The following is a 45110-nucleotide window of genomic DNA, read 5'->3' as shown; positions in this document are numbered from 1 at the left end:
ACTGACCGAACGACTCGTGTCGATGCTATTCGACAGCGACCCTTCATTACTAATGCTGGTGGACTGCGATGCCCGATTTGATTCACTTAAGGAATCTGACAGACTAGCAGAATCGCTAACCTGCTTGTTTGATGTTGAATTTGACAGGCTGACTGAAAGACTTTCACTATCGACTTCCGACTGTGACACGCTAGCCGAAACACTCTCGCTGGCAGCCTTCGAACCTGACAAACTACCAGAAACCGACCCGCTAAGCGATGCACTCCGCGACTGTTTAGCGCTCTCTGAAGCAGACATGCTTGCAGACTTGCTATCAGTAACCGACTTGCTAGTCGAAGTATCCGTGGACTTGCTTGCGCTGGCAGATAAACTCAGGGACTGGCTACCGGAATGATCGCTCGACCGGCTGCTACTTAGTGATGCACTTAGTGACTGGCTCTTCGAAGCCTGCGTTGATGCGGATGCACTCGTTGAAGCAGACAGTGACTTGCTCGTACTTTCACTTGAGCTTTTGGATGCAGACGTGGAAGCAGATGGCGTCGTGGACGGATTCTTACTGATACTTTCGCTCTGCGAACGACTAGCTGATTCCGACGCACTCTTAACGGCGGATTTGGAATCAGATTAGCTCAATGATGCACTCTTCGACTGACTGTAAGCAGTTGAAAGACTATCACTCTTCGACTGCGAAGCACTGGTGGAACCACTGTGATCTGCTGACTTACTCAAAGACCCGGATAGGCTTGCCGACTTGCTCAACGACGTGGCCGTCGACAAACTGTTAGCAGTGGACTTGCTACTACTTTGCGAGCCACTAATAGCCGCTGAAATCGACTCAGAGGTAGACTTCGAAGCACTGTGGGCTGCGGAGGCTGACTTACTCATAGAAACAGAGTAGTTCAGCGAATCACTATCCGACGCTACGCTCTGGGACGCCGACGTCGACTGACTTTGCTCAATACTCTCGGACTTGGACGCCGATTCCTGGGCGCTGATGCTCTCACTCGTGGAGACCGATTGTGAACGTGAATGGTCGTCGCTGATCGAGTTCGATTCAGAAATAAACTTACTCTTGCTGTCGCTGCTGGACTTCGACGCGCTGAGGGAGAGACTCGTGTCGGTACTCTGCGACTGTGAACCCTTACCACTAATGCTACTAGATAGGGATTCCTGCTTCGAAACGCTAACCGAACCCGATAGGCTGGCGGAATCGCTTGCCTGCTTGTTTGATTCCGATTCGGAAAGACTGTCCGAAAGACTCTTGCTGGTGGCAATGGAGTCAGAGACACTCGCTGCCTTGCTCAAGCTTTCAGACTGGGATCTGGAGCTGATGTCGGAACGACTACGTGACGTCTGCTGAGACAGGCTATCAGATACAGATGCGGATAGTGACAGCGACTCCTGCCGACTCTTTGATGTAGCGGTAGACCGGCTGACGCTCTTGGATACCGATCCTTCTAAAAACCCTGAAACAACACCAGAATCCCCTGATGATTCCGATGCACTGTTCCTGGTAGAAGCAGACAGCGACGCCGAACGTGACGCCGAGGTAGATTCTGACTGCAGAATCGAGTCTTCTGTGCCACCAACACCCAGTCTAGCTAACGAAGCAGACTCGGACAGCGATGTTGCTGTACTGATGGAGTCCGACACACTTGCAGACAGAGACTCAGAAGTTGAGGCCGATTCAGAAAGGCTCTGCGATTTAGCAATTGATTCCGAACGAGAAAGCGAGCTGGACGTCGAGTAGCTGGCTGAATCTTCAGCTGATTGGGATGCTGAAAGCGACTTGCTCAGCGATGCTGCTTTGGACAAAGATGCAGAAGCCGACTCGCTAAAGAAACTGCTGGTGGACTCACTTTCCGACTTATCAGCCGATATTGACTCACTGTTGAACGTAGACGCGTTTGTACTGCCACTGTTGCTTTGCGCAGACGCAGAAACTGATAACGATAAGCTGGCAGTCTTGGAAAGAGAGGTGCTACGGGCAGTGGAAATAGACTCGGACGTAGAATTAATGTTCTCGGAATCACTAACACTATTCTTCGAGATACTCGTTGAATTGCTGCGCATGTCACTCAATGACAGCGAATCCGACTTGGATGCCGAAATTGATAGCGATTGGTCCGTGGACAGCGAACCCTGACGCGATAATGAAGCGGAATCCGACAGAGAATTAGTCCTTTCGGTGACTTCATTCGGAATAACGGTCAGCGTAGCCGGGTTGGTTTCAATGACCGTACTCTTACCTGCCGCAGAGGTAACGGTAATTTGGACTTTGTACTCCGTGCCGTTATCCGCCATCGTAGTGGCCGGCGTTTCGTACGTTTGACCCGTAGCACCAGGGATAGCCGTATCGCCCTTGTACCACTGGTAGGTCAACGTCCCACCGGCATCAATAACTTCGGCAAACTGATCAGCCCCACTGGCTTCAAACGTCGCCGAATCGCCTTCAGTAACGGTTTGCGAAACCGGCAACCCTTTACCAACTTCAATGGTGAAAGTTTCGGTGTAGGTATTCCCATCCGTGGTGGTGATATGCGCCGTGATTGTGGTCGAGCCTTCAGCTACGGCAGTAATCAAACCGCTACTATCAATAGTGGCAACACCAGCATCACTACTGCTCCACGTAACCGCCTTCACAGTATCCGTGGTATTGCTTGGGCCCAATGTGACGTGGGCCTGCGTCGTGGACGTCGTAAAGTCGAGGCCCAGGTCGTTGCTAATCACGTTAACGTTGTCCAACAGGTAATCAGCGTCTGGGTAGGCTGTCGCACTAGTCGAGGCGACCGGCTTTGCAACAACAGCGACGTCAACAACATTGCTGTAGTAATTTTGTGAACCGCCACTGAAATTGAGGGAAATTAAGTTGGCAATTTTTGTAATGAAACTTGGATCGTACTCGTAAACAACCTGGTAATAATTGTCGCCAGTGCTATCAAGGGTGACGGTGAAGGAACCGGTACTATTGTGATCGGCGCTCGCGTTTTCCCATTTGCCAGTGGTGGAATTGTAATGGTATAGGTAGTAAGCAGGTGCCGGCGCACTAATAAGGCCTAACGTAGCCCAACTGGTAATTGTATCAAGTGCCGTGCCCCAAGCCTGGTTAAATGCGTCCGCTGCCGTCTGATCCAAGGTAGCACTGATAGTGGCTGAATCACCAGCAACAATGGTGCTACTCGAAGGCTGTGACGCCCACCCAGAGGTAAACCGAATCCCAAAAATAACGATCCCACTACCCGTAGGTGACTTCACACCAGTAGGCGCATTATTACCGGCCAAAACGCCAGTAATCGTCTGTGCGTTGCCCGTGACGTTGTACAGCGCATCAGCTACTAGCTTGGCCAAAGTGACTGCTGATTCTGCGTAGGTTTCATCGGACAACGTAATGGTAGTGGTGTTATCCTTGGTCAGGATTTCCGCTGCCGCAGTGGTAATCGTTAACTGCGTGATACCTTGCTGGGTCATGTACTGCGCGATGTTTGTCGCCTGTGCAGCAGTTAGCGTAGCATCAGCGGACAGGGTCACGTTTAACCCACTGGTTCCCTGCGTTGCACTGATATCATGGCCATCTAATCCCAGCGCGGCACTCACGTCCTGCGTTGTGGCACTAGTATTGCTCGTACTGGTGGTCGTAGTCAGCGAATTAGACAAAGACACCGAAACGGAACCACTAGCACTCTGGCTACTGGTTTGACTTTGGCTATTCTGATTACTCGTCTGGTCAACGTTGGTCGCACTCTGGCTACCACTATTGCTCAGACTTGTACTGCTGGTACTTCCCGAGGTCGAGACGCTAGTTGACTCGCTAATGCTCGTTGACAGTGACCCACTCGCTGATAAACTCAGCGACTGTGAGGCACTGTCGGAGTTGGTCTGGCTTTGGGAGTTAGTCTCAGAAGTACTATTAGAGCTAGTTTCCGAGGTCGCCGGGATGGTCGTGCTCTGCTTAGTTGCAAGCACGTCCCCCGTATCAACCTGCTTAGTGGCCGCCGGCGTGGTATCCGCGTGGGCTAACCCTTGTGGCAACATGAGTAAGCCACCCAGTAAACCGCCTAAGGAAGCAGTTCCAGCTACTAGCCATTGCCGGCCCGCTTTAAACATTTTAAAACGAACCTTACTGTTGTTGTTAAAAATCTCTGATCTCTTACGTCTGAAATAATTCATGAGGGTCCCTCCCAAAAAGAATCCGTTCAAAGTAATACCCGATTTTTATTCTATAACACGATGGACTCTCATCTCGTGCAACTTTAGATAGAAAATTTTTGTTTTTATAAACAACGATTATGCAACGCTAAGTAAAACTATAAGTTTTTAAAAAATAGTGTTGCAGCCATCAGTTGCCACCGTTACCGGTTCGCAGCGGCTCATCAGTCATCTATAACTGTAATTTTACGGTCGCTCATACCAGCGGCAACCACCGCATCACGGTCTGCGCGTGTCATCCGTACTTCCTGAATATACGGAATTTCGTCCTGTAAAATACCTGCCAGGTTACCGCGCACCGCGCCCGTATCATCCAAAGGGGATTCCACCATCTCCAGCACGTTGTGGGCGGGCGACTGGGCCACGGCATCTAGCTCCACGCCTAAGTAGGTGATCGTCACGGTGTCTTGCGGCCCCACGATTTTGGCTAACTCATGCGCATAAAAATCAAGTTGGGTATTGTACTTGGTTTGTACCTTGTGGGTTTGCGGATCTTCAATGGTGATAAAGTTCAACGCCCCGCCATAATAAAAGAAGCGTAACCGTGCATTGCCCGCATTGTCGTAAAAGACCATCTCTTGTAACTCGTTATTGTAGTAGAACAAATTGCTGAACCGGTTACCATCAAAGGCGTACTCTTCAACGTAATCCATGGTGCCATCAAGGTTGTGGTACCGTACGTCCTGCGCACGGCGCCGGGTATTGGCATATAGGAACTCCTTGCCGATTTCAATGCCTTCATGAATGAGCGAAATACTGCCATCCTCATTCATAAAGATTTCCGTGTTTGTGGGCACCGGCACGTCGTTAAAGAAGCGGTAGCCATCAGGATCGTAGGTGCGGCTAGTGATTTGATCCACCAGGTTGATGCCCTGCACCTGTTCTGCCGCTAGCACGCCGCTAAATCCCGGCATGGGGGCCAACGTCAACATTTGCCGCTTGTTTGCCTGTACACGGGCCTTAATCGCCGCCCAGTTGGGAGATGCTGTGTTAATACTAGTCAATAGCTCGTAATCCATGAATAAGCTCCTTCCACTTGTTAGCAATAACGTGATCCTGAAACTGCTTGACTGAGGCCTGTGTGTTCTTGACCAGGCGACCATAATCAGCTTGCATCAGGCGCTCCAGCCCCTTAACCAGTTGGGCAACGTTAAAATCATCATCATCCCGCTTAAACTCCTGCAGGAAACCATTGTTGCCGTCTTTGACTAACTCCATTGCCCCAAAACGAGCTTTAAAAGTAACGACGGGCAAAGCGGCGTTTAGCGCTTCAATGTAGGTCAAGCCAAACCCTTCCGAGAAGGAAGCGGAAATAAAGGCGTCATACTGCGGATAGACGTGTTCCAAGTCGTTCGACAACCCCTGCAGCTGCACGTACTTTTCCGCGTGCACGTCCTGAATGGTCTGCTTCAGCTTTTTATCCTCGCCACCCTGACCATAAATATCAAAGATAATATTGCTACCTAAATCATGTAATTTGGCTACGGCACGAATCGCCAGGTCAATATGCTTTTCACTGGCTAAGCGGCTAGCCGTAATAATTTTGATTGGGTCACCCAATTTACGCTTGTTACGCCGCTTACCACCATCGCGCACGCCGCCCACGGGAATCGTCACAATTTTCTTGGTGGCTTGCGGGAAGTCGATCAGTAGATCTTTGCGTTGGAGCTTAGTGGCAACAACCACCCGGTCGTACAGATCAATATGTTGTAGCATGAACTCGTTGTAGTTGTTCCACAGCGGGTGCGCGGGTACATCACGGTCGGATAGATGGTCCGCATGAATCACATCCACCAACTTCACGTCCGGAATCTTGTGGGTGGCTAACGCAACTTCATTTTCCTCACCCCGGTCGATTAGGAACGTGCTGTGGCCGCCAAAGACACGGTCCAGTTGCTGGAAAAAGAAGCGGTGCAGGTCGACCAGATTGTTGAATAAATAGTGCTTCCCGTTTTGGTGGTACAGGTGGATGTTCGTCATCAACGCTTTGCGGTTAGGATCATCCACGTACTCGATCATCACCCGCCGTTCGTTACTCTCGACGTTGAACAACTCGATTCGCCCGGTGCTAACCACCAAGAGTTTGTTATTCGGGTCGTGCTTGTCGGGATACTTGACGTAGTGGTACACCATGCGCATCCCCGCCGACGTCACCGAATGACGAATACGGTGCGTGTTGGTGCCGTCCACTACCAAATCTTCACTCGTGGGGTACCGTTTCTTCAATCCATGCCGCAAATAATCGTCGTCATGCACAAAGTACTCCCACATGTTAATGACCTGGTCGTCCCGTAAGTGCCATTTATCCATGGCCTCGTGTAGTTCCTTGACCAGTTCCACAAACACAAATCGATACGGGATCTTGGCTTGGTCAAACCTGGCTGCACGATAAAATTCAGCGTGCTCAACACCAGAATTACCAATTCCCATTGCTCCATCAATAAAGAAATTCATTAGTGACCTCCATCGGCTTTCAAGGCTTTATTTACTGCCGCAACGATACTCGACGTACCAAACCCAAAACCACGTACCCGTGGTTCGGGTCCCACCAACCGTTTGACCTGGTTGACGAACTCACCAACTTCCAACGCGTCGTGCTCCTGACGCGGTACTTGATAGTACAAATTGTCCCCACCAGGTACAAACGGCCGGCTAACCACTGGCCCAGAACGTGGGATGATCCAGACGGTGGCGGGGCCACCGCGATCGTTACGCCACAAGTGCCAACCGGGCGTTGACAGCCGCACCGGTCGGTAACCGTCCAGGACATTACTTTGCCCCAGCGTTAAGGAATAAAACTTAAAATGCTCATTATTTAAGTTCACTAAGGCGATACTGTAGTCCACCGCCCCGTCGGGTACCGTGAACGTTAGGTCCAGAGTACGTTCCAAAATTTGCTGCACGTTCACACCCTGCGCATCCACAAAGTTAATGCTCAAACCCAGGGTGTCCTCCGGCTCGCTATCAATATCTGCGGTCAGCGTATATTCACGGTCATTCCGCAACAGCGGTAAGTATGGACCGCGGCCGTACGTCGCATCATTGCTGCGACTAGACCACGTGTGGATCGCAAACCCTGGTGATCGCCGGCGGGCACGATAGCTTACTATGCCATTGGCCGCGTAATCAATGATGGCGCCATGACCCGCGGTGGCCATGCCATTGACTGGCCAGTAAAAGTCATAAATTATCTCGGTCATTTGGCATTCACCGCCTTCGTCGCGGCATTGGTCCCCGCAGTTCGCTGATCATGTGTCAGCGGGTTACGGCGGCCAAAACCCTGTTCAAGTAGGTGCCAGTACTGGAATAAGAACCAGTTGACGACGCCACCAGTGTCATCGTTATGGCGACCGACTAAGCCCTTGTACAGCACCCGCGTCTCCGGAAAGTGTTGCTTCAGGTAATCGCGGAGCATCGGAAACGCCCGCTGGTCATAATCATCATCATACATATAGGCCACTGCAAACGTGGTGTCCTTAAAATCGCCGCCCTTAAATTCATCCCAGAACTGTGCGTTCATTTGGTCCAGGTTCTGATGATGGAGGTCACCCGTGTACGTCAGCACCATGTCGAGTGCGGTAGCAAACCCACCAACACCTAACATTTCGGGACGCCAGAGTCGCCCGTTGCGGGCAATATTGCCCAAATTTACCAATGGTTTACCAATAACAATGCCATAGGGCTGTAACTGAGCCCCGTAATATAACGCGGCATAGGTGCCCATGGAAATTCCGGAAAGGATCAACTGGTTATGACTAAAGCCTAGCCGGTGTAAGGCTTGCCGGATAACGTCCCGGACTTGTTGCTGGAGGTCATCGCTACCCAGGTAGAATGCCCCACCTTCTAGCCGCGGATCCATGATCAACATGAACGGGGTACCAAAACGCCGCATCATCCCAAAACCTTCAAAGGCTTCAGCCGTTTGGTAACCGGAAAAGTACACGCTTAGTGGTGGCCGCAAATCACCCGGATCGAAATAAGCCATAATTTCTTGCCGCATGCCGGCGTGATCCATCAACCGTTGACCGCCCACCAGGATCTCGCCATACTGACCACGCGAACGACGGAAATGGATCCCGGCGAGGTTCAGTTGCCCGTGACCACGCACAAAGAAGTCCAGCTGCAACCCCGTGGGGTGATCAGCGGGTGGGACTTCCACCCCCACCGGTAACTCCTCGTTAACGGCCTGGTAGCTGCCACTGACCTTCTGGGCCCCGTTGATCACGTGTATCCGCGCCATAATATCAACGGTGGTGTCAACTCGCTCGACCTCGATGACAGCCCGTTCAGCGTAGTTGGCCGGCAACCACATAACGTTGGTGGTTTCACCCAAATGCTGCCAACTATCACCGTAATCACCGGTCACGACGCGGTAAGCTTCACCAACTTGTTGGATATGGCCGCTAAAGCGACTATCAATATGCAATTCCGTAAAGTCCGTTTTATAGGTCGCCTGCTGGTCATAGAAATAAACCTGAATCACGTGTGCTAAATCCTCAACGTCGGTGAAGTCCAGCCGCTGTGCGTTCTTTAACGCCATGACGTGCTCCGCGGCGGCCGAAAAGACGACGTCATTGGCCACAATGATGCGGTTTGCCGGTAGCGCCCGTAGCCGGGCAATATCGCTCAACCACGGGCAAGTTTGGTCGATGAGCACTACTGCGTCACGGTACTGCGCGTTCCACTTGGCACCATCGAACAATGGTTTTTTCGCCACGGGCATCACATCATCCGTCACGGCCCAAAAATATTGGTACGGCGGGGCTAATAGCCGTCCCAGTGCCAAAGCCGTGCTCCCAATGTGGATAACATTAATTGTCCTTTGCGCCATCGCTCATCACCTTCTTCCAAGCCGCAATAATCCGTTCCGCAGAATACCGTTCAATTAGCTGTGCGTTCACCACTAGTGCCTGATTCCAATGCGCTAACGTGCCCAAGTAATAATCTAAGCCACGGGCAATATCGCTGCTGTCGTGTACCAGCCGCCCGTTTTGGTGGTCAATCAGTAAATCAGAGGCCGCCATGTTCAGTTGCGGAATGCCAGCACTGACCGCCAGCACTTGCAAACTTAAATCTGATTGGCCGTCAGTATTGATCACAATGCGGGCGCTGTGTATCTGTTGACCCCAATCAGTGATACTCAACGGCTTCCGAATAGCAATACGTGCCAGCACGCTGTAGGCACCACTCAACGCGCTCCAATCTACCCGTTTCTTTAATGACTCTCCGACCCGCTCAGTTTCAACCATCATTTGCCCCTGGGCCCTGGCGTTGAAATAGTCAGCTACTTGTTGGTAATCATCACTGTCCAGATCCACGCCATACTTGTCCGCAACCCACGCCTGCACGTGGTCGGTCAAGTCGGTTTGCTGCGCGGTGCTGGCTGTGCCAATGACGAGCTGCCAATCATCGTGCTTGGCCATGCCCGCGGTTAGTGTCGCCATCACCTGACGCACCAGACTGTCACTGGCATCGCCAACCCGCCAGGCAATAATTTGCTCGGCCAGTTCGTTGCTGACACCTAGACTCAACGTGGTTGCCCGCGTCGGTAACACCACTTGGGGTACGTGACTGATCCGACGGGCCAACGGCGACTGTTGAATAATGCGTAGATCCGTATGGGTAGGGCTAATAATTAAATCATGCCGGGCTAACTGACCCAGATTCTTAAGACGGTCGCCTGCCGCTAAATCGCGGCTCGACATCAAAACGCCCAGGCGTAGCCGTAAGTCTCGCAGTGAGCGTAGCGCGAGTAACCCGGAAAACGGACCGGTAATGGCTAACTCATCGTGATCTTGCGCAATGTGCCGGCCCAGTACTTCAGCGACCACCGCCTCCACCGACGGGTAGTGCCGCTGGTCAAATCGGGATGCCGCCACGTCCATAATCTGCACACCACCACCTTGTGTGGCAATCATGACAACATCTCCTGCCGGCGAATACCATTGTCGCAGTAGAACTGCGTGATCGCTCGCACTTTTAGTTCGTGTAAGTAACAGTCCACGATCATCGTACTGATCGGTCATCACCGTACCGTCTGCTTGCGGATAGTCTACTTGCCATACAAAACCGTCCTTGTACAAGTGCACCAGCGCAAAAGTGTCTTCGCCCTGGTAATACCGCACGCTCCCCTCCAAGTATACCGGCGTCACTCCCGGTGGAAAAGGCAACTCGTTAACGTTCATCGGCGTACCAGCCGTCACATCAATACCTTGAATCTCATCATAGGCTTGCCACACATCAACGTTGGCCAAGCCCGCCTCCCGTAACTGGTAGTGAATTGCCGGTAATTGCGTAACCGTAATTAAATTAAACGGATAGTCGTTGGCGGTCATAATGCGCGCAATCTGCACAACTTCGTCCTGATCGAAACTATGCGTATCCATATTGAACCCTGGGATTAAATACATGGCAATGCACTCCTTAGACATGCGTAGTTACAAATCCAGTAACCGGTAACGATTCTTTGAGTAGAGCGCCCTAAACTGTTCAATGACGTTGTCAAAGATGGTCACCACAATGAAAATGTTACCCAAAAACAGGGAGTAATTAGCCACGCCGGGCCAAATCAAGCCACAAATGAGTGGAATTACCCCAATCAAGATTTCCACCAAGTTACCGATCGTACACAGCAGGAAAAAGTGGTTGGTGATGAAGCTTTCGGTATCGTCACCGGGAACCACGTTCAGAAAATAATCACCGGCATACTTCAACTGTCTAGCCGTCTGCACCGGCCGCACGTTCATGTAGCCAAACGCATACCCCAGCAACATAATCACAACCGCATAGATGACCATACCGTTGACCGTCTTATACGACGTCCAATGCAGGATGGTGTGCCCAATGGGCTGCCAGCGTAAAGCGGTGTTTTGAATAATCATCTTGGGCAAACTGAATAACGAGTTGGAAAACATAAACGGCATGGCGCCCGCGGTGAGCACCTTGATCGGCAGGTATGAATTACGGTAATCACCTTCTAACAACGTCCGTTGAATTGGTAGCCGCACTTCGCCTTTGTATAGCCAAACCGCCGCAGCCGTGAACAGTAAAATAACAACGGCAGCCGTCAGTAGGTGTTCCGGTGAGAAACTGTAAACTTCATCCCCCCAACCCTGATGCAGGGAATTGGGTGTACTCAACAAGATCCCGGGCAAAATCATAATGGCGGTCGAGCCAATCCCGCGGTTGCTGTTCACGTCGGCTAACCAGGTCACCAGCATGGCGCCGGCCACTAACAGCAACCCCGTCACCCATGGCCCCCAGTCGTACGGGTAACCGAAGAGGTGTAACGGCTGGAGCGCGGACGCGTATAACCGCATCATGGTGATGGCTTGTACGATGGCTAACACTAACACCAGCACCCGCTGAATCAGGCCCGCCTTTTTCATGGAAAGACTATTGATGCTCTTCAAATCCAGACTCTGTACGGCCGACCAGACGATCATCGTCGTCATGTAGGGCGATAATCCCAGCGAAAACAGTGTGGGTAAGTTCAAGCGGCCCCCAGTCGCACTACTCAAAATGGACAGGAAGGTCGGTTGCTTCAATACTGTAGCTGCTGCGACCTGGTCCACACCGGGCAGTATTACTTGCTGCCCCGCAGCTAAAATCATTACTAAGAACAGGGTCCAGGAAACCCGTTTGATTATTTCATGGTTGTCTGACATACAAACATCCTATTCTAGGCACCGCCTATGCAAACTGTAAGTCGATCGATCCATCTGGCTTCATCACCAGTACCGATTGTAGTAGATTTCTGACGATATTTAACTTTACTTTACCCCGCATAACACCGTAACTACGCTGCGATTCCATCTGGTACTCGTAAATAGGGTTGTGTTGCGCCAAACTACGATTATTCGTGATTGCTTGCAGTGACTCCAAGTTATCCACTTGGTCGATCCAGGCATTATCGATGGCTTTGAGTATGGCCACCCGCTGAAAGTATTGCCATTGATCGTTGGCTGGCAGTTGCTGCCGCTTACGTTGTATCCGGTCCTTAATCAGTTGCTCCAAATAGACCACCCGTTCCTGCGGTCGCCCTAATTGCGGCAAGGCAGACGGCAAAAAGTCGCTATCAACATTTTGATAAATAAAGTCCAATATGTCCGCTTCCTGGTACTGGGGGTGCTGCTGAACATAATCCGCCGCCACATTATGAATGACCCGCTGGACGGACGCATCCAAATTTTGGCTATTCATCACGCGGTTCCGCGTACGGTAGATACTTTCGCGCTGAATGCGGAACACTTCCCCATATTGCAAGGTTTGGAAGCGGGACGCACGTTGTGAAACCATCAGCCGTTTTTGCGCGGCATTCACCACACCCTTAAACCGGCCCCGTAACCGCAGCTGTTGTTGTCGCCGACTGGCGTGGCGTTCACGATACTTGGCCACCCAGCGGGGCGAATTTTCCTGCACAACGGTGTCCTCCAAGGAGGTGAAAAAGATACTCGTACCAGGATCACCTTGGCGCCCCGCACGACCACGGAGCTGGTTATCGATCCGCGGGTTATCCATTCGTTCAGTACCCAGAACGAGCAGACCACCCTTTTCGACTACACCATCGGCCAACCGGATATCAGTACCACGTCCGGCCATCGAGGTAGCTACGGTCACGGCACCCATATTTCCGGCTTCAGCCACAATTTTGGCTTCCTTAGCGGCCGAACGCGCATTGAGCAGGTTGTGAGGAATTCCTTCCCGCAACAGCAAGCGTGAGAACAAGTTGGACAACGATAACGATCCCGTTTCAACGAGCACCGGTCGTTGGTTAGCGTGGGCGCGCTTTACCACGTCCAGTGCGGCCATCAGCTTGGCCGTGTTGGTAACATACAACTTATCCGGCAAATCATCGCGAATCATCGGTTTATGCGTGGGGACCGTGTACACGGCTAACCGGTATGTTTCCAAAAATTCATCCGCGTCCGTTTTGGCCGTACCCGTCATCCCCGCCAGCTGGTGAAACATCCGAAACAAGCTCTGATAAGTGATGGAGGCCATAGACCGCTGTTCCTGCGTAATATGCAGATGTTCCTTAGCTTCAACGGCCTGGTGCATCCCCGCCTGCATCTTCATGCCTTGTAGTTGTCGGCCGTTTGCCCGGTCCAGCAAGATAATTTCACCGTTTTCAACCACATAATTCCGATTACGTACAAGTAACACGTTAGCGCGCAATGCCAACACCAAGTGGCGGTATAAGTCCGCATAGTGCTCACCCAACAACCCGGTAATGCCAAAAAACCGTTCCATGCGCTGAATACCGTCGGCAGTAAACCACACGTTCTTGGTGTCTTCACTCCGCTCATAGTCGCGGTCCTCGTCCAGAAGCTTAACCATCTGGTCGGCCATCCCGTACAAGTTCGACTGTACCCGGGGTGCGCCCGAGATAATTAACGGGGTGGAGGCTGTGTCCAGCAACACCGCATCCGCTTCATCGAGTAATGCGAAGCTAAAGCCGTGTAAAAACTGCTCCGTTGGGTTAGCAGCCAAATTATCAAAGAGGTAATCAAAGCCCAAACCGCTATTGGTGGTATACACAATATCGGCTGCATAAATGGCTTGCCGATCACGCTGGTTGTCATCCTGGCCTTCTGCCGCGACCCCGGGCATCACGGTCAGGCCCAGCCAACGGTACACGCGCCCCATTTGCTCCGCGTCACGGTTGGCAAGGTAGCTGTTCGCGGTAATCAAAAAGTTACCCGGACCCGTCAGGCCGTGCAAATACATGGGCATGGTCGCGGTGAGCGTCTTCCCCTCACCTGTTTTCATTTCCACGATATTGTTGAATTCCATGGCCACAGCCCCTAGAATTTGGTTGTCAAAGGGGGCTAGACCCAAGACCCGCTCATCGGCGACACACACCACGGCGTACGCATCCACCATAATGTCCTTCAGCGTGCTCCCGCTATTAATCTGAGCACGCAGCTTGCCCGTCTGGGCCTGCAAATTAGTATCAGACAACGTAGCAAAATATTCGCGCCGCTTAATAATGCGTTTGGTGATGCGACGGTAGCGTCTACTTGATAAAGATAATTTCATATCGGTCCCGCCTCTCCGCAAATAATTGCTTTTAACCGCTAAATCAATATAATGAGGGTTATTATGACAGGTAAAAAAAACAATCTGATTGATCGTGACATTCACGATCGCATTGCTGACGAAGATAAGCTGGTACTACCACCGAAAAAAGAACGGGACCACGGTCGCTTACCGCAAATCATTATTGGTATCGTGATCGCGGCAATCGCGTTATTTGGTATTCTGTACCCACTTTTCAACTAGTCAATGCTATTTATTACGACATTTCGTCAATCATGGCCTGCACGATTGCACGCTCAGGATGTTCATTCTGTAGCCACTGCTTTGTGTTGGCCTTTTGTTGTGGCCGCAGTTCGTCCGGGTGGTTCAGCAAACGTAAAACCATTTGTTGAGCGGCAACCACATCGCTAGTAGCGTGCACTCCGCGCATCAACCGTTGTCCCACCTGCGTAAACTCTGCGTGGTCAGGGCGCAGGAGGGCTACTATCGGCTTGCGTTGGACCTGCATCTCGTATAGCGAGGAAATACCGTCCGTTAAGATGACGTCCGCCGCGGCGGTGAAGCCATACTGACTTTGATGCTCCACCACATTACCGTTTGGGAGCGCCGTAAAGTCACGCAAAAACTGTTCGTACGCAGCCATCGGTAGCCCCGGGTACTGGTCATTACGCAGGTTCTCCCGTAACAGTGGGTGGGGATTAAACACCACGTTCACATCGCCATGGTCCCGCGTCCACTGCAACATCTGCTTGTAAATACGTGGAAAGGTGCCAAAGTTAAACCACGCATCAAAAATACTGTGGTGGGCCATCCACACCACCCGCTTACCAGCGCGGTCATCGGGCCACTGCGGCCGGGCCTGGCGAATTACCTGGGCCTTCATTGAGCCGACATACTGAAAAATGTCCCTGGCAACGAACGAACCACCGATTGCGTGCAACTGCTCCGCACTCAGAGGCTCCGGGGTAAAGTACCGCCAAACGTGCTCGTAATACGGATTTACCAGTAACGATTGGTGGTCAGAATTAGGAAGATTAAGCGCAGATTCAGTAATGGTATACGGTACGTGGATGAGCCGCGACCAGTCGAGGTGTTCAGCGCTTAGTGCGGGCAAGTAATCTGCGTCCCACTCAGACTGACGCACAATAAAGTCTGCCTGCCAGCGGTGCAACCCCGCAACGGCCTCCGTTCCGTCACCAGTAACTTCAATAAAGGCGTACCCACGCTGACTAAAATAGGCTGCCACTTCAGGCAGGGTGTTTTGTGACTCGACGTAATCGAACATTTTGTTGGTCACCAACAGCTTCATTTCAAAACGGTCATCACCATGTACCAGCGTAATTAATGGTTCCAGCGCGGGTAAGGTCTCCATACTTTGGAGAAGGAAGGCCACACGGATGCGTTGGTGTTTGGGTACCATTCGGGCTGCATTTTCGGCCGTCGTCCGCACATCGTGGTGTACCTGGTCCTGCACCCGGTGAACAATTAGGTCCACTAGTTCCGGCGCAAAGCCCGACCCATCGCGTGCCCGCAATGTATGTACAACCTGATCATCTTTGAGGTAATGCCCCACCAGCCCTTGGGAGGCGACTGCCTGCGGAGTAGCCGGTAGTGGGAACGTGGTAGTCGGTCCACCATTACCATCCAGCAACACGAGCTCGTCGTCGTTGAGCTGCCAGCGGCTCTCGTTGAAAGCGGGGTAATTCTTCACCGTGCCATCACTACCAAACTCCATGGCGGTAGTGTACGGTACCCGACCCTGCTGCCCAAAAATAAAATAATGATTTTCTAGGTAATCCGTCCACGCTAATTTATCTATACTCATAACCGGCCTCAACCACGTGTGTTCTGACTGCATTAAAGTCTTGTGCCACCGTGACCACCCAAAAATTACAGCAGTCCAGCAGATTGTCCTGGTGTATAATACCATTATTATAACTACTTGTTCGCCTTATTGGCTAGGCCTCTGAGCGGAAAACACGGCTTCGGTAATTTTTAGGAGGATTCCTCATGCATCGCTGGATTACAAATATGATTCAACCCACTACGGTTAATTCTGTTTTCAAGGCAAAAAACGATATTAATGATATTGCCCAGCGGATGGGCTACCAAACTCTTTCTATCTTTCGTTACGATGTGGAGGCCGATACGGACGATCAATTGTACTCCCGTATTGACGGCATCACCGCGCCCGTCGTCAGCGGTGACCTAGTCATCTTTCAGTACCCCACTAACGACGGGTTCAAGTTTGATGAACAGTTTATGTCCCACCTCGTAGACCGGGGCGTCCACGTGGTCATCCAAATTCACGACGCCGAATGCCTACGTGGCTACGTTCCTTACGATGAGGTGGCATTCTTCAACCGAGCCAGTGCCATCATTACACATAATGACAACATGACTAACGCCTTGGCAGATAAGGGCGTCACTGCACCAATGTTTGCCAACTATGCCTTTGATTATCTGAGTGTAAACACCAAGAACCGTTACACCCAGGCTGATAAGCACCTGGAGAAATCGCTGGTACTGGCCGGTTCCCTTGATAAGTCACGTTACCTAGAACACTGGCCATACCAAACAAACCTCGTCGCCTTTGGCCGCAACGAAACCATGCAGCTGGATCCACAAATTGATTTTCGCGGCGAAGTGAAGCCGGAAGAGTTAGGTTACATCATCCCCTACCGCTTCGGGCTGGCTTGGGATAGCAACATCCCGAATGGTGGTCAGTACAAGGACTACACCCGATTTAATAATCCACACAAAGTCTCGATGTACCTGGCCAACGGCTTACCGGTCGTCTTGTGGAAAGACGCCGGCATGGCGCCGTTCGTCGTCAAAAACCACCTGGGTATCACCATTGAATCCCTCGATGAACTGGACGACGCCCTCGCCGCCTTGTCGCAGGCGGAAATCGATGATATTCTGCAACACGTTGAAACCGTCAAGTGGGCCCTCCGTGATGGCTTCTTCACCCGCCGCGCAATTATGCGTATGGAATTGGCCATTTTGGGACGGCAAATCAAGCTGTAACCACCCGCAAAATAGAATTGCACAAAATGAGGCGGACTGGACAACGGTTATGCCTCGATATACAAACGTGGGCCAGCAACAATCCCTAACTAAGGATCGTTGCTGGCCCACGTTTTAGTTTGCGGACGCTACACTCTGTGTAATATTCCACCTGCCATTTATTGGCGTAATGCCTTCAACCACTTGATCATCACGGGCCCGTACGTAAACTCCCGGGCCCACGCCAAAGCCGCGGCACTCTTGGCAGACCAGTCACGTTTGTCCGTCAGCAACTTGGATACTTTGGCCGCCATCTGCTTGGTGGCATTATCAGGCACGACGTAACCGTTATCCCCGTTCCGCACCAGGTTAGCCGCCCCGTACGGCACGTTATAAGTGACCACCGGCACCCCGTAACTCATCGCTTCGACCAGGTTCATGCCGAAACTCTCGGAGCTGGAAGTTTGCACGATCACGTCGGCCGTAGCGTACACGTGGGCCAGGTCTCGTTGGCTCAGGTAGGCGCCGACAATTACGTGGTCCTTCAACCCCAACTTGTTGATCTGGCGGTTGAGGTTGGCCAGCGTGGCGTCATCCGGTGCGTAACCATAAAGGTGCAGTTGCGCGTTGGGCACGCGTTGGACCACCTGGGCCATCATCTGGATGGCTTGTTCGGGGCGCTTATCCGGCCCAAACCGGCCAACAAAGATAACCGTTGGCTGTGCGCCCGCCTGGTGGTCATACGTCGTAGGCACGGTGGTATCGGGTGCCACCCGCACCGTCATGTCGGGGAACCGTTGCTGCAACTCGTGCTGTTGCTCGGGAGTGGCCACAAAGACCCCATCAAATGCATCCGCGCGGTCTTGCAACAGGGTGCGGTACACGTTGAGGATGTGTCCGCGTCCCGGGGTCGCAGGCTTATCGGTATGCACCCCGTGCAAGTAACCCCACTTGGCCTTGGCCCCCTGCACGTCAGCCACGACGTAATCCAGAGTGTGGCGGTCACTGATCAAGATTGCCTGGTCATCTTTGCTAATCAGCTCGTTCAGGAAGAACAGGAACAACTGGTCCTCCGTATTGAAGCGGTAATTGTGCCCACGATAGTTCAACAGTTCCCACATCGAGGGAGCCAACTGCCCGTTGACGTTCATCCAGACCTCTTCCAAAACGGGACGACCCTGCCGGTTAAAGTAAGTGCGCGAGGCCACACTCCCGTCCGGGTGGAAGTGATCTTGCGAGGACTTAAATCCACGCCAGTCCCAGTTCTCCCGGGCGACGATGTTGCCGCGCAGGTCGCGGCTCTCCACGTCCATCGTCAAACCCACCGTGGCGGGTAAAACGTTAATGCGGCCGACTTCCCGGCCTGCATGCTTGATCACCGAATAGTTGGCACTCACACCATCCACGTGGTACTTATTCAGCGGAACCTCCGGCAACAGGCGGAGATTTTGCTCCCGCCGTGGCACGTCCAGAGTGTCCTGAAAAAAGTCGTACATGTTGATCGATTCCTGGGGGTTCAGGCCAATGTTCGCTAAATCCCGGCTGAGGAACCGGTTGTAGTTACGCGAAACGTAGTAGGCCCGCTCGCCCTCAGCGTTGAACAGGTTGGTGCGCCGGGCCGCTGCGTGTTCCGTCCCCGAATTCAAGCCGAAAACATTTTCCGTTATGAAGTAATACATCTACTTGTCCCCCTTTGCTGCCGTTCCGTCGAGCCGCGCCGCCGCCAACTTAGCCGGCCACAGCTGGTCGGCGTCGTCAAGTAGCGCCCGCCAGGCCTGCCAGACATTCGCCTCGGAGTACCGCTCAGCTGAAGCGTACGCCGCGGTGCTGTAGCGCTGCGCGAGGTCGGGATCCTGCAGAATTTCGATGGCGGCCTGGGCAAAGGCATCGATGTCACCGTATGGCACCACCCGCCCATTTACGTGGTCCTGGGTAATCTCGTTTGGTCCGTAATTGACGTCATAGGTGATGGGAATCAACCCGTGGGCGATGGCTTCCATGATGGCGAGGTTAAAGCCCTCCATGTTGGACGTTAACCCATACAACATGGCATCGTTCTCGGCCGTATCGACGTCAGTCGTGTACCCCTTGAACGTTACGGCATCTCCGAGGTGGTTGGCGTCGATCACGCGCTGCACCGCCCGCTTAGCTGCGTAATTATTGTTGTTATCAGCATAACCGTACAGGTCCAGCGTTGCTGCTGGTACCGCCGCGTGGATCTGTGCGAACGCCTTGGTCAGCTGATCCAGTTGCTTTTCTGGCGCAATGCGGGCAAAGACGACCATTTTACCAAAGGTGCGTTCGCTCACCGGAATACGTGGAGCCTGTAACAGGCGGTCGGGTACCACGCCCACCGGGATCGTAAAGAGCTTAGCCGTCGGGTGGTAGCGCCGTTCGACGTCGGCGCTTTGCTTGTGCGTCGACGAAACGATGGCGTCGTAGCCGTTAATGGCATTGAGGGTGAACTCGTAGTTGTTGTTAACGATGGGCGCCATCGGATCCTGGCCGCTCGCGTGGGCGTTGTGCAGATGATTAACGGTGTACGCTGGCCGGTCGAGGTGCAACAGGCCCCAGTCCGCCACGTGTCCGCGGTCCAACACAAAGATGTTGGGGTGCTCCTGGGACCAGTACTCAGCATTCAGGTCATTGAGAAACTGCAACGTCAATTCCTCGACCGTATCGAACATGTACACTTTGCCGTCGTTGCGGTCCGTCAGGCGCCAGCCGGTCGCGGTCAGTTCGCCCGTATTGTCCGGGCGGTAGAACTTTTCTACCACGGGCAGCCCGTGCACATCCAGCCAAGCCTCGGTACCAATTTTGTTGTCAGGCGTGTACCACTGTTCCAGCGTACGGAACCCCCGCGTGTCGTAATAATCCACGCGGTACAAGTTGCCAAAGCCGTCGAACAGCTCGGTGGATGTCACCACCTGGTCGTCGCCGGTGAAGTTGACCCGCGCTACCAGCTGGTTCTGCGCGTTATACACCAAAAAGCGAGTGGCTTCCTCCGTCGCGTGGGTACCCCCCACGCCAAAATCAAGGTCCGCTAAGTGTACTGGGTGGTCTGGCAGCGTCATGGCGTCTTGAAAGTATTCAAACATATTAATTAGCTTGTCGTCGGGCACTCCCGCCGCCCGCGTGACCGGGTGCAACTTGGGGTCCCAGTCCCGCACGATCAGCCGGTAGTCCTCATGGTGATCATTAAACAACTCAATGCGTTTGAGTTGTGCAAACTCGATCCCTGACTTGTTAGCCTGCATAATACTGTTAATGAAAAATATCACTTCAACAACCCCTTACTTTGGCTTTCAACGGCTTTGTGTGTCTACGCTCTATTTTAATCCATCTACGCCGCTGCGCATAACGCAACGACCGGTACGTGGCACACAGGTTACCCTCATGTTAACGCGGACCGTGACCCACACGCTTAGCGACCACCCACTCCCAAAACTAACTTAACTTTCTCGGTGCACGCGCCCACCACTCGTAGTGCCGTTTGCAGCCGTTTTTGATAGGTCCATGTTATTTTGGCCACCAAATGGTTAGCCGCCGCCCACGCATTTATCATGCAGTACCGATCTTGCTCATCTAATTGCCACGTGCAACTATTCATGTCACCAACCACGCCAGCACGCCGCAATACGGCCGGCACGGGCTGACGACCGTCAACTTAACGTTTGGCCTTGACCTGCCCCCACAGCGCACCCAGTCACCCGGTAAAACTCGACTTTTCCGCGCTAATTGTCTGGTGACCAACCGTTATCCCATTTTGTACAATACGGGTGGGCTTGGGTATGCTCATAGCCGCACGCACACCACCTAGTCCCCGGCACGTAGCCACCGACCAGACAGCCACTATCAATAGTTCTTATATTTTGGTATAGGCGTACCCGTAATATCCTGATATGACAACACAACATATATAATGATGAACAATTGCACCCTACCCTGAAACCACGGAGGAAATTTACCTTGGCCAACCATAACCGCAACTGGGAACGTACGCATCAGCGCATCGCACAAGCCGTCTTTTCCCTGTGGTCACAAAAACCCATCAACAAGATTACCGTCAACGAAGTCTGCCAACTGGTGGGCATCAACCGGTCGACGTTCTATGAACACTACGACAGCATCTACACCGTCGTGGACGAAACCGGCGACAGTGCCTACAACCTGTTACTGACCTTTTTCTACCCCGAAACCGGGAAGTTTTACCTCGCCAGCAGCCTCGAAGACGCCGCCATGCACTTCTTAGCGATGATCAAAGCGGACGAGGCGTTCTACCGCGTCTACTTTGCCCACCTCAACACGTTACCGTTCGGTCACGATGAGCCCCTGTATGAACGTCTGCACGAGGCGCTCATCGAGCCGTACCATCAGCGCCACCCAGAACTATCCGTCCTGGAACTGGACTACATGCTCTCCACCTTTGAAGCGTCCATCGCCATGATTCTGCGCGAGTGGACCCAAAATGACTGCCGGGACCCCGCCACCAGCCTGGCGCGCGTCATTACCCTCCAGCCGCTGATTGCCCAGTTTAAGGAAGATGAATAACCACAGCTAAAAGCCCTACCGTAGGCACTTACGGTAGGGCTTTGTCGTACTATCGGGATGTTACCGTGCCAAAACGGCAGCGCGGAACGCATCCATATCAAAAGTTTTGCCAAACTCAGCCAGGTGGACCAAGTTGCGCAGAAAATTATGCGTCGTAGCTTCAAAGCCGTGGGCATGCCCCACCTCATAGATGTAGCCGTTGATATAATCGACCTCAGTGGGCCGGTTCTTCGACATGTCCTGATACATCGACGGGTAGTGCAATGGGTTGGCGTCCCGACTAACGTGCACCACGCTCTGCCATTCCTCCTCACGAGTATTCAGCAGTTGAATTCCAGCCGCCTCACAGGCACTGTAAGCTTCGTCAATTAACTGTCGGGACAGTTTTTCCGCCACCGGTGACGCGATGAATTCCCCCATGGTGATCTCAAACATCGTACATAGCGTATTGACCACCGAGTTAAACGTAACTTTGGCCATTAACGTGCCCACAAAGTTGTCCGTCAAGTTCGGGTTGAGGTGCGCCGCCTGAAAGTCCGTGACCACTTGGTGGGTAAAGTCGTCCGCCACTTCTGTTTGCGGGCAGATGTTCATGGTACCAGCGCCGGGCCGACCAATAAAGTCAACGTCGCCGGGACCATTCAGGACCGTCGCAATCAGTGCAGTCCCACCCAGAACGTGCTCCTGGGGGAAGTACTGGTTGATCTTTTCAATGTGACCCATACCGTTCATACAAGTAATGGCGTACTGGTGCGGCTTGAAAAAGTGCGCACACTCCGTCAACATTTTCTGCAATCCCATTTGCTTGCAGAAAATAATGTAAGCGTCGGGGTCACCGGTGTACTCCTCCGGCCGGTAAATATTGATTGGCACGAGGTGCTTATCCTCACCATCACGGGACACAAACACCCCACCCTGCGAGTGAATCGTGTCTACTTCAGGGTCCCAGTTATCGACAAAGTCGACCTTCATCCCCGCAACCTCTTGTAACAAGACCCCATACCGTAACCCCATGGCGCCGGCACCAAGAACCGTATAATGCATAAGCTTACCCCCTGCGCGCTCCCAAATGAACGCGATGCAATTAAAGTAACTGAGTGATCATCAAAGTGCGTTGGCATTAGTATGAGACTTTTATTAAACAAAATCAAGATAAATTGCCATTTTGCTCTCACACAATTCGCCAGTAATTCTCATGGCCAGCAAAAAGCCGCCGACCACACTGGTCGACGGCTAGCATAGGCTACGTGCCCACAGTTAGTGGGTCGTCGCCGCCCGGTTCGCCCGGGCAATACTAAATTTCAACATGAACGGTGCAACGATGGTCACCACGATGATGGCCAAAATAATCGACGAATAAAAATCAGGCCGCAGCAGGTGCGCTGCATAACCAATCTGGGCAGTGATGAGCCCCATCTCGCCACGGGAGATCATCCCCGCCCCAATGACGTGTGCACTGGACCGCTCAAATCCGCTCAGACGGGCCCCCAGGCCACAACCCCAGAGTTTGGTCACGACACCCAGTACACTCAGCACTAGGATGAACAGCCAGTCGCGGCTAAGGCCATCGAACTTCACGTTCAGCCCCACGCTCACGAAGAACAACGGGATAAACGTTGCATAGCCCAGCGGTTCGATGTCCGATAGCGCTTCGGCTTTGTAATCCGTCTGCGCCACCGCGACTCCAGCAAAGAAGGCCCCAACCGCGCCACTGAGGCCCACTTCCTCCGCCAGCCACGCGGTACCCAGGCAGATCACCATCGCCATGATGGTCGAACTACTGGTCATCGTCAGCCGGTCACTGAAGTGTAACAACATTGGTGTCAACCACCGGATCAGGATGTAGATGAACACGAAGAACGCCACCTGCTCCCCAAGGACGATTGCTAGGTTACTTTGTTGCCCCCCCGTATTCAGGCCCTCACCGCCAAGAATCGCAATCATGACGCTCAACAGGATGACCCCGATAATGTCATCAGCCACGGCCGCACCAAGGATGGTGGCCCCTTCGCGCGTGTTGAGGTAGTGGAACTCTTTAAGCACGGCCACCGAAATGGAGACCGACGTTGCGGAGAAGATCACGCCGATAAACGCCGCCTCGGTCCAGCTCACGCCAAACCCACGGCTCGCCAGCCCAACCAGCACCACGGGCATGATGACCCCAGCGCAGGCAACAATCAATGCCGGCCGTAGGTACCGCTTGAGGAGGTCGATATCACTCTCCATGCCCCCAAGGAACATCAGGATAACGACCCCGATGTCCGCAAAGGTGGTCAGGTTGGTGTCAGCGTGGACCCAACCCAACATGGCGGGTCCCAGTACCACCCCCACTAGTAGCTGCGGCACTACGGCGGGTAACCCCACGCGTTGGCCCAGGTGTCCCGCCAACAACGTAGTAATTAATAATAGCGTTAATGTCCCAATAAAAGCCATTGTTGCCCCTCCCCTGCCAATCACTACACACGCCGTGATATTCCTGCCATCACGGTGCTATATTGCTATATAGTTTACCATACCAATAATTCGGCGGACAAAGCATATCGCCATCACCGATAGCGGACGCCTCCCCCGCAGTATATAATCCACTTTGAAGGGAGTGTGGCGAATGCAATTACGACGCGTGGTGGGTGTCATCGGCATGTTACTAGGCCTGAGCCTAATTCTGGGTAGCTCCATGGGCGTGAAGGACCAGGTGGCCTTCTTCATTATGGATGCCCTGGGCCTCGTTGTGTTCCTGTGGGGTCACCAAATCTGGCGCAGTGGGCGGCATAAAAAGCACTAAAAAAGCGGTGTTGCGTAAACACCGCTTAATTAATTCATTAGTCATCGTAGTCCGGCGCCGAGTCGGGCCATTTTTGCGTGGCCATCCCGTAGTCAGTGTCGGTACCGTACCACCCAAAAGCGTCGTACCACAGGGAGTGACGGTTCTGATCCAACCCGGCGATGGCCTGCATGTCCTGTTCGTCGAGGGCAAAGTCAAAAATGTCGGCATTTTCTACCATCCGCTGTTCGTGCACAGTCTTGGGGATCGTGACCACGCCACTTTGCACGTCGTAACGCAGGATAATCTGCGCCGCGCTCTTGTGGTGCTTCTGGGCAATCAGGCCGACGACGGGGTTACTCAACGCCTGCCCACCACCGAGCGGCGACCAACCCTCGACGACAATGTTGTGCGCGGCTGCGAAATCACGCATTTCGTGTTCCTGCATTACCGGGTTAAATTCGACCTGGTTCACGGCCGGCTGAACGGTGGCTGACCGCATCAAAACCTGTAATCGCTGGACGTCAAAGTTGGACACGCCAATGGCCCGTACCCGGCCGTCACGGTACAGTTTCTCCAGCGCCCGCCACGTTGCCACGTACAAACCGTCCACCGGCCAGTGGATCAGGTACAGGTCGAGGTAATCCAGTTGCAGACGCCGCATGGTCCCCTCAAATTTAGCGAGGGTGCGCTCATAGCCGTGATCGCCGTTCATTACTTTGGACGTCACAAAGACGTCTTGTCGCCGAACGGAACCATCGGCAAAAGCGGCGGCCAGGCCGCGACCCACGCCCGCTTCGTTACCGTACTGTTTAGCGGTATCAATCATGCGGTAGCCATGCCTGATGGCTGCGGTCACGGATGCGGCAGCGGTGGTATTATCCGTCTGCCAGACGCCGAGGCCAAAGCGGGGCATAGCCACCCCATTGTTGAGTTGAATGGTGCTCGTTAAGTCCAATTGTGCCAAAATCATTGCCTCCCACTTGTTGTCACCATTACGATACTCCTGTTCACGGTGGGGGTTAAGCAAATAGCACGCGGCGCAACTAACTGCTGACCAATACGGTGCATGTGGGCGATATGCATCGAGTAATGCGGCGCCACACGACCGGTACCGCGAGCCCCGGACTCGACCGACAAATCAATCCCCGTACACCGTGAAGCCGTACCCGCGGATGTGGTCTTTGAGCATGACGAGGTAGCGTTCCGCCGTATCGCTCAGCTCCATCTTCCGGTGCTGTAGGTACCCCAGCGTCATCGAGTCATCGACAGCCAACGGAATCGCCACGATTTTTTCGTCGTTCAGCTCGCTAGAAATGATGCCCGAACTGATAGTGTACCCGTTCAACCCCACCATCAGGTTGAAGATCGTCGCCCGGTCGCTAATTTGAATGTGCTTCTTGTGTGGTAACGTACTAAGAATCTCTTCGGCAAAGTAAAACGAGTTGGTATCCCCCTGTTCGTAGGATAAGTACGGGTAATCACGCAAATCGTCCAGCGTTAACCGCGCCTTTTTGGTCAGCGGGTTATCACGCCCCACAAAGACGTGCGGCAGGGCCTTAAATAACGGGACGAACTCCAAATCCTTCTCCGCAATCAGCCGCCGCATCACCGTTGCGTTGAACGGGTTCAAATAAATCACACCCAACTCGCTACGCAAAGTTGCCACGTCGTTCAGTACGTTCTCCGTCTGTGTTTCCCGCAGCGTGAATTGGTAAGCATCCCCACCAATTTCGCGCACGAGGTCGACAAAGGCATGCACCACGAAGGCGTAATGTTGGGCCGACACGCTGAACACCCGCTTGCGGACGTTGCCCTGACCAAAGTGTTCTTCCAGCAGCCCCACCTGGTCCAACACCCCACGCGAATAGTTGATGAACTCACGCCCGGCGTCCGTCAGCGTAATGCCGCCGCGACTACGATAAAACAACTGGATGTTAAACTCCTTTTCCAGTTCCTTCATCGCCTGCGACAACGACGGCTGACTAATGTACAGTTGTTTGGCCGCCTCGTTGATCGACCCCGTTGCCGCAATTTTCTCTAAATACTGTAATTGTTGAATCCGCATCTTCCCGCCTCCGTATTATAGGTGTTGCCTATTATATCACCAAGATATTAAGAATTACCTCATCAACGGACAAAGTGGTTAGAATGGTCTCAATCATAAAAAACACGGAGGCAACCAACATGACTAAATCTCGTTTTCAAATCGTCGGCTCGCTATTACGGCCAGCCAACCTACTTACCTACAAGGATCAGATCGAACATCGTGACGATATCCAGTACCCCTTCTATCAGGATTTTCCCGGCTACCAGGAAACCGAAACGGCCGCCATTAAGCAGGTAATTGCTGAGGAAAAGGCACACGGTATCGACGTCCTCACTGACGGCGAGTACAGCAAGTCGATGTGGCACCTGGACTTCCTTTGGGGCTTTCACGGCGTTGAACGTTACATTACCGACCACGGCTACACCTTCGAGGACCATGACGGAGGCCACTTTGAAACCCGCAAGGACATCGGCATCCGCATCACCGCGCCACTCTCGGGTAAAAACCACCACTTCATCGACATCTTCAAGGAACTGAAGGCTCAGGCCGGTGACAACGACGTGAAGACCACCGTCTGGGGTGCCGCCCACGCCTTCACCGAACTGTCCGTGTTTGACCACCTCTATGGTGAGGGCCAGGTTTACCCCACTGCGGACGCGCTCAAGGATGGCTTGATCAACGCCTACAAGGAATTCCTGACTGAGTATAAAGCCGCTGGTGGTACCATCATTCAGTTTGACGACTGCCTCTGGGAGCTGTTCGCTGACGACAACCAACAGAGCTTCTTCGCGGACGGCAAAGGTGGCGTGGATGGTCTGGCCGACGAGTTCGTCGCCATCAACAACGCCGTCACCGACTATGGCCACCAACTGGGTTTGAAGGTATGGACGCACAACTGCCGTGGCAACTATGCCAGCCGGCACGCTGCGGGTGGTTCCTACGCCGCCATCGCGCAGAAGTTCCTGCACGACCAGCACTACGACCGTTTCTTCCTGGAATGGGACGACGACCGTGCCGGCAGTATCGAGGCCCTCAAAGCCCTGCAGGACCGGCCCAACGTCGAGGTCGTCTTGGGTGCTCTATCCAGTAAGACCAGCACGTTGGACGATGAGGATCGCGTTCTCCGGTTGCTGGACAAGGCAAGTGCCATTTTGGGCAAGAACCGCTTGTACCTGTCTCACCAGTGCGGCTTTGCTTCCTGCGATGGTGGTAACGAACTAACTGCCGCTCAGCAGTGGGCCAAGATCGACCAGGGTCAGCGCATCGCCGCCAAGTACTGGGCTCACGCCACGGTTTAACGGCCAGCCCACCAGGACGACGGCACCATGATCACAGAGCAAATAAACACCCGCTCGCACCGCGTATAGTAACGGTCGGGCAGGTGTTTTTGTTGGCAAAGAAGGTTTCGCCAGCCCTATTTGCCCATCATCATCGCTACTGGTACGCGTCATACCAACACCGAGCCAAACAAAATGGGCAACCCCATTAGGAAGTTGCCCCACAATTTTTGCTCGTATTAGCTTAGCCCACTTGGCCCCGCCGTAAACTTGGTTCGGTAAACCACAGCAGGATAAAGTTGAACAGTAACATAAAGGCGGTGCAGATAAAGACCGAGTTGTAGTCGAACAAGCCGGCCAGCGCCCCACCCAAGAACGCACCAAACATGTTGCCCAACGCCTGGAAAGATTGGTTCCAAGAGAAGATGGCGGACGTGGCGGTGATTGGTGAACTCTTGGTGAGCAGGGTCTGAATGGACGGGAACAACGCCGCGTCCGACACCCCGATCATCAGCCGCAAGACCCCGAGAAGGACGATGCTGCTGACAAAGCCTTGCGGGAAGTACATGATCACGGCAAAGAGGTAGCCAGCCGTCAGTACCTTCCCGGTCCCGTGGTGGTCACCATACCGCCCCAACCGTGGGGCGGCGATAATGTTGGACAGCCCCGGCAGCGCGGCAATGATTCCGGCCACGACGGTGATCGGCCCCCGGTAATGCATCAACTCACGCACGTACAAACTCAGGATTGGTGAAATGGACGCGTTCCCCAACTGCACGATCATCGTCGAACATAACAGGATGATGGTTAACTTGGGGTTGGGGAACCCGGCGAGGAAGTTCCGCTTCTCCCCTTTGGCGCGCTTCGGGTGCTCCACCGGCACGAAGAATTCCTTCACGAACACACCGGCGATAATCGTGGTGATGAGTAGCAAGGCCGCCGTAATGAAGAACGTACTCCGAATCGAGAAGATGTCAGCCAGAATCCCACCCACGATGGGTCCCAGCAGCATGCCACTCGTGGACCCTGTCACCAGGGTGCCTAGCGCCCGGCCACTTTGGTTCCGCGGCGTCTGCGAAGCCACCAGGGCTTGCGAGTTGGAAATGAAGCCGGCAAAGATGCCTTGGAGGGCCCGGCAAGCAAACAGTTGCCAAACCGAGGTGGTCAGGCCCATCAGGAACATCGACAGCGCTGTCCCTAAACCAGCACGGAGCAACATGATCTTGCGCCCTTTGCGGTCAGCCAAGGCACCCCAGATGGGGGAGGCAATGGCAGTGATCAGGAAGGTAATCGCGTAGACTAGCCCACTATAGAAGGTCACCTGTGATTTGGTGTAGTGCCCCATGCTGGCCACGTACAGTGACATAAAGGGCATAATTTCACTAAAGGCCAGCCCAGCCACAAAGGTACAAACCCACAGAATGTATAAATTCTTCTTCCACGGCCCCTTGGCGCGTGTTTCGTCGTCCATTACGACTCACCCCTCACTAAACTTCTAATTAAAGGGGCCGACACTTGGGTGTCAGCCCCTCCTCGTTGTTACACTGATAAAAGTCATTATGCACTTTTGGTAAGAAGTTGTAAAGTCAACGAACCAGGTAAGTGCGCTGCCAAACCGTGCAGGTGTACCGGTGAGTGGCCGGGACTACTATAGTTTGGTGAACAACCCCATAATGACCGTTGCCAGGGCGAAACCGCCAACTAGCAACTCACTACCGCAGCCACGTCCGGCGGCCAACAATCACGGCGACAATCAAACCTACCGTCACGCCAACGGCGGCGCCCACCATCATCATCGGGCTCATATGCTTCAACAGTACCAGGCCCAGCAGCACCACCACAATGGCGCCGACCACACCTATGCGTAATAGGTACATGAGCTGATCGTGTCGTTGCGTTTGCTCGTCATGCCCCTGCAGCCGCCGGAAATTTTTGCGTGCCGGGAACAAAACGCCAAAGTTGGCCAGCAACACGCAGATGGTGAGCGCTGTTGCCCCGCTGCCTAATTCAAAACCAGCAGTGTTAAAGGCAGACAAGATGAGCAACACCGCCAGTGCCACGTCGATGACCCATGATGCCCAAAACATTGCCCGTGCCTGCTTGAGTGCCATTGCATCGGAACGTACTTTCTCTGTCATTTTATTATCCTCCTTGAGTAAGATATCGAGGGATAGGCCATACAAATTGCTCAAATCGATCAGGCTGGCCACATCTGGATAGCTACGCTCATTTTCCCAGTTCGAGACCGTCTGCCGGGTTAAATGAAGTTGATCTGCTACCTGCTGTTGCGTTAACGCGTTGGCCTTCCGCGCCGTCGCTAACCTAATGCCAATTTGCATCCTGCTGCCTCCCACATCCTCAAGGTACCGCCATCCTTGTTATTGTACTAGCAAAGAACCATAGCGACCATCGCAATGGCCATATTCGCACCGCCAATAATCTTGGCGGTCAATATTTCCCGGGAAATATTGTCGTGTCTCTTGACGCGCACCCCGCCAACTGCCAGACTGGCGGTAAACTAATTTAAACGCATCCCCATGGAGGTATTGCACATGACCACCGCTAAGCAACAGGCGTACCCAACAAGCAACGAACTGGCCGCCATTATCCAGAAAACTTTGGCGACCCCCTATGTACAGTCACAGCAGCCACTCACCTTTGAACTCAACAGTGCCCTCCGGCAGCTCCAGCACCACACCCCGGTAGAGCGTGTGGCTCCTCACCTTGTGCGGACAGTGCTCAACTACACCGTGAGTGGCCTGACCATGCCCGATGAATTATCTGCTCTCTATGATGCAACGTACCGCGAACCCACGCTCAGCGAACAATACGGGCGTGCGGCTGGCTTGAGCGCCTTGTTTAGCCACATTTGGTTTCATTAGTAGACAGTTTATAATTAGCCTGCATCAGCCTCACTACTACCACTCAATGGGAAGGAGTTACCACCCGTGCTTGAACTGAAACACATCAAAAAATACTACCAGGTGGGCGATACCATTACCAAGGCCCAGGATGACGTGTCCGTGGCCTTCCGTAAACAGGAATTTGTCGCCATTCTGGGGCCCAGTGGTTCCGGGAAGACCACCATGCTCAATATCATCGGTGGCTTGGACCGCTATGATTCTGGGGACCTACTGATCAAGGGCCGGTCGACTAAGGACTTTAAGGATAGCGACTGGGACGCCTACCGTAACAACTCGGTCGGCTTTATCTTCCAGTCCTACAACCTGATCAGCCACCTGAGCATCATGGAGAACGTCGAGATGGGTATGACCCTGTCCGGCGTGCCCGCCAAAGAGAAGGAACAGCGCGCGACCGACGCACTCATCCGCGTGGGGCTCAAGGACCACATGCACAAACAGCCATCCCAGCTATCTGGAGGCCAAATGCAGCGGGTCGCGATCGCGCGGGCCATTGCTAACGACCCCGAGATCCTGTTGGCCGATGAACCGACTGGTGCCTTGGATTCCGAGACTAGCGACGAGATCATGCAACTGATTCGTGACCTTTCCAAGGAACGTCTGGTCATCATGGTCACCCACAATCCGGACCTGGCCCACAAGTACGCCGACCGTATTATCGAGTTTGCTGACGGCCAGATTCAGCACGACTCCCACCCCCACATTGAAGGTGCCAAAGCTGAGCAGTTCCAGCTCAAGCGGACCAAGATGAGTTACTGGACGGCCCTCAAGCTCTCCTTTGACAACATTCGCACCAAAAAGGGACGGACGTTCCTGACCGTCTTTGCATCCAGTATTGGCATCATTGGGATCGCCGTCGTTTTGGCCCTATCCAATGGTTTCCAGAAGCAAATCACCAAAACCCAAAGTGAGGCCATGGCCTCCATGCCGGTCACCATCTCGCAGGTAGGAACCGATACCAACTCAATGATGACCGGGACTAAAACCAAAACCTTCGCTCACACCAAGACCGTGACTGCGGAAAAGAGTGACGCCGATAAGGCACAACACGTGAACAAACTGACGCAAAAGTACATTAATTACGTCAAGCGGATGCCCAAAGCCGACGCCAAGAACATTGCGATTACTTACGGCACGGGGATGAACCTATTGCGGAAAGTCAACGGCCAGTACCGGACGGTGACCTTCTCCACCAGCAACCCTGATAACAGCAGTAGCGTGGACACCGCGGCTTTGATGGCTTCCAGTACCGGCGTGGGCGGCTCCGTTTACCCCATCGACCGGAGCGGCCACCAGAGTTTCCTGAAGACTTACTACAAAGTCATTGCGGGTCGGTACCCAACAAAGGCGACCGACATTGTGCTGGTCGTCAACAAGGACAACTCCTTGAACATCAACGCCATGAAGAACCTTGGCTTTGACGTTAAGGAGGGCCAGAAGTACAACTTCCAAAGCCTGGTCGGCACCACCATCAAGTTGGTTGCCAACAACGATTACTACACCAAACTGCCAACGGGCACCTTCATGCCAGGTAAGGACTACTCGACCATGGCCAACGCGGCTAACACTAAGACCCTGCGCGTGACCGGAATTGTCCGCGTGAAGTCCAAGAACTCCGACGGGCTGCTATCCAGCGGCGTGGCCTATAGTTCCGCGCTAACCAAGGACGTCCTGGATGCCAACAGTAACTCCAACATCGTGCAGGCACAAAAGGCTAGCGCCACTAACGTGATCACCAGCCAAAGCATGGACGCCTCGACGCGCTCAACGGTCCTCACCACTTTGGGCGGATCCCAGACGCCAACTAACATCCAGATCTACCCCACCACGTTCAAGCTGAAAGATAAGGTCCTCAGCTACCTTGATAAGTACAACCACGGTAAGAGCAAAGCTGACCGGGTCATCTACACCGACCTGGCTGGGACCGTCTCTGACATGACCGGTGGGTTGATGGACGCCATCACGTACGTGCTGGTCGCCTTTGCCGGTATTTCGCTGGTGACCTCGATGATTATGATTGCCATCATCACCTACACTAGCGTGCTCGAACGGACCAAGGAAATCGGTGTGCTCAAAGCCTTGGGGGCCCGGAAGAAGGATATTACCCGCGTCTTTGATGCCGAAACCTTCATCCTCGGTTTTGGTGCCGGCCTGTTCGGTATCCTTGTTGCCTGGCTACTGACGTTCCCCATCAACAGCGTGTTATACAACGTCACTAGCCTAGCCCACGTGGCCGTGCTGAACCCTGTACACGCCGTTAACCTGGTGATTATCAGCACCATCCTGACCATCCTCGGGGGCCACGTACCTGCCCGGATGGCGGCTAAGAAGGATGCCGCCGTCGCGCTACGGTCCGAATAGTTCGCAATTGTCAGCACAAACTAATTGGGTGGTTAACGTTACTACTAGCCACACGTCAAAAAGACGCCACCGCAGCGTATGCGGTGGCGTCTTTGCGTTCTCTAGTTATTCTGTTGGTTAAGCCATAACGGTAGGTGCCGCGAGCGCCTGCTTAATGGCATTTTCCATGGCGTTAGGCTGGGTGAGTGGCCCGTAGCGATGAATCAGCTGGCCATCACGCCCAACCAGGAACTTGGTGTAGTTCCACTTGATCATCCCCGCCTTGGATACATCCTTGAGGTACTTAAACAGCGGTGCGGTCTGCTTACCGTTCACCGCAATCCGCTGGGTGATGGGAAAAGTAACGCCGTAGTGCATCTGGCAGTACTCCGCCGCGTCGTGATCATCCGCCAGTTCCTGGTGAAACTGGTCCGACGGCATACCAATAATGGCTAACCCCTGGTCATGGTAATCCTGGTACAACCGTTCAAGTTGTTCCAATTGGGGGGCCAACCCGCACTTACTAGCAGTGTTCACCACAATCAACACCTGGCCCTTGTACAACCGCAGCGGAATCGACCCGCCGCCAATTTCTTTCACCGTAAAATCATACACACTTGTTGCCATGATGATCACTCCCATCAACTACCAACTGAAATAAAAGCTACTAACCACTTACTATTAATATTATCACGCATTTTTAGCCGTCCGTGTGCTAAGAATCGGTAAATGTGATTATATTTCTGTGCTAAACCCTACGAGAATACACCGATATGCGACCGTATTGTCCGCCAACGTATTGCATTTGCAATACGCATGTGTATAATTATGAATCAAAAGGAAGTGACAACGTGGAAAACGCATTACGCGCGATTGGCATCATCGCCCGCGCGCTCGACAGCATTGCCAACATCGAATTTCGCACCCTCAACCTGACCCGGGGACAATACCTCTACGTAGCCCGCATCGCCGAGCACCCCGGTATTATTCAGGAGCAGTTGGTCGACCAACTGAAAATCGACCGGGCGACGGTTGCGCGCAGCGTGGGTAAGTTATGTGATCAGTGCCTCGTCACCAAACGCCCAGACCCGCACAACGCCAAGGCCAGTCAACTGTTTCTGACCCCCGCTGGTACTGCGGCAGCAGACTTGATCCACCGCGAAAATGAGTATTCGCTGCAAACCGCGTTGCGGGGGATGAATAGCACGGAAATTGCCCAGCTTGAGCGGTTACTCAACCAGATGAGCGCCAACGTCGCGGCGGACTGGCAGTTCGTCAAAAGCGGCGGACACCGCAATTACTAAACAAGGAGTATAAATAATGACCAACACGATTACACGTATTACCAAAGCAGATATTCCCACCCTGGTCCAGATGGCCCGGACCACCTTTGCCAACACCTTCAACGCTAATACTGCTCCAGATGACATGCACGCGTTCCTTGACACGGCGTATTCTCCAGATCAATTAACTGCCGAGTTAATGACCCCCGGCACCAGTTTTTGGTTTGTCAACGTCGACGGCACCCCCGCCGGCTACCTCAAACTAAACGTTGACGACGCGGTGACCTCCGACGTTAAGGCCACCAATGCGTTGGAATTAGAGCGCATCTACATTCTGCCCGCCTTCAAGCGTCACGGCTTGGGCACCCTGTTGTTTAACCACGCTGTGCACATGGCACAGCAGCTGCACAAGGACACCATCGCGTTGGGCGTGTGGGAACACAACGAGCCGGCCAAGGCCTTCTACGCCAAGCACCACTTCCACAAAGTCGGCGAGCACGCCTTCGTGGTCGGTAACGACCCGCAGCGTGACTGGCTAATGGAAGCACCGGTACCGCAACCAAGATAAGGCGTAAACAAACCCGGTGGGCAACCAAATAATGGTTGCCCACCGGGTTTGTTAATAGCTCCGTGTTTAGGTGCGGGCTGACGCTCTCGCTTTTTCACCGGGGTGCTCCACTCTCTACTTAAAATATGCGTCATAGAAAAAGTACGCCGCCAGTCCGAACGCCCCAAACGCAATGACGCGTTGCAACAGCTTCACGGATACGTGCCGCACCACAATCGGGCCCGCATAGCCGCCGATGAATAGCCCCACGCCCAAGGGCAACACCATGCTCCAGTAGACCTTCGTGGTCAACGCGTAAATAACGATTGAAAAAATGTTGGCTACGAACGTGGTGAAATTCTTAATGGCGTTACTGACCGTAAACGTTTGGTCTAGCGTCACGGACAAAATTGCCAGCAAAATAATGCCGGCCGATGCACCAAAATAACCAATGTAAAGGCCCACCAAAAAAATCGCGGTATTTTTGGCCAACGTCACCAAGCGTCCCTGCATCCGCGGCTGTCGCCGTGCTGCGGCCGGTCTCTTTTTCCGACCGGAGACCAGCATCAGCACCCCGGCCATCGCAATGAGAAATGCACGATATGTTCAAAGGTACTTTCCGGAGCCACCGTCAGTAAAAAGCTCCCTATAATTGCCCCAATTAACGCCCAGATGGTCACACTCAGGGTCAGCCGCTTATGACTACGCAGTTCCTTCTGCGAGGACAGCGCTGCTCCCACGCCGGTAAAAATCATCCCCGCGGTGTTGGTTACGTTCGCCCCCACGGCTGGTAACCCCAACGACAGTAGTACCGGGTACGTCACTAATGACGCCATCCCCGCCATGGTGCTGATCAACCCACCAACAATGCCTGTCACCACTAAAATCAATGCCAACCAATACCAGGCCATTACGCATCCACCTTCACGACAGTTTTATTACTACGCCCAGTATACACCCTACCCGGGAAATATTCACACTGTTCAGGTCATCGACCACTACCAAGTCAGCTAACTGTCCCGGAACCAGGGCGCCACGGTCCGTCAGCCGGTGGGCACGCGCCGCGTTGTTGGACGCCATGGTGTACGCCAATTCAGCCGGCAAACCGTACTCGATGGCGAGGCGGACGTTGTGGTCGATGGAGCCTTCGCCAATCAGGTCACCAATCGTCTTGTCGTCAGTACAGAACGCAAAGCGGTCGTAATTACGCGGCGTCACGGCCCCAATCGTATTAGCAATATCACGTTCTACCGTGCCCTCACGCAGAAAGACGTACATACCGGCATCTACACGGGCCAAGGCATCGGCCACGGTCGCACTTTCGTGGTCCGTGTCCATGCCGTGCGCGCGCATCACTTCCAACTGCTCGGGAGTCAGGCCCGCCGCGTGCCCATCAGCGTGATGCCCATGTGCATACGCGTCGTGGACTTTGGCCATGGTATCAGCGTCATCACGCGCCACGGCCCCATAGTCCATCACTTCGGCTAACCCGTTGATTTCCGGGTACTTATACAATGGTTCCAAGTCGGCAGCGTGCAAGGTCGCACCGTTATTATCGAACGGTACGCAGGGCACGGAGGACGGTAGCATGTAGCGAATATCCAGTGGCGTTTGCCGGGCATCCTTAATCATGTACTCAATGCCAGCTGTACCGGCTACATTAGCTAGCTCGTGGGGATCAGCCACGATGGTAGTCACCCCGTGTTGGAGCAAGATGTGGCCGATTTCACTGGGGGCCACCAGCGCACTTTCAATGTGCACGTGCGCGTCAATCATGCCGGGCACCACGTACTGACCCGCTAAGTCAACGGTCGTCCGTGCCTTCATATCAGGGTGTGGCAACCGCGAAACCACCCGCCCGTCATCCAACCACAAGTTAGTTTGTTCAAATTCGCCAGTATACACATTCAACACACGCGCACCGGTCAGTACCATCGCTACTGTTCGCAAAAAGGGGCCTCCTCGTACCCAAATACCATGGTGTGGAGGAGGTCCCTGGAAAGCCGGAGTTCAGAAAGGTGGCTGCACAGCGTTGCCGTTTGATTGGCCAGCACGGAAAAATGAGCCTGACCACCGTTGCGGGGGCTGGTGGTAGCTACAACTACAACCACTATCCCACTCGCTATGCATCTCACACCTATAGTCCGGGCTTTACGGGTCCGGGTAGAAACTGACCATCCACATCATGGCATTATATAGGCAAATAATTTGTAAAAGCTATTTGATTGTTGTCCACTCTACCACCCACCCCCACGAGTTGCAAGACCCGTGGTAGTTAGATAGTGGTGAGTACGCTGACCCGCTACGGCTTGGTGAACCGCTCCATGCACCACTACCCGAGCGCAACCTCTGAGCGGCCACACCGGCCACGCGCACCGTGGGATGCCCCACTTTACACACAAAAAGGAATCGCGTTCCACGCGATTCCCATAACACCGACATTCTTAGTGCCGATCGCGTTGCACACCCCACTGGGTTTCGGTGTCCTCACCGTTAACCTTCAACAGCAGGTTGTACAACGCACCATACATATTAGCATCGTTTTGGAACTTGCCCGCCAGGATCTCCGGCTGCGACAACGTCCGGTCCAGCAATGGCATCGCGCGCCGTGCCTGCTGGTACGCCGCGTTGATTTCCGTCACTACGATTGGCTGTGCCGAAATCCCGCCACCAATCACAAAACGCTCCATATCGACCACCGACTGGACGTTAACAATCAGCATCGCAATCTGCCGGCAAAAATCCCGGAAAATACGTAACGCAATCGCGTTGCCAGAGTTGATTTCGTCAAAGACGGCGCGGCCGTCTGTCCGCGTTGGCAACCCCATCGCCATGGAAATGCGTTCAATCATCCCCACGGCCGAGCCCGCGTGAAAACCAAGCAGGCTTTGCTCGCTGAAGTTGGCGTTGTCCGCCATAAAGCTGAACTCCCCCGCCTGGAAGTGGGAGCCAAAGTACAGGTGCCGGTTGATGATCAAGCCACCACCGATCGCCGTACCCAGTACAATTGCCGCGCCGTTAACGACACCATTAAGGTTGCCCAACCACATTTCCGCTAGGGCCGCTGACTTGCCGTCATTCTCAACGGCAAACGGCACCCCTTCCGGTACGTGAATGAAATGCGGTAATTCCTTTTGGTCCAAAAATGGCACCATCCCGCCGCCAATCACTTGTTCCTGCGGATGAATCACCGTCCCCGGTACACTCATTGCCACCCCTTTGAGCCGCGGCGCGTAATCATCAACAATGTGGTTCACGGTCGCCGTAAATTCATCAAAGTTGGTGCGGGGCGTCGGGGTCGTATGTTTTTCCATGAGGTGACCGGCCCGGTCGATCAACCCATACTTAATGTTCGTACCACCCACATCGATTGCGAGATATATGTCAGCCATACTTGTGCCTCCCATTTGGATTAGCTTACAACTCTATGATAGCGCTTTACGTCGGTACGTGCAGTGTTATTTTTGTTCGTAAAACCGTGTCATGTTAACGTATTACCATTAACGAATAGCTAATGCTCAAGATTAATATTTTTATTGTTATGAGTTGCTTTTGATAAGTTCACCTTGGTAAGCTGGAATTAGGGGAGATACAGACCAACACAAGAAAGGATGATCAACATGCTTAGTTTCATTTGGATGCTTATTGTCGGAGCCATCATTGGCTGTATTGGTCAAGCAATTGTCGGCCGCGATATGCCGCTAGGCTGGGTTGGCAACATCATCGGGGGCCTAGTAGGGGCATGGTTAGGTACCGCCCTGCTTGGTGACTGGGGCCCACGGGTAGCAGACATGGCCATTTTCCCAGCAATTATCGGGGCCATCATCGTGGTCTTCATCATTTCACTCTTAATTGGTGGTCTCCGCAGCCGCTCCCGTACGTAGGGAGGCGGTCCCATGCGCCCACTAACAAAACTAGGTCTGGGACTCATTGCCATCGTCGGTCTCGCAACCACTGCGGCGTTCGCCGCTACGTTGTGGCCAGTACCCAACCTGCTGGCGCTGTACACGACCCAGACAAACTGGCTACGACCACTGTTGCTCGGCATGGTGGCGGTCACGGCGGTCACCTTTGTGGTCATGCTACTGATGGCTATCTTCCGCCGCAGTACGACCCAACGCCTGGCCCTCGCTACACCAAACGGGCAACTGACCATGGACCGGCAGGCCGTGGAACATGCAATCGCCAAAGCGGTAGCGGCTAACCACCCCGTACGGGACGCCGACGTGACGGTTACGATGCACGAACGGTCGGTGCACCACGTGGCGGTTGACGCTACGCCGCTGCAACGCCAACAGTTGGCAACGTTGGCGACCGGAATCGAGCAAACGGTTAAGGACGTCTTGGCTAATACCCTCGGCGTCCCGGTCCAGCGGGTCAGCATTCACCTCACCCCGGTGAACGCACGACAGCGGCCAGCCAAGGTGCTCTAGGAGGTGATGACAATGACCAAAACACTCATGGGTATACTCACGGGCGCGGCAGTTGTCGTTGTGTGGTTACAGTTCGGCTTTGGTAGCCTGCTCCTAGTGCTCTGCGGAGCCGCGCTGGGCGGATTAACCGCACGGTACCTGGTGCCCCTATGGCCCGCCATCACGCAATGGCTAACTGCCGGTAAGGACCTGTTCACTAAAGAAAGGCAGTGACCGCAATGCAGACAACAACGAACGACCTGATGGCCAACAGTCGCCTAACGTTTGACGACCAGGTTATCACCAAGATCACCACCCTGTGTGCCCACGAAATCGACGGGATTTTGGGCATGGATGGCAACGTCATCGATGCCATTACCGATACCCTCAGCAAGGGTGACAACACCAGCAAAGGCATCAAAGTCGACGTGGGTGAGCAGCAAGTCGCCATCGATATCGACGTGTTGCTCGAATACAACCGGGACGCACACGCGTTGTTCGAACAATTATGTACGCGTGTCAGCTCCCGCATCAAACAAATGACGGGGTTACAAGTCGTCGCCCTCAACATGAACGTGAAGGATGTACTCACCAAGCGTGAGTGGCAACAACGCTAACGCGAAAGGACGGAATCAATATGGACGCAGCTAAGACGCAAACGAACACCAACAAAGTCGACCAGGAACTCAAATTTGACGACGCAGTGGTCGCCAAGATCGTGGGCATTACCGCCAACGAAGTGACCGGCGTATACTCGCTGGAAGGTGGCATGGTCGCTAACATGACCGACTTTTTCCGCAAGGACAGTAACCCCACTAAGGGTGTCGACGTGGATATGGATGACGACCAGACGGTGACAGTCTCCCTCGACGCGGTGCTCCACTACGGTGAGAACGCCCCCGCCATCTTTGACAAGCTCACCACTGCCATTGCCAAAAACGTGCACCAAATGACCGGCCTGCGCGTGACGGCCGTCAAGATGACGGTGAAGGACATGCTGACCAAGGACGAAATTGCCCGTGAGAAGGACAAGGAAAAAGCCAAGGAGAAGGACCAAGACGCCAAGGAGGACCAGGGCAAAGACGCGCGCCCAGCTGGCCGACCGGAACCGGCGCCAGCGTAACCCTCCAATAATTAAAATAGCGGCGGATGCTTCCTCATTTGGAAGCGTCCGCCGCTATTTGTGTGCCGTTGTGTTTCACGTGGAACAATCCTCATCCCGCAAAAATTTGTGCCGCAATGCAATCTGCCGTACTGATCACCGAGTCGGGCAATCCGGGGTGGGGGGTGGTCGTGGTAAACCATGTCGCCCCTTCCGTCGGTACACCCCAGAAGAACAAGCCATCGCTGTCGTCCCGACCAGGTAGCAACGTCGCCCGCAGCGGGTCAACGTCCACAGCCCCCGTCACCTGGCGGGCATTCGCAACCGTTAACCGTTGTGGCCGCGCCAGGTGTTGTTGTAATAATGACCGTACTAGTGGGTTTTGTGTCGTCTCCGCGTTAACCGCGGGTAACCGCGCCTCAACCAACCAGTCCGCATAGTATTGCTGGTGCGAATACGTCTGGGACCACGCCCGGAACTGGTGGTGGGCGGGATCAACCGTCACCGCCATTGCTGGTCCCAGGATGGTAACCACGCCCGCCAGTACCAAGGCCCGTAGTTCTTCGATACGCGTATCCGGCGGGCCCACTGCTAAGTAAGCCTCCGCCCGCTTAAAGCGTCCCAGCAGCTCCTGATAATAATCAGTCTCGCTTAGCAACCGCCGTGCGACGATTATGCGCAGGTCATTGCGCACGTCACGCAACACCTCGAGTGCGGCAGCGTCAGGACCATCTTTGGTGCCACGACGGGCCAGTTGCACATCGGCCGTTAAGTACGCCGCCATGACCTCGCGGCGGTCACTGTGCGGATACTGTCGTTCAGGATGTAGGAGTGCGTCGGGATCGAACACGTCATGGGCCCGTACCGGTGTTTGTGCGATGACCGCGTCAGGGTCCGGCGACTGCACCCACTTTGCCAGCAGTGCATCCGCGTCCACCTGCGGGTACTGTGTCCGCAACAGCACCCGGTAGTACGCGTACGCCATCTCCCGGCGCACCCGGCTCAATAGCTCCTGTCCGCTCATGGTGCCAGGTTCCGTGAACTGGGCGACCCACTCTGGATTGATAAACTGCCCGTGAAACTGTGTATCGTCGGTCATGTTGACGCCCTTGGCCCGCAACGGAAAGCCGCGGCGGGAACCCGCCACAATTTGTGGCTCCTGTCCGGATGGTCGGTAGGTCAGCCATCCGTCCGTTCCGCGCGTGAAACGGCCGCCGCGCCCCTGCGTTAGTAGCGTGACTGCATCAAAGAAGTTGAGTCCCAAGCCGCGGAGAATGACGGTTTGCTGCGGCTGCAACTGGCTGAAATCGTACTCCTGCGGTTCCGTAGGCAAAACGTAGGTCAAGCCGTACAGCGCTGCTTGCTGAGCCAAGTCCGCCTGCTCTGGCGTCGCGTCATTAGCATAGTGGCCGAGCGCCATGACGACTTTGTCCACCAGCAATTGTTGCGTGGGGAGCGTAATGGTGTAGCGCCCATCCTGTGGCCGTACCCCCTGCGCCTCGGCGGTCAATACGCGCAACGTGACTCCCGCCGGCAGCTTAGCCTGTATTTGGGTATAAAACCAGGCGGCGTAGAGGGCAAACAACTGTCGTGACGCAAAGCCATTCGGGGCCAGCGCCGCCACTTCAGCCAACAGTTCATCGGTGTGCGGGGGCGCCACCTGCCGAATGAAGTCCGCAGCCAGAGTTTGCGTCCAGGTGTATAGGTCCGGTCCCGGCACAATGGGCCCCGCGATGTGATCCACCGCGTCCGCGAACAGCGTTACGTTAGCGGGGTTAGTGTTCATTAGGAGTAGGTGCGATTGGTCCTGTCGCCAGACACGACCACCCACCCCGTACGGATCAATGAGCGTAATGCGCAACTGGGACCAGTGCGTTGTTTGCCGGGCCCATGCAACTAGCCGCTGGGTTGCCACCAAACCGCGGGAGCCGGCGCCAATGATTGCAATTTCCATAGTCTCCACTCCCTTCAGCTGGTGGTACACTGCGACGACTTATGACTGCTCGCCCAACCGGACGTAACCCCGGTCGTTACGGGTGAAGCCCAAGTGGCTATAATAGTCGGCTGCCCCTGGTGACGCCACCAGGACCACGTTTTTATCCGCCCCTACAGCTTGAATCACTAGGTCCACCAGGTGCCGACCAATGCCCTGCCGCTCGTAATCTTTCACAACCGCCAGGTCAGCCACATAAATTACGTCGGCATAATCCGTCAGGGCCCGGACAAAGCCAACCGGGCGTTTATCGTCCCAGGCACTAATCAGCACATCAGCATTTTCGATCATCCCCGTCAGCCGGTGTTCATCGTCGGTACGCCGCTGTAACCCTGATTCTTGAATGATCTGCTTCAGGTCAGCCGTCCGAATTAATCCCGTTTTGTAAGCTACCATGATTGTTAACCTCTTTGTTATATTATTTTTTGTACGGCGTTATTGAATTAAAAGCGCCAGTCTGGTACTGGCACAGTCCGTTACAACTCCAGTTTCTGGGCGCTGGAGACTCGTCCCCTAAAAAAGGTGGGTCGCCCCAGCGCGCCCACCTTTATTTTAACACCTTCAGTATGGCCACCCCGTGCGCAGCGCCACTTTCACGACGCCAACCGCTAGAGCGCGTCACCCTTGCTGGCTCTCGGCGCGCTGAATGAACGCCAGCACGTCTGACCATACGTCGCCTAAGTACGCCTCACCATGCCGCGTCCCCGGCAAAAATCGAACCGTCACCGGCACTTGTTGGGCCACCAGCGCCGTGGCCAACCGCAACACCCCATCGTTGGGCACAAACTCGTTCATCGAATTGGCCAGATACATGGGTCCCGCCTGTGCCGTTACGTGGTGGTAGGGCGTGCCGGCGTGGTAATCCTGATTCGTCGCAAAGTACTGCTCAATAAAGCCCTTGTAAAACTCGTCGTCTTGACCATCCTGGTCAATGGCTGTCGTGTCCGCATTCGCGGGTGCCTGGTGGTCCAACGAACCCACGACGTGCGGGTGCTCCTGGAGCCACTCCTCAATGTTGAGAATGCCCGACAGCGACACCGTCGGCCAGCCATACTTCAAACCAACTTCCACAGACATATTGCCGCCGCTGGAGGCGCCCACTACGGCGACAAAGTCGGTCAACCGGCCACTGGTACGTAGCCAACTAACCAACGTATCCATATCCACCAGTGGCGCGGGGTAATGGTTGGCCGGAGCTAACCGAAAATTGGGCACTACAACTTGGTAGCCCGCGGTGGCTAACTTGCCGGCTGGCTGCGCCTCTTTGGCCTTATCACCGCGAAACCAGCCACCACCATGAAGCAGCAGAATGGTGCCTCGGGTCTGCGCGCTGGTGGCCGGGTAAATATCCGTCATCAGGTGTCGCTGCGCATCATACTCCACGTCCCGTTCAATCGTTGCCATCTGGAAAACTCCTCTCTCGCGCGGTTGGGCGCACAGGCCAGCCGCATACCGTTACTCCAACGCCACCATGATAAAGCAGTCACCACTGAAAGCGCAACCGCGCTAGTATTCCAGTAGGTTACCAACACGTAAAACATGGGTCCGCGCAAACCCTTAGTTAGGGATTTGCGCGGACCCATGTTTGGTATATATGGCGATGTTGTCCCCCCTGAACGCGTAGTGGCACCGTGTTACGTCACCGCCTTGTGACTTACTCCTAGCATTCCCCGCTGATCAACCGCCCAAGTACGTTGACTGGACCTGCTTGTTGGCCAATAGCTCGGCGCCGGTCCCAGTCATCTTCACCTCACCGCTGGCCAGTACATAACCGCGATCGGCGATGCTGAGTGCCTGGGTGGCGTTCTGCTCGATCAACAGGACGGTCGTCCCCTGGGCGTGAATGGTCTTGATGATGTCAAAGACTTTCTGGATGTAGATGGGTGACAGCCCCATCGACGGTTCGTCCAGTAACAGCAACTTGGGCTTAGCCATTAACGCCCGACCCATCGCTAACATTTGCTGTTCGCCTCCGGACAAAGTGGCAGCATCCTGCTTACGCCGTTCTGCCAGGACGGGGAACTGGGCAAAGACCTCGTCCAGGGCGGTCGACACGTCAAATCCCCGCGGTTGCGTAAACGCCCCGAGTTGGAGATTCTCCAGGACGCTGAGGCCCTCAAACACGTGCCGTCCCTCCGGCACTTGGGAAATACCCAACTGCACGATCCGCGATGCACTCAACATGTTGATGACCCGGTCCTCGTACGTGACCGTGCCGGCTTTGGCACGCATGATTCCCGAAATGGTCTTGAGGATGGTACTCTTGCCCGCACCGTTTGCGCCGATCAGCGTGACAACTTCGCCGGTGTGAACTTCAAAGCTAACATCCTTGACGGCCTTGATGGCGCCGTAATTGACCATCAGGTGTTCAACTTTAAGCATGGACGCCACCCCCTAAGTACGCCGTGACCACCGCTTCGTTGGCCTTAATTTCGTCCGGTGTCCCCGCGGCAATCAACTTCCCGTGGTCAAGCACAAAGATGCGTTGCGCCAGATTCATCACGAGCGACATGTCGTGTTCGATCAGCACTACGGTTACGCCATAGTCCGACTGCAGCTTGCGAATCAGCCGCATCAAGTCGGCCGTTTCCTCGGGGTTCATCCCCGCCGCCGGTTC

The 45110-nt window shown here is 54.1% G+C and carries 40 protein-coding genes, 1 pseudogene and 1 riboswitch (1 of these 42 running past the window's edge); of the genes and pseudogenes, 15 read left to right on the top strand and 26 right to left on the bottom strand.

Going from position 1 to position 45110, the window contains the following annotated elements; genetic code table 11:
• Positions 1 to 394 (top strand): hypothetical protein (locus tag FD19_RS09895; protein ID WP_235804144.1); only part of this gene is annotated, 394 nt, incomplete at its 5' end.
• 230 nt (positions 395 to 624) lie between these two features.
• On the opposite strand, the gene FD19_RS06560 is transcribed toward FD19_RS09895, so the two are convergent.
• The 8 genes from FD19_RS06560 to secA2 form a co-directional block, all read right to left on the bottom strand.
• The gene (locus FD19_RS06560) at positions 625 to 4167 is read right to left on the bottom strand and encodes an Ig-like domain-containing protein (protein ID WP_056969418.1); all 3543 of its coding nucleotides are present in this window, start codon (positions 4165 to 4167) and stop codon (positions 625 to 627) included.
• 203 nt (positions 4168 to 4370) lie between these two features.
• Positions 4371 to 5225: a hypothetical protein gene (locus FD19_RS06555; protein WP_175577027.1), complete on the bottom strand. Its 855-nt coding sequence runs from the start codon at positions 5223 to 5225 to the stop codon at positions 4371 to 4373.
• Positions 5203 to 6660, bottom strand: a complete 1458-nt coding sequence (locus tag FD19_RS06550) for a glycosyltransferase (protein ID WP_054750511.1) — start codon at positions 6658 to 6660, stop codon at positions 5203 to 5205. Before FD19_RS06550 ends, FD19_RS06555 begins: the two co-directional genes overlap by 23 nt.
• Entirely contained in the window at positions 6660 to 7406 is a 747-nt protein-coding gene (asp3, locus tag FD19_RS06545) for an accessory Sec system protein Asp3 (protein ID WP_054750510.1), read from the bottom strand. The genes FD19_RS06550 and asp3 overlap by 1 nt, the downstream gene beginning before the upstream one ends.
• Positions 7403 to 9037, bottom strand: a complete 1635-nt coding sequence (gene asp2 / locus FD19_RS06540) for an accessory Sec system protein Asp2 (RefSeq protein WP_056969416.1) — start codon at positions 9035 to 9037, stop codon at positions 7403 to 7405. Before asp2 ends, asp3 begins: the two co-directional genes overlap by 4 nt.
• On the bottom strand, positions 9018 to 10616 hold the full coding sequence (asp1, locus tag FD19_RS06535) for an accessory Sec system protein Asp1 (RefSeq protein WP_054750508.1): 1599 nt from the start codon (positions 10614 to 10616) through the stop codon (positions 9018 to 9020). The genes asp2 and asp1 overlap by 20 nt, the downstream gene beginning before the upstream one ends.
• Positions 10617 to 10643: 27 nt before the next feature.
• A complete protein-coding gene (locus FD19_RS06530) occupies positions 10644 to 11873 on the bottom strand; it encodes a hypothetical protein (RefSeq protein WP_054750507.1) in 1230 nt (409 codons plus the stop codon).
• 25 nt (positions 11874 to 11898) lie between these two features.
• Positions 11899 to 14247 (bottom strand): accessory Sec system translocase SecA2, encoded by a 2349-nt coding sequence (gene secA2, locus FD19_RS06525; protein WP_056969414.1) that lies wholly within the window; start codon positions 14245 to 14247, stop codon positions 11899 to 11901.
• Positions 14248 to 14310: 63 nt separating this feature from the next.
• Between secA2 and FD19_RS06520 the strand changes: the two genes are divergently transcribed.
• On the top strand, positions 14311 to 14490 hold the full coding sequence (locus FD19_RS06520; RefSeq protein WP_056969412.1) for a hypothetical protein: 180 nt from the start codon (positions 14311 to 14313) through the stop codon (positions 14488 to 14490).
• 13 nt (positions 14491 to 14503) lie between these two features.
• On the opposite strand, the gene FD19_RS06515 is transcribed toward FD19_RS06520, so the two are convergent.
• Positions 14504 to 16072 carry a hypothetical protein gene (locus FD19_RS06515; protein WP_056969410.1) on the bottom strand — a complete coding sequence of 523 codons (1569 nt, stop codon included), beginning with the start codon at positions 16070 to 16072 and terminating at the stop codon, positions 14504 to 14506.
• Between the two features lie 185 nt (positions 16073 to 16257).
• On the opposite strand from FD19_RS06515, the gene FD19_RS06510 reads away from it, so the two are divergent.
• Positions 16258 to 17277, top strand: a complete 1020-nt coding sequence (locus FD19_RS06510) for a glycosyltransferase (protein WP_056969408.1) — start codon at positions 16258 to 16260, stop codon at positions 17275 to 17277.
• A gap of 158 nt (positions 17278 to 17435) precedes the next feature.
• Here the strand turns inward: FD19_RS06510 and FD19_RS06505 are convergent, their stop codons facing one another.
• Both FD19_RS06505 and FD19_RS06500 read right to left on the bottom strand, forming a co-directional pair.
• Positions 17436 to 18935 (bottom strand): glycosyltransferase, encoded by a 1500-nt coding sequence (locus FD19_RS06505; RefSeq protein ID WP_056969406.1) that lies wholly within the window; start codon positions 18933 to 18935, stop codon positions 17436 to 17438.
• Positions 18936 to 20537 (bottom strand): glycosyltransferase family 4 protein, encoded by a 1602-nt coding sequence (locus FD19_RS06500; RefSeq protein ID WP_056969404.1) that lies wholly within the window; start codon positions 20535 to 20537, stop codon positions 18936 to 18938.
• A gap of 688 nt (positions 20538 to 21225) precedes the next feature.
• On the opposite strand from FD19_RS06500, the gene FD19_RS06495 reads away from it, so the two are divergent.
• Positions 21226 to 21807: a TetR/AcrR family transcriptional regulator gene (locus FD19_RS06495; protein ID WP_056969402.1), complete on the top strand. Its 582-nt coding sequence runs from the start codon at positions 21226 to 21228 to the stop codon at positions 21805 to 21807.
• Between the two features lie 60 nt (positions 21808 to 21867).
• Here FD19_RS06495 and FD19_RS06490 read toward each other — a convergent pair whose 3' ends face one another.
• A complete protein-coding gene (locus FD19_RS06490) occupies positions 21868 to 22851 on the bottom strand; it encodes a ketopantoate reductase family protein (RefSeq protein WP_054750499.1) in 984 nt (327 codons plus the stop codon).
• Between the two features lie 213 nt (positions 22852 to 23064).
• On the bottom strand, positions 23065 to 24240 hold the full coding sequence (locus FD19_RS06485; protein ID WP_056969400.1) for a cation:proton antiporter: 1176 nt from the start codon (positions 24238 to 24240) through the stop codon (positions 23065 to 23067).
• A gap of 172 nt (positions 24241 to 24412) precedes the next feature.
• Here FD19_RS06485 and FD19_RS09730 point away from each other — a divergent pair, with 172 nt between their 5' ends.
• Positions 24413 to 24589: a hypothetical protein gene (locus tag FD19_RS09730; RefSeq protein WP_156321890.1), complete on the top strand. Its 177-nt coding sequence runs from the start codon at positions 24413 to 24415 to the stop codon at positions 24587 to 24589.
• 37 nt (positions 24590 to 24626) lie between these two features.
• Here the strand turns inward: FD19_RS09730 and FD19_RS06480 are convergent, their stop codons facing one another.
• Together FD19_RS06480 and FD19_RS06475 are read right to left on the bottom strand one after the other, a co-directional pair.
• The gene (locus tag FD19_RS06480; RefSeq protein ID WP_275453051.1) at positions 24627 to 25535 is read right to left on the bottom strand and encodes an aldo/keto reductase; all 909 of its coding nucleotides are present in this window, start codon (positions 25533 to 25535) and stop codon (positions 24627 to 24629) included.
• Between the two features lie 174 nt (positions 25536 to 25709).
• On the bottom strand, positions 25710 to 26636 hold the full coding sequence (locus FD19_RS06475) for a LysR family transcriptional regulator (RefSeq protein ID WP_056969396.1): 927 nt from the start codon (positions 26634 to 26636) through the stop codon (positions 25710 to 25712).
• A gap of 119 nt (positions 26637 to 26755) precedes the next feature.
• On the opposite strand from FD19_RS06475, the gene FD19_RS06470 reads away from it, so the two are divergent.
• Entirely contained in the window at positions 26756 to 27916 is a 1161-nt protein-coding gene (locus tag FD19_RS06470; protein WP_056969394.1) for a cobalamin-independent methionine synthase II family protein, read from the top strand.
• A gap of 223 nt (positions 27917 to 28139) precedes the next feature.
• Here FD19_RS06470 and FD19_RS06465 read toward each other — a convergent pair whose 3' ends face one another.
• Together FD19_RS06465 and FD19_RS06460 are read right to left on the bottom strand one after the other, a co-directional pair.
• Positions 28140 to 29366, bottom strand: coding sequence for an MFS transporter (locus FD19_RS06465; protein WP_056969392.1), 1227 nt, complete (start codon positions 29364 to 29366; stop codon positions 28140 to 28142).
• 241 nt (positions 29367 to 29607) lie between these two features.
• A complete protein-coding gene (locus FD19_RS06460; RefSeq protein ID WP_054750498.1) occupies positions 29608 to 30234 on the bottom strand; it encodes a helix-turn-helix domain-containing protein in 627 nt (208 codons plus the stop codon).
• A 213-nt stretch (positions 30235 to 30447) separates the two neighbouring features.
• Here FD19_RS06460 and FD19_RS06455 point away from each other — a divergent pair, with 213 nt between their 5' ends.
• Together FD19_RS06455 and FD19_RS06450 are read left to right on the top strand one after the other, a co-directional pair.
• Positions 30448 to 30777 (top strand): hypothetical protein, encoded by a 330-nt coding sequence (locus FD19_RS06455; RefSeq protein ID WP_054750497.1) that lies wholly within the window; start codon positions 30448 to 30450, stop codon positions 30775 to 30777.
• Positions 30778 to 30843: 66 nt separating this feature from the next.
• Entirely contained in the window at positions 30844 to 33177 is a 2334-nt protein-coding gene (locus tag FD19_RS06450; protein ID WP_056969391.1) for an ABC transporter ATP-binding protein/permease, read from the top strand.
• Positions 33178 to 33294: 117 nt separating this feature from the next.
• Here FD19_RS06450 and FD19_RS06445 read toward each other — a convergent pair whose 3' ends face one another.
• Positions 33295 to 33783, bottom strand: a complete 489-nt coding sequence (locus FD19_RS06445; protein WP_054750496.1) for a glutathione peroxidase — start codon at positions 33781 to 33783, stop codon at positions 33295 to 33297.
• Between the two features lie 224 nt (positions 33784 to 34007).
• On the opposite strand from FD19_RS06445, the gene FD19_RS06440 reads away from it, so the two are divergent.
• Both FD19_RS06440 and FD19_RS06435 read left to right on the top strand, forming a co-directional pair.
• Positions 34008 to 34460 carry a MarR family winged helix-turn-helix transcriptional regulator gene (locus tag FD19_RS06440; protein WP_054750495.1) on the top strand — a complete coding sequence of 151 codons (453 nt, stop codon included), beginning with the start codon at positions 34008 to 34010 and terminating at the stop codon, positions 34458 to 34460.
• A gap of 16 nt (positions 34461 to 34476) precedes the next feature.
• Entirely contained in the window at positions 34477 to 35007 is a 531-nt protein-coding gene (locus FD19_RS06435) for a GNAT family N-acetyltransferase (RefSeq protein WP_054750494.1), read from the top strand.
• Between the two features lie 114 nt (positions 35008 to 35121).
• Here the strand turns inward: FD19_RS06435 and FD19_RS06430 are convergent.
• The 3 genes and pseudogenes from FD19_RS06430 to FD19_RS06420 all read right to left on the bottom strand — a co-directional run bounded on the left by FD19_RS06430 (position 35122) and on the right by FD19_RS06420 (position 38378).
• Positions 35122 to 35897 (bottom strand): annotated as a pseudogene (locus tag FD19_RS06430) (sulfite exporter TauE/SafE family protein).
• Between the two features lie 13 nt (positions 35898 to 35910).
• A complete protein-coding gene (locus FD19_RS06425) occupies positions 35911 to 36936 on the bottom strand; it encodes an amidohydrolase family protein (protein ID WP_235804143.1) in 1026 nt (341 codons plus the stop codon).
• 170 nt (positions 36937 to 37106) lie between these two features.
• A riboswitch (purine riboswitch) is annotated at positions 37107 to 37205 on the bottom strand.
• Positions 37206 to 37430: 225 nt separating this feature from the next.
• The gene (locus tag FD19_RS06420) at positions 37431 to 38378 is read right to left on the bottom strand and encodes an ROK family protein (RefSeq protein ID WP_054750493.1); all 948 of its coding nucleotides are present in this window, start codon (positions 38376 to 38378) and stop codon (positions 37431 to 37433) included.
• Positions 38379 to 38606: 228 nt separating this feature from the next.
• Here FD19_RS06420 and FD19_RS06415 point away from each other — a divergent pair, with 228 nt between their 5' ends.
• Genes FD19_RS06415 through FD19_RS06395 form a run of 5 tightly spaced genes read left to right on the top strand, consistent with a single transcriptional unit; the run spans position 38607 to position 40521 of the window.
• A complete protein-coding gene (locus tag FD19_RS06415) occupies positions 38607 to 38870 on the top strand; it encodes a GlsB/YeaQ/YmgE family stress response membrane protein (RefSeq protein ID WP_054750521.1) in 264 nt (87 codons plus the stop codon).
• A gap of 12 nt (positions 38871 to 38882) precedes the next feature.
• Entirely contained in the window at positions 38883 to 39419 is a 537-nt protein-coding gene (gene amaP, locus FD19_RS06410) for an alkaline shock response membrane anchor protein AmaP (protein WP_054750492.1), read from the top strand.
• A 12-nt stretch (positions 39420 to 39431) separates the two neighbouring features.
• Positions 39432 to 39632: a hypothetical protein gene (locus FD19_RS06405; RefSeq protein ID WP_054750491.1), complete on the top strand. Its 201-nt coding sequence runs from the start codon at positions 39432 to 39434 to the stop codon at positions 39630 to 39632.
• 5 nt (positions 39633 to 39637) lie between these two features.
• Positions 39638 to 40015 carry an Asp23/Gls24 family envelope stress response protein gene (locus tag FD19_RS06400; protein ID WP_054750490.1) on the top strand — a complete coding sequence of 126 codons (378 nt, stop codon included), beginning with the start codon at positions 39638 to 39640 and terminating at the stop codon, positions 40013 to 40015.
• 20 nt (positions 40016 to 40035) lie between these two features.
• A complete protein-coding gene (locus FD19_RS06395) occupies positions 40036 to 40521 on the top strand; it encodes an Asp23/Gls24 family envelope stress response protein (protein WP_054750489.1) in 486 nt (161 codons plus the stop codon).
• 91 nt (positions 40522 to 40612) lie between these two features.
• Here the strand turns inward: FD19_RS06395 and FD19_RS06390 are convergent, their stop codons facing one another.
• The 5 genes from FD19_RS06390 to FD19_RS06370 all read right to left on the bottom strand — a co-directional run.
• Positions 40613 to 42454, bottom strand: coding sequence for an FAD/NAD(P)-binding protein (locus FD19_RS06390; protein WP_054750488.1), 1842 nt, complete (start codon positions 42452 to 42454; stop codon positions 40613 to 40615).
• Between the two features lie 39 nt (positions 42455 to 42493).
• Complete coding sequence (locus FD19_RS06385) at positions 42494 to 42889, bottom strand: GNAT family N-acetyltransferase (protein WP_054750487.1); 396 nt, start codon at positions 42887 to 42889, stop codon at positions 42494 to 42496.
• A 222-nt stretch (positions 42890 to 43111) separates the two neighbouring features.
• The gene (locus FD19_RS06380) at positions 43112 to 43897 is read right to left on the bottom strand and encodes an alpha/beta hydrolase (protein ID WP_054750486.1); all 786 of its coding nucleotides are present in this window, start codon (positions 43895 to 43897) and stop codon (positions 43112 to 43114) included.
• A gap of 273 nt (positions 43898 to 44170) precedes the next feature.
• Positions 44171 to 44875: an ABC transporter ATP-binding protein gene (locus FD19_RS06375; protein ID WP_054750485.1), complete on the bottom strand. Its 705-nt coding sequence runs from the start codon at positions 44873 to 44875 to the stop codon at positions 44171 to 44173.
• Positions 44868 to 45110: the 3' portion of an ABC transporter ATP-binding protein gene (locus tag FD19_RS06370; RefSeq protein WP_056969389.1), read on the bottom strand. The gene runs 543 nt beyond the window's last position; the window shows 243 of its 786 coding nt (coding positions 544–786); its start codon lies beyond the right edge, outside the window — the gene reads right to left on this strand; it ends in the stop codon at positions 44868 to 44870. The genes FD19_RS06375 and FD19_RS06370 overlap by 8 nt, the downstream gene beginning before the upstream one ends.

The organism is Lacticaseibacillus thailandensis DSM 22698 = JCM 13996 (genome assembly GCF_001436135.1).
GTDB lineage: Bacteria > Bacillota > Bacilli > Lactobacillales > Lactobacillaceae > Lacticaseibacillus > Lacticaseibacillus thailandensis.
Note: the sequence above shows the minus strand (reverse complement) of the source record. Positions and strands in the feature narration are given on the sequence as shown.

Excerpts from the sequence above, each read along its gene's own strand:
- FD19_RS06530 (WP_054750507.1), bottom strand. The coding sequence starts at position 11,873 with ATGTCAGACAACCATGAAATAATCAAACGGGTTTCCTGGACCCTGTTC.
- FD19_RS06445 (WP_054750496.1), bottom strand. The coding sequence starts at position 33,783 with ATGGCAACAAGTGTGTATGATTTTACGGTGAAAGAAATTGGCGGCGGG.
- FD19_RS06405 (WP_054750491.1), top strand. The coding sequence starts at position 39,432 with ATGACCAAAACACTCATGGGTATACTCACGGGCGCGGCAGTTGTCGTT.
- FD19_RS06415 (WP_054750521.1), top strand. The coding sequence starts at position 38,607 with ATGCTTAGTTTCATTTGGATGCTTATTGTCGGAGCCATCATTGGCTGT.
- FD19_RS06550 (WP_054750511.1), bottom strand. The coding sequence starts at position 6,660 with ATGAATTTCTTTATTGATGGAGCAATGGGAATTGGTAATTCTGGTGTT.
- FD19_RS06395 (WP_054750489.1), top strand. The coding sequence starts at position 40,036 with ATGGACGCAGCTAAGACGCAAACGAACACCAACAAAGTCGACCAGGAA.
- FD19_RS06380 (WP_054750486.1), bottom strand. The coding sequence starts at position 43,897 with ATGGCAACGATTGAACGGGACGTGGAGTATGATGCGCAGCGACACCTG.
- FD19_RS06385 (WP_054750487.1), bottom strand. The coding sequence starts at position 42,889 with ATGGTAGCTTACAAAACGGGATTAATTCGGACGGCTGACCTGAAGCAG.
- FD19_RS06400 (WP_054750490.1), top strand. The coding sequence starts at position 39,638 with ATGCAGACAACAACGAACGACCTGATGGCCAACAGTCGCCTAACGTTT.
- FD19_RS06555 (WP_175577027.1), bottom strand. The coding sequence starts at position 5,225 with ATGGATTACGAGCTATTGACTAGTATTAACACAGCATCTCCCAACTGG.
- FD19_RS06510 (WP_056969408.1), top strand. The coding sequence starts at position 16,258 with ATGCATCGCTGGATTACAAATATGATTCAACCCACTACGGTTAATTCT.
- FD19_RS06520 (WP_056969412.1), top strand. The coding sequence starts at position 14,311 with ATGACAGGTAAAAAAAACAATCTGATTGATCGTGACATTCACGATCGC.
- FD19_RS06475 (WP_056969396.1), bottom strand. The coding sequence starts at position 26,636 with ATGCGGATTCAACAATTACAGTATTTAGAGAAAATTGCGGCAACGGGG.
- FD19_RS06390 (WP_054750488.1), bottom strand. The coding sequence starts at position 42,454 with ATGGAAATTGCAATCATTGGCGCCGGCTCCCGCGGTTTGGTGGCAACC.
- asp3 (WP_054750510.1), bottom strand. The coding sequence starts at position 7,406 with ATGACCGAGATAATTTATGACTTTTACTGGCCAGTCAATGGCATGGCC.
- amaP (WP_054750492.1), top strand. The coding sequence starts at position 38,883 with ATGCGCCCACTAACAAAACTAGGTCTGGGACTCATTGCCATCGTCGGT.
- FD19_RS06435 (WP_054750494.1), top strand. The coding sequence starts at position 34,477 with ATGACCAACACGATTACACGTATTACCAAAGCAGATATTCCCACCCTG.
- FD19_RS06420 (WP_054750493.1), bottom strand. The coding sequence starts at position 38,378 with ATGGCTGACATATATCTCGCAATCGATGTGGGTGGTACGAACATTAAG.
- FD19_RS06560 (WP_056969418.1), bottom strand. The coding sequence starts at position 4,167 with ATGAATTATTTCAGACGTAAGAGATCAGAGATTTTTAACAACAACAGT.
- FD19_RS06460 (WP_054750498.1), bottom strand. The coding sequence starts at position 30,234 with ATGCAAATTGGCATTAGGTTAGCGACGGCGCGGAAGGCCAACGCGTTA.
- FD19_RS06470 (WP_056969394.1), top strand. The coding sequence starts at position 26,756 with ATGACTAAATCTCGTTTTCAAATCGTCGGCTCGCTATTACGGCCAGCC.
- secA2 (WP_056969414.1), bottom strand. The coding sequence starts at position 14,247 with ATGAAATTATCTTTATCAAGTAGACGCTACCGTCGCATCACCAAACGC.
- FD19_RS09730 (WP_156321890.1), top strand. The coding sequence starts at position 24,413 with ATGCAATTACGACGCGTGGTGGGTGTCATCGGCATGTTACTAGGCCTG.
- FD19_RS06490 (WP_054750499.1), bottom strand. The coding sequence starts at position 22,851 with ATGCATTATACGGTTCTTGGTGCCGGCGCCATGGGGTTACGGTATGGG.
- FD19_RS06505 (WP_056969406.1), bottom strand. The coding sequence starts at position 18,935 with ATGTATTACTTCATAACGGAAAATGTTTTCGGCTTGAATTCGGGGACG.
- FD19_RS06375 (WP_054750485.1), bottom strand. The coding sequence starts at position 44,875 with ATGCTTAAAGTTGAACACCTGATGGTCAATTACGGCGCCATCAAGGCC.
- FD19_RS06455 (WP_054750497.1), top strand. The coding sequence starts at position 30,448 with ATGACCACCGCTAAGCAACAGGCGTACCCAACAAGCAACGAACTGGCC.
- FD19_RS06465 (WP_056969392.1), bottom strand. The coding sequence starts at position 29,366 with ATGGACGACGAAACACGCGCCAAGGGGCCGTGGAAGAAGAATTTATAC.
- FD19_RS06515 (WP_056969410.1), bottom strand. The coding sequence starts at position 16,072 with ATGAGTATAGATAAATTAGCGTGGACGGATTACCTAGAAAATCATTAT.
- asp2 (WP_056969416.1), bottom strand. The coding sequence starts at position 9,037 with ATGGCGCAAAGGACAATTAATGTTATCCACATTGGGAGCACGGCTTTG.
- FD19_RS06485 (WP_056969400.1), bottom strand. The coding sequence starts at position 24,240 with ATGGCTTTTATTGGGACATTAACGCTATTATTAATTACTACGTTGTTG.
- asp1 (WP_054750508.1), bottom strand. The coding sequence starts at position 10,616 with ATGTATTTAATCCCAGGGTTCAATATGGATACGCATAGTTTCGATCAG.